Below are 44,689 nucleotides of genomic sequence, written 5' to 3' on the forward strand. Positions count from 1 at the left end.
AACGAGATCGGCCGCATCCAGCTCCGCACCACCGTCCCCCTCCTCACCGACCCCTACTCCCGCAACCGCACCACCGGCTCCTTCATCCTCATCGACGAAGCCACCGGCATCACCGTCGGCGCCGGCATGATCAACGCCTGAACCACCGCGGCACCACGAGGACGCCCGGCACCCCCCAGGGATGCCGGGCGTCGTCGTTCCAGGACAGCCCGGCCCACCACGACGCCGGCCCTGAGAGACTGGATCGCATGCACGTCAGGTGGGTCGGCCGCGGCGATCACGAGGGGTACGGGATCGCTGGTCGCGAGTACGTGCGACTGCTGGACTCCGCGGGCCACCGCGTGACCTGGGCCCCCCACCTGGACCGACCCGACGACTGGCGCTCGGTCATGCCGGGGCACGTCCCGACCGACGATCCGGTACTCCTCCGCGCACTCGCCACCCCCGACGACGGAGCCCGGGTGACGGTTCTCCACCTCTTCCCCGACCACCTCGCGCCCCTGATCGAGCAGGAGCGGCGCGCCGGGCGCCGCGTCGTCGGCTACGTCACCTGGGAGACCTCCCTCCTGCCGGACGGCTGGGCGGACATCCTCAACCGGCTCGACGCCGTCATGGTGCCCTGCACGTGGAACGCCGAGACGTTCACGGCGCAGGGCGTCCGCGTGCCGGTGCACGTGGTGCCGCACCTCCCGCCCTCGACGATCGCCTCACCGCAGGATCACGAGCGGCTGCGGCACCGGCTCCCTCGCGAGATCCGCGCCCGGATCGAGGCGGGCGCCGTCGTCCACTACTCGATCGGCACCTTCACCCGCCGCAAGGGCACCGACGCCGTGGTGCGCGCCTTCGCCCGCGCCTTCGCGGGGGACCGCGAGGCCCTGCTGCTGCTCAAGACCACTCCGACCGACGTCACGCGCTGGCGCTACGGGCTCCCGCTCGGGTGGTACCGCTGGCGACCGGCTCCGACCCGCCATCACCCGACCGCCCAGGCGAGCGTCGCGCGGCTCCTGCGGTCCCGACGTGCGCCGACCGTGCAGGTGATCGGAGCGACGGACCTGAGCGACGGTGAGATCGCCGCACTCCACGATCTCGGCGACGTCCACCTGGCGCTCCCCCGCAGCGAGGGCTGGGGACTCGGCGCCTTCGAGGCGGCCCTGCGGGGTCGTCCGCTCGTCATGACGGCGGCCTCGGGGCAGGTCGACTACCTCGACCCCGACCTCGCCTGGCGGGTGCGGAGCACTCCCGTCCGCGCCCACGAGCCCGGCTGGGCCATCCCCTACCGTGCCGGTGACCGGTGGGCCGAGCCCGATGTCGACCATGCCGCCGCGCTGCTCCGGGAGATCCACGCCGACCCCTCAGCGGCGCGGACCCGTGCCGAGACGCTCGCCGTACGGCTCCGGGAGCGGTTCGGGCCGGTCGCCGTGCAGGCCCGGCTCGAGGCCGCCCTGAGCGGGGACGACGATCCTCGGGGAGGACCCTCTTGAGCCCCGGCCACCGCCCCCGGGCGTTGCTGGTGACCGCCTTCGTCCCCCACCCCGCCGCCGGCGGCCCCCGGATGCGCGCATGGGACTGGGCCCGCGAACTGGCCGAGGACCACGAGGTCGTCGTCGGCATCGTCGGGGACGATCCCACCGACCGTCGTCCGATCGAGGCCATCGCCGACGTGGTGGAGCTGCCCACCCGCCAGGCCCGCCCCGGCGTGCGACGGCTCGCGCGCCTGCTGCCCGTCCTCGCCTGGTGGCGCCCGGAGTACACCGCCGCCTGGCATCTGCCCGACCCCGACCTGCGGCTCGCCGATGTGCCCGCCTCCCGTGTCGTGACGTTCCGGTCGCACGTCCACGAGGTGGCCCGGCACCTGGGGACGTCCGACTCGGTGCGCGAGCTCGACCTGGACGATCGCGAGTCGACGACGCTGCGCAGCGTGGCCGGGAGCCTGTGGCGGCTCGGGCGCTACCGCGAGGCGCTGGTCTGCGGGCTCACCGCGCTCCAGTACGTGGGCGTGGAACGACGGCTGCGAGGACACTACGACCGCCTCCACCTCGCCTCCGCGACCGACCGACCCCGGCTGCGCCCGCGGCGCGGCGGGGCGCGGCCGGTCGACGTCCGCCCGAACCGGATCGGACCCCTGACACCACGGCCGGCTCGCGCGGTCCCGGCGACACCGACGATCCTGTTCGTCGGCACGCTCGACTACCCCCCCAACGAGGAGGCGGTGCGCTGGTTGGTGGGGCCGATGCGCGCGGCGCTGCACCGCGCGGGCCTGCGCGGTCGGCTCGTGATCGCCGGTCTCGCGCCCCCGGCGGCGCTCCGGAGGCGGCTGGAGGTGCTGCCCGACGTCCGGCTGGTGGCCGACGCCCCCGAACTCGCGCCGCTGTACCGGGAGGCCGATGTCGTGATCATCCCGCTCCGGGCGGGCGGCGGGACGAAGATCAAGACCGTCGAGGCCCTCGGTCACGGCGTGCCGGTGCTCGGGTCGCCCGAGGCGTTCCGCGGGCTGCCCGCCACGGTGGCCGAGCACTGCGGACTGGTCAGGAGCACCACCGACGCTGTGACCGCCCTCCGCCGGCTGCAGGCGCAGGACGTGGGGGATCTGGAGCGTCGTGCCCGCATCGCCCGCGCTGCCCTGCAGCCGGCATGGCTGCGCCCCCCCGGGCGACGCCGAGCCCGAGGTACGACGTGACGGGTGAGCAGCAGGCGGGACCGACCGCCGCGCCGTTCACGGTGCGCGTCCTCGGACTCCGCCGGTCCTGGCGGGGCGCCGAGGTCTGCGCCCACCTGCAGCGAGCCGGTCTGCGGGTGAGCCGGGTCGAGGGTGTGGACCTGCTCGACCCCGCCGTCCGGTTCGACGGCCGACCACCGGCCGACTGGGTCGACGTCCGCGGCTGCCGGCTCGTGGTGCGACGGACCCTCACCGACGGCGAGGTGGGGTGTGCGCTGGCCCACCTGCGGGCCCAGCGCGAGGCGGCGGTTCGCGGGGAGGACTGGTCGGTGGTGCTGGAGGACGACGTGACGCCACCGCAGGTGGAGGACCTCACGACCCTCGTGGGGTGGTGCCGGACCAGGGTCCCCGACGACGAGCCGACGGTGGTGCTGCTCTACGCCCGGGGCGCGATCGTCGTCCCCGAGCCGGTGGCCGCCCTGGGTCACGCGACGGTGTGGGCCACCGTCGTGCCGCCGGACTGCGCGCTGGGCTACGTGCTCAACCGTGCGGCCGCGGAGCTCCTCGTCGGCGCGACGCTCCCCCTCATCGGGCCCTCGGACTGGCCCCCTCGGGTCGCGGGGAGGATGCGGTTCCTCGTGGCCGACCCGCCTCTCGTCCGACCGCGCGAAGTGGCCTCCACGATCGGCGATCGTCCCGGTGACAGCTGGCCGCGCTGGAGCCGCCCGCTGCGCAGGCTCCTGCTCGTGACCGGGCTGCTGTGGCCGTGGTATCGGCGCCGGATGTCGTTCACGGCCTACCGCACGCTGGAGTGGGACCGGACCGTCGTGCGGCGTCGGCTCGGTTCGGGCTGGTCGGCGACCTCGACCCGACCCACGACCTCGCCCCCTCCGCTCGTGCCGTGGCGACGGGGAGGCGGGCACCGGTCCTGACCCGACGGTCAGACCTGACGGGTCAGGCGGCCGGAGTCCAGCGACAGCACGGTGTCGGCCAGGTCGAGCATCCCGGGGCGGTGCGTGACGATCAGCACCGAGGTCGCGGGACAGGCCTCACGGATGCCGGCCAGGACCCGCCGTTCGGTCGTCTCGTCCAGCCCCGAGGTCGCCTCGTCGAGCAGCAGCAGATCGGGGCCGCGGTACAGCGCACGGGCCAGGGCGACGCGCTGGCGCTGCCCGCCGGAGAGCGAGGTCCCGTTCGGTCCGAGGCGAGTTCGCAGTCCCTCGGGCAGACGCGCGACGACATCGTCGAGGGCGACGACGGCGAGGACCTCGGCGAGTCGGGTCTCGTCGGGCTCCCCGGCACCGAACACCACGTTCTCGGCGAGCGAGCCGTCGAGGAGGGCCACCTGCTGCGGGACGTAGCAGATCACCGGCCCACCGGCCCCCGCGTCGGTCGGCCAGCACAGCTGCACGCGGCCGACGTCGGGGTGCCCGAGCCCGCACACGAGCTCGAGCAGGGTCGACTTGCCGGAGCCGGACGCACCGACGATGGCCACCCACGCGGGCAGCGGCATCCGCTGGTCCACCCCGTCGAGCAGCAGCGGTCCGTCCTCCCCGAAACGGAACGAGACGCCGTCGAGCACCAGCGCGGGGGCCTCCCCGGTCCGCACCGGGAGACGGACCTCGGGCTGCGCGAGGTCCGCGCGTGCGAACTCCGCGAGCACCAGCTCGACGTTGATGATCGCGCCCGAGAGCGAGGCTCGGGTGGACAACATCCCCACGAGCGCCGGCTGCAGGCTGCGCGCGACGACCGCCAGGAAGATCAGGGTGGGCAGCAGATCACCGAGGTCGCGCCCGACGAGCACCCATGCTGCGGCGAGCAGCAGCACGACGACGACGCCGAGGGCGTCGAACAGCAGCCGGGGAAGGTCGGGCAGGAAGGTGAGCCGCCGGTTCGCGCGCGCGAGGACGCCCAGATCACGATCGGCCCGGTCGATGAAGAGCCGCTCCTGCCCGTAGGAACGGATCTCCTTGAACGAGGTCAGCGACTCGGTGAGCACCATCGTCGAACTGCGGACGGCTTCCTCCCGCTCCTCCGAGGCCGATCGCATCCGGCGGTTCACCCAGGCGGTGAGTGCGCCTCCGGTCGCCGCCAGTCCGGCCAACCCGACCAGGACGAGCGGCTCGGCGGTGACCAGGACGACCACGGAGAGGAGCGCGACCGTGACGCTGGAGCTCACCAGCCCGATCCACAGGTTCGCCGAGTAGGCGGCGTCGGTGGCGGTCGTCAGCGCTCGCTGCAGGTAGTGGGACTGATTGTGCTGGAGGAACTGGCGCCACGGCAGGTGCAGGTAGACCTCCAGCAACCGCACCGTCGTGCGGCGTTGGGCGGCCTGGTGGAACCGGGTCAGGGTCCAGGAGGCGCGCGCGAGGACCGCGAGACGCCCGAGCACCACGGCCAGCCCTAGGGCCGCGGCGGTGAGGACGGCGGCGTCGCCGCTCGCACCGCCCAGGGCGGCGGGGCAGCGCCCTTCCACGCACCCGATGATGGGGACGGTCAGCGCCGCCATCAGCGCGCTGGCCGACGCGGCGGCGACCCCCCAGGCCAACGCGGCTCGGTAGAGGCGGCGCTCCGCGGGTGCGAGGAAGTAGCGCAGCAGCGCGCCCATCCGACGCGGCGAACCTGCCGACGTGTTCACGTCACTCCCGCTGCCACTCACGGACACGGGCCTCGCGCAGGTCCTCGTGGAGGAGGTGCTGCAGACGCCGACGCTCCTGCCGTTCGCGCGGCCGGTGGAACGTGAAGACGCCGAGGACCGCGCCCACGAGGATCCCCGCGGCCCGGGCGAGACGGTCGGCGACCAGCCACGGCCTCGGCCGACGCAGCAGCAGGGCACCGAGTGATTCGACGATCGCGTAACCCGTGGAGCCCGCGAGAGCGGACCGCGGATGCCTGCCCCACGCGGCTCCCGCTCCGATGGCGTACCGGAAGGTCCGTCGGACCGAGGCGCGATCGGTGCCCGCGACGCGTCGCGGATGCCCGAAGGAGAAGCCGGTGTCGTACCAGCCCGACCACCCCTGCTGCGCGCGGTCGAGTCGGACGAGCAGCTCATCGCCCTCCGCAGCGTGGAAGCGCGCACCGGGACCGAACCGCGGATCGAAACCGCCGACGGCCAGGAACTCCTCCCGCCGGACCACCGTCGTCGCCTCGATTGCGCACTCACGGATGTCCGCCACGGTCAGGCTCCGCGAGGTCGCCGCCCACCGCCGCATGTGGGGTTCACCGTGCTCGTCCCGGATCGGACCGGTCACCACCGTCGCCCCCACCTGCTCGGCGTACCCGATCGCAGCGAGCAGGCCGGGCAGGGTGTCGCTGCGAGCCCAGCAGTCGTCGTCGGGGAAGGCGATCCACCGCCCGCGCGCGAGCGCGGCGCCCAGGTTGCGAGCTCGGCTCGCATTGGCCCAGGGCACGCGCACGTGGAGCACCTCGATGCCGCCGGCGGCGAGGAGGCGGGTCACCCGGTCGTCGAGGTTCTGGTCGACGACGACGACCTGGATCGCGCTCGGGTCGAGGTGCGAGATCGATTCCAGCAGCCGCGCCAACAGGGACTCGCGACCGCGGGTGGCGACGACGAGCGAGGCCACGATCCCTCCACGCGGCACCCGCGACCCTCCTCGCCTGCGATCCCCTCCGGTTCTTGGAGTCTAGGCCCCCGGGCCAGGGCCAGGGCCGAGAGCGGGGCCGGGGCGCTGGTCGCGCCCCCGTGGTCGGTCGGGTGCCACGGTGCTCAGGACACCGCGATGCCCGACTCCTAGGATGGGCCGGTGACGATCCCTGCGCCGGCCAGCGTCGGTCGCGCCGACTGGCGTCCGGGCGCCATCGTGGGCCTGGGCTCGTTCGGTGTCCTCGGGGTGATCGTCCCGACGGTCGTCCTCGCCCAGGGCGTCGGCAGCGAGGCCTCGACCCTGCTGACCCTGGTGCTGGTGTGGGCGGCACTGCGCCTCTCGGTGCTCGCAGCACGCGGCACCGCGCAGCTCTACTGGCTCGCACTGCTGATGTTCGTCTACGTCTTCTTCGGGCTGGCCGGCAACCTCCAGGTGCGCACCCTGACCGAGCCGGACACCACGCCCGGCCTCGTCCCGGCCGCGGTGCTCACCGCCGCGCGGTTGATTGCGGTCAGCATCGTGTTCATCGAGCTGGGCCGTCGACTCGCCGCCGCCCGCTCGACCCGCCGCACCGGGGGCACCGCCGTGCGGGTCGCCGGGTCCTCCCGCATCCTCGACGGCGACCGGCTGCGCCGCGTCGTCCCGCTCGCGCTCGTGGGCTGTGTGCTCATCATCCTCAGAGTCGGGCCCTCGAACTACCTCGGATCGCGCGACCGCCTCTCCCTCGCCACCACGGCCGCGTGGGGGAACCCCACGATCGCGGCACTGGCGAACGGACTGGCGCTCGCCCTCCCGTTGGTCACCCTCCACGCGCTCGTGCGCCACCGCCGCGCGGTGCGGGCCGCAGGCGGGCAGGTGCCCTTCACCCCGCACCTGATCCTGACCGCCGCGCTGCTGGCGTTCATGGTCAACATCTCCAGCAGCGCCCGCATCTCCTTCGGCACGGTCGTGATCAGCACCATCGTCCTGCTCGGGGCCGCTGACACGCCGGCGCGGGTGCGCGCGTTCGTGCCCACCATCGTGGGGGCCTTCGTCCTGGTCTTCCCGCTGGCCGACGTGTTCCGGCGGGAGGCCACCGGACTGACCCTGCGCGCACCCGAGTTCGACTCCCTGCGCACCAGCGGCGACTTCGACTCCTTCGCCCAGCTCGCCAACACCATCACCTACGTGACCGCCCAGGGCGTCACGGCGGGCAACCAGCTGCTCGGCGTGGTGTTCTTCTGGGTGCCGCGGTCGGTCTGGGCGAGCAAGCCGGTGGACACCGGCGTGCTGGTCGGGGAGTTCCGCGGCTACCGCTTCACCAACCTCTCGGCGCCGGTCTGGGCCGAGGCGTACATCAACTTCGGCACCCTCGGGGTCTGCGCCGCGCTCCTGGCGCTGGGCTACGCCGTGCGCCGCGCCGACGACCGCTACATCGCGCTCGGCTCCTCGGCCGCGACCTTCACCTCGCTGCAGGGGGCGATCCTGCCGTTCTACGGGATCATCGTGCTGCGCGGGTCGCTGCTGCAGGCGGTCGGTGCCGCCGCGGCCCTGCTGGCGGTGATGACGTGGGTGACGGCGCGGCGCCCGGCTCCGGAGACCGACGGGACCTCGGTGCGGCGACGCCGCGAGGTCCGCCGCGGACCGACGGGGACGCGCTAGAGCAGGGCGTCACCGAAGGCGGTCGAGCCCGAGGGCAGCGGGACCGGGCGCGGCAGCCCGGCGGTGTCCTGCACCAGCCGGACCAGGCCCTCGGGGGTCAACTCGTCCCACCGCACGTGGTCGGGGACGCGCTCCGCGTCCTCCCGCAGCGTCGGGGACCCCGCCGCGAGCACCCGGGTCCCGAGCGCCGCCGCCCGCGCCGCGATCCCGCTGGGGCCCGCGTTGGAGTAGGCCACCACGACGGCGTCGACGAGGGCGATCGCGGCGTCGAGGCGCTCGGGGGAGGTGAACCCCGGCACGCTCCGCACCGCCACGCCGTGCCGGTCCAGGCGCGTCACCAGCCCCTCGAGCGTCCCGGCGTACTCGGGGCGGACCTGACCGAGCAGCACCAGACCGTGCCGGTCGGGATCCAGCGCACCGGCGGTGAGCGCGGCCACGACGGTCTCGAGGTTCTTGCGTCGGTCCAGGGCACCGAACACCCCGAGCCACCGCCGCTCCGCGTCGAGGGCGAGCTCCCCGGCCAGCTGCGCCCGGGTGTCGGGGTCGTCGTGGAGCACCACCGGGTCGGCGACCCGACCCGGCGCGGCCGGGGCGAGGAAGCTGGCGAGCACCACCACGCGATGGCCCCGGGCGCGCAGCACGCCGGCGAGCACCCGCTTGACCAGGAACCGCGCCCGGTCCCGGGGCCGGGCACCCTCGGGCCGGCCCCGCATCAGCAGCAGGCTCAGCCGATGACGACGCGCCAGCCGCCACAGGCCCCGACCGGAGAGATGGCGGTCGGCGTCGGGGATCACCACGAGCCGGTCCGCCCCGGCGTCCCCGGCGAGGAACGGCTCCTCGTCCAGGTGCCGCAGGTCGGACGCCGTGACGACGGTGACCCGGGGCTCGCCGGGCAGCCGGGCGAGGTCCCGCACCAGCGGACCGGCCTCCGGCAGCGTCGCCCACGCCGGGGGCAGCACCAGCACCGTCTCGTGGCCCCGGGCGAGGGACTCTTCCAGCAGCAGTCGCACGTAGGAGAGCCGGTGCCCCGTGCCCTCGAGCTCGACGACGACCCGACGGCTCATCGCACCGACCGACGGGCTTGCAGCCGGCGGACGGCCCGGGCGAACGTGTCGTAGGCCCACCGCCCCGGAGCGCGGGGACCGACGCCGAGCTCGCGGGCGAGCCGGCACCGCAGCGCGGCGTCGTCGAGGCCCGACCCGCCGGCGTGCCGGCCCGTTCCCGGCAGGATCCAGCGGGCGATCCGGGCGATGCCGCGGTCCTTCTCGGCGGGCAGGTGCCACACCACGACGTCGTCGGACACATGGTCGTGCGACCGGTAGCGGGGCGCGGTCCAGATGCGCTGCACGCGATCGGCGCAGTCACGGGTCGCGACGTCGCGCAGCGCGAAGGTCAGCAGGTGCTCCTCGGTGGACATCCGCGGCAGACGACCGGCGGCGGTGCGCGCGACCGAGTCCGCGTAGGCGAGCTCGACCCGCGGCCACCACTCCTGCAGCGAGGCCGGTGCGAACCCCAGGAACTCGCCCCCGACCTGGGCTACCGGGCCCTGAAAGCGGGGATCGAGCTCGGCGTGGATGAGTCCGGCCTGGCGCGGCGACAGTCCGTTGCTCGTGCGGTCGGGGATGAGCGGCAGCCGGTAGACCAGCACCTCCTGCTCGGCCTCGGCCAGGAGTCCCCCGAGGTCGCCGACGGCCAGGGCGTCCGGATCCAGCAGCAGGACCGCGCGGGCCGGGGAGCTGCGGTAGTGGTCCAGCGCGTCGAGGGTGTAGAGCGAGGCGTTCCAGGCCGGGGCGAACCGCGGCTGCGGACTGTGCGCGAAGGGCACCAGGACGATCTCGACCCCGAGGTCGGCGAAGACCTCCCGCCACGGGCTCGGCGGCTCGACGGTCGTGACGAGCTGGAGCCGGGCGGAGGAGAACCGCTGATGGGTGGTGAAGGCGACCGCGATCGAGCGGTAGTAGCTCGACGCCGTGTCGGCGCTGCGGCCCCGCAGGTTCAGCGCATCGCTGCGCGAGGCCGGGGTGAAGGCGATCGCCACGACCGGTGCGGTGGGGTCCGCCTCCCGACCGCTCCCACCCCGCACGGCGTGATCCTACCCGCGGCCGGGCCGCACCGACCCGGCCCGCCGACGCCGGTAGACCCCGGCGTAGACGCGCGGCGCCGCCCGCATCACGAGGGCACCGAGGGCGGCGACGGGCCGCCCCGACCGCAGGGTGGCGACGATCCGCCGCGGCGTGAGTGCGGCCCGCACCCACGCCCGGGCCTCCGCGGCCTCGGACGGCGGCAGGCTCGTGCCCCGGCGCGCGACGTCCTGGAACAGCGGCACGGCGACCTTGACCACGGCGAAGACCTCCACCGCCGGCGCCGGGCCGACCTCGCGGGCCAGGTCCAGACAGTCGGGCAGGTCGCGCCAGCGCATCCGGTCGCCGGTCAGCAGCGATCCGTCACGCACGCGGTAGGTGTAGACCGGGGTCGGCACCCGCACGACCCGTCCGGCGGCCGGGAGCAGCCGGAGCAGTCCCGCGAGGTCGGAGTGGCGCAGCAGGTCGGGGAACCCGGCGGCCACCACCAGGTCGCGGCGCAGCAGCTTGTTCCAGAGGTGCCCGCTCACCCGCCCCGCCACCAGGTCCTCGACCACCCGTGCGCCGCTCGCCTCGCCCGCGCCGCGCCCGTCCGCGACGACCTGCGCCCGCCCGACCCGCCCGTGGCGCACGAGGACCGCGTCGGCCATGACGACGTCGGCGTCGTGGGCGAGGGCGGCGTCGAGGAGGGTGGCAGCGCCGTCGGGACCCCAGTCGTCGTCGTCGTCCACGAACCAGAGGTAGCGACCGCGTGCCGCCCCCGCGCCCCGGTTGCGCGCGGCCGCCACCCCGACGCCGTCCCCGACGACCAGACGCACGCGCGAGCCGGCGGCCGCGGTCTCGCGGATCCAGGCGCGGAACGGCTCCGCCTCGGCGCCCTCCCGCGCCACCGGCGACCGGTCGTCGACCACGAGGAGCTCGACGTCGAGGCCGGAGGCGACCAGAGCGTGGCACCGCGCGATCAGCGACGCGGCGGCGTCGCCCACCAGATCACGGCTCGGCAGGACGACCGTCAGCAGCGGCGCCCCTCGATCCGTCATCGTGGCCGCAGCCTAGGCCACGCCGACCCCGCTCGTGCATGAGAAGGTGGCCCCGTGGCGTCCCCCGACAGACTCAAGCGCGCACTCATCACCGGCATCACCGGGCAGGACGGCTCCTACCTCGCCGAACTGCTGCTGGCCAAGGGCTACGAGGTGCACGGCCTGATCCGGCGCGCCTCGACGTTCAACACCCACCGCATCGACCACCTCTACGTCGACCCGCACGAGCCCGACGCGCGGCTGTTCCTGCACTACGGCGACCTCAGCGACGGCGCCCGGCTGGTCACGCTGCTCTCCGAGATCCGGCCCGACGAGGTCTACAACCTCGCGGCGCAGTCGCACGTGCGGGTCTCCTTCGACGAGCCCGAGCACACCGCCGACACCACCGGCACCGGCACCGTCCGGATGCTCGAGGCGGTGCGCCTGGCGGGCATCGACACCCGCTTCTACCAGGCGTCGTCCTCGGAGCTGTACGGCGCGATGCCGCCGCCCCAGAGCGAGACGACGCCGTTCCACCCCCGCTCGCCCTACGCGGCGGCGAAGCTCTACAGCTACTGGATCACTCGCAACTACCGCGAGGCCTACGGCATGTTCGCGGTGAACGGGATCCTGTTCAACCACGAGTCGCCGCGGCGCGGCGAGACCTTCGTGACCCGCAAGATCACCCGCGCGGTGGCCGCGATCGCCGCCGGGACGCAGCAGCACCTCTACATGGGCAACCTCGACGCCGTGCGCGACTGGGGCTACGCCGCGGAGTACGTCGAGGGCATGTGGCGGATGCTGCAGGCCGACGAGCCCGAGGACTTCGTGCTCGCCACCGGCCTGGGCATCACCGTGCGCGAGTTCCTCGAGATCAGCTTCGGCCACGCCGGCCTGGACTGGGAGGAGCACGTGCGCTTCGACGAGCGCTACCTGCGCCCCAGCGAGGTCGACGCGCTCATCGGCGACCCCAGCAAGGCCGCCGACAAGCTCGGCTGGACGGCCACCGTCGACGGCCGGGCCCTGGCGCGGCTGATGGTGGACGCCGACATCGCCGCCCTGGAGCACGCGGGCGGGGGCTGGATCGACCGGGTGCACCTCCCCTCCTGGGGCCGGCCGTGAGCGAGGACGCCGCCTTCGCGCCGCGTCCGCTGGACCGGGACGCGCCGTTCTACGTGGCCGGGCACCGGGGCCTGGTGGGCTCCGCGATCCGCCGCACCCTCGAGGCCTCCGGCTTCACCGACCTGCACGGCCACAGCAGCAGCGAGCTCGACCTCACCGACCGCGCGCGCGTCTTCGACGCCCTGGCCACGATCCGGCCGCGCTACCTCGTGCTCGCCGCCGCGAAGGTGGGCGGCATCCTCGCCAACGACACCTACCCCGCCGACTTCCTCTCGGTGAACCTGCAGATCCAGACCAACGTCATGGACGCGGCGCTGGAGCACGGCGTCGAGCGGCTGCTGTTCCTCGGCTCCTCCTGCATCTACCCGCGCCTGGCGCCGCAGCCGCTGAAGGAGGAGTACCTGCTCACCGGGCCGCTGGAGCCCACCAACGACGCCTACGCCATCGCCAAGATCGCCGGCATCCTGGGCGTCCAGGCGGTGCGGCGCCAGCACGGGCTGCCGTGGATCTCGGCGATGCCGACCAACCTCTACGGCCCCGGCGACAACTTCTCCCCCACCGGCTCCCACGTCCTGCCGGCGCTGCTGCGCCGCTACGACGAGGCCGTGGCCACCGGGGCGCGCGAGGTCGTGAACTGGGGCACCGGGTCGCCGCGTCGGGAGTTCCTCCACGTCGACGACATGGCCGCCGCCTGCCTGTTCCTCCTCGAGCACTACGACGGCCCGAGCCAGGTCAACGTCGGCACCGGGACCGACGTGACGATCAAGGAGATCGCCGAGACCATCGCCGAGCTGGTCGGCTTCACCGGGGAGACCCGCTGGGACACCACCAAGCCCGACGGCACCCCGCAGAAGCTGATGGACGTCTCGCTGCTGCGTCGCGCCGGGTGGGAGGCGCGGATCGGACTGCGGGAGGGCCTCGCCTCGACCCTGGCCTGGTACCGCGCCCACCACGAGGACCTGCGCACCTGACCGGTGACGGACCGCGAGCCTGGACATAAAGTGTCGAGGCGATGACGACCCCCTGCCCCACCGTCTGGATCTACCAGCCCTACGTGCCGGTCTACCGTCGTCCGTTCTTCGAGGGCCTGGCCCAGCACCTCCGGGCGCAGGGCGTGCGGTTGCGGGTCCGCTTCCCCGATCCCCCGCTCGCCCACAGCCGCGGCGACCGCGCGGCTCCGGCGTCCTGGTCCGAACCCGTCCCCGCGCGCCGCGTGCGGGTGGCGGGCCGCACGGTCCACCTGAGCTCGGCACGCGGGGTGAGGCCGGGCGACGCCGTGATCACCGGACTGCAGGCCACCTCACTCGACAGCTGGCGCGCCCTGACCCGACGCCGGGTCGCGCGCGGCCTGTGGGGCCACGTCGGGTCCTACGTCGCACGCCCCCACCCGACGGACCTCGCGCTCGAGCGCTGGATGATGCGCCGCGCCGACCGCGTCTTCGCCTACACCGAGGACGGCGCCGCGCTGGCCCGCCGTGCGGGGGCGCGTGCGATCACGACCGTCATGAACAGCGTCGACGTCTCCTACCTCGACGGCCCGCGAGCGGCGCTGCCCGCGGCGGCGGCGCTGGCCCATCAGGAGGGCCGGCCGCTCGTGGCGTTCCTCGGGGCCCTCGACGCCACCAAGCGCCTCGACCTCCTCGCCGCGGCGCTGGAGGTCCTGGCGTCGCAGGGCAGCGACCTGCACGTGCTGGTCGCGGGCGAGGGCCCCGACGGCGCCCGACTCCGGCCGGCGATCGCTCGGGGCCAGGTGTCCCTCCTCGGCTATGCCGAGGGACCGGTGAAGGCGGCCGTCGCCGACACCTGCGGCGCCCTGGTGGTGCCCGGGCGGATCGGCCTGGTCGCCGTCGAGGCCCTGGCGATGGGCCGCCCGATCGTGACGACGTCGACCGCGCGGCACGCCCCCGAGGCCGCCTACCTGACGCCGGGCGCGTCGCTGATCGCGGCCGACCCCGACCCGGCCTCGCTCGCCGCGGCGATGAGCGAGGCGTCCCGGCGGCCGCGGCAGCAGTGGGCCCACCCGGACCTGGCCGGGATGGTCGAGCGCATGGGCGAGGGCATCGTCGCGATGCTGGCCGACGCGGCCCGCTGATCCTCGGCGGGGCCGGACCCAGCCCGACGCAGCCCGCTCAGCCCACTCAGTCCGCTCGGCCCGCCGCGTCGCGCACGAGTCGGCGCCACCGCCACGCGAGGCCGAGACCGAAGCCGACCTGCGTCACGAGCACGGCACCCGCGGCCCACAGCGCGTCGGGGCGCAGCGCGATGAGCAGCAGCTCCAGGGCGATCACCGCCGCGAAGAGCCGCACCACGAAGCGCTCGTGCCGCCGTGCCTGCAGCGCCCCGGCGAGGAACTGGTTCAGCATCGCCGGGATCGAGGCGGCCGCCAGGACCTGCAGCACCGCGACCGAGTCGGCGTAGCCGTCCCCCAGCGCCGCCGGCACCAGCCAGGGGGCGCCGAGGATCAGGACGACCGCCACCGCGGCGGCGGCGAGCAGCAGGCCCGAGCGGCGGCGCACCAGACGCCACGCCTGCGCGTCGGACCCCTGGGCGGCGATGGAGGGGATCATCGACTGGGTGACCGAGCCGGCGAGAACCGCCATCGGCTGGATCCACCGGTTGACGGCGCCGTACGTGCCGGCCGCAGCGGCACCGCCGAGGCCTCCGAGCAGCGCGATGTCGTTGCCCTGCGCGAACCCGACCAGCGCCATCCCGCCGAAGGCGGTGGCGCCGCGCCACGGGTTGCGGACCGCGAGGTCGCGTCGTCCGTCCGCCGCGAGCGAGCGCAGGTGGAGCGCCGCCCCCACCGACACCTGGGAGGCGACGCCGGCCAGGACGAACGCGTGGGAGGCGACCAGGCCCACGGGCACCACCAGCACCAGGAACAGCGCGGCCGCCAGCACCCGCTCCGCCGCCTGGACCATCGCGAGGGCCGCCACCCGCGAGCGCCAGCGCAGCCGGATCACCGAGGACTGGTAGACGACGGTCGCGATCCCGAGCAGGCCGACGTACCAGAGCAGGTCGACCCCCCACCCGAGGCCCGCGAGGGCGGCGAGCACGCCGAGGGCACCCGCGACCGCGCACTTGCGCGTGGCCGAGGCGAGGGCGTGCGCCGGCGTCATCGTGCCCGCCGACACCTCGCGCACCCAGTACGCCGAGGTCCCGAAGTCCAGGAGCAGGGCCGCGCTGGCCGCCAGGGAGAGGGCGAGTGCGACGTGGCCGAACTCGGCCGGCTCGACCCGGCGCGCCGTGAGGGCCAGCAGCACCGCCGTCACCACCTGGGTGCCCAGCCCCGTGGCCGCGAGCAGGACGACGGCCGAGGAGCGGGGTCCGGTCAACGGCCGGGTCATCGGCTCGGTCATCGGGCCCCGGCCCTGCCGTCACCCACGGGGCTCCCCGGACCGGGTCGGGCTGAGGCTGCGCAGCGCGGTGTGCAGGGTGAGCACACGGGCGTCCACCCGGGCGCGTCGGCCCGCGGGCGCCACCGACGCCAGGCGCAGCATCCGCGCGAGGCCGGGGTGACCTCCGCTCTGGGCCCGGACGCTGAGCCCCCAGAACCGTTCAGCGGACACCAGGTCGGGATGGTGCTCGGCCATGAACGCGCGATCGCGGGAGACCGACGCCGAGGACCCGCCGGCCTCCAGGGTGAGCGACCCGTAGTGCGGGACCCGGTCCGGGACCATCCAGATGCTGCGGCCGCTGCGGTGGATGCGCGCGCCCAGCAGGACGTCGTTGAAGTTGCCCCCGGGCTGCTCCGGGATGCCGCCCAGCTCGCGCAGGTAGGCGGTCGGGAACATGTTCAGGTTCAGCGTCATCAGCGGCACCCGCACCGGGCGCGAGAGGAAGTGGCTGCGCGTCTCCTGCAGCGGCAGGTCGGAGGAGGTCAGGCGGGGGATGATGCAGCCGATCGTCTCGGCTCCCACGCGCTCCACGAGCCGGGCGGCCGAGCGCAGGGCCTGCGGGTGCGGATACACGTCCGAGGCCGCCAGGACGGTCCACGCGCCGGAGGCGGCCGCCAGCCCGCGGTTGTACCCCTCGGCGAAGGACAGCCGACGTCCGTCGTGGACGTAGGCGACCAGCTTCCCGCCCAACGTCTCGCCCAGCGTCTCGCGCAGGGTCTCGTCGGGCTCGGCGGACCCGTCGACCACCACCACCTGGTCCACGAGGTCGATCGCGGCGGCCAGCGAGGCGGCGAGGGCGGTGCTGTGGCGCAGATGTGCGGGCCCACCCGGCGGGGAGAAGTGGTTGATCACATAGCTGAACATCGGGGTCTCTCGTGGTCGCAGGACCCCACGTCGCGCCCTCGGAGCCCGAGGGTCCGCGCGGGTCCTGCGCGGCGGCCGGACGGTGCCGACTGTAACCGTCCGCGCGGGTCCGGTCGGCGGAACGGCCGGTCGGGGGTGTGTGAGTCTGAAGGTTGGGACAAGATCGCTGTCGTCCCTCTCCCCACGGTTCCCGCTGCGGCGCCGAACCGCTAGGAAGTCCTCGTGCACCTGTGGTGGCTCACCAACCTCGACGCCCCGTACCGGCGTCCGGTCTGGTCCGCACTCGCCGAGCGCATGCCCGTGTCCGTGGGGCTCACCGCGGACCGCCGGTCACCGGACGCGCAGGGCCGGGGCGAGGACTGGTTCGACCACCACGACGACCGCTACCGCAGCATCACGCTCCCCGTGCGGCGTCCTCGCGTGGGGCGACGGGAGGTCCCGGTCGCCTCGTCCGCCGCGCACCGGCTGCTCGACGACGCCACCCACGTCGTCGTCGGGGGGTGGGAGGCGCCGGTGTACTGGCAGCTCGCCCGACATGCCCGTCGGCGCGGCGCACGGGTGGTCGGGTTCTACGAGTCGACCGCCGACTCCCACACCTTCCGGCGCGGCCCGGTCGCCCTGGCGCGGGCGCGCTGGTTCCGCTCCCTCGGCGCCGTCGTGGTGCCGGGGGCGGCCGCCGCGGCGGCCGTGGGATCCTTCGGCGTGCCGACCGAGCGCATCCACGTCGGGTTCAACCCCGTCGACGTCGTCTCCATCGCCGACGCCGCCGCCAGGGCCCGCGCGAGTACCAGTCCCGGCGCGGGACCAGTCGCAGGCCACCGGTTCGTCTACGTCGGCCAGCTCATCCCCCGCAAGAACGTGGACACCCTCATCCGTGCCTTCGCGCGGATCGCGACGCCGCAGGACTCCCTCGCCGTCGTCGGCGACGGGAGTCAGCGCCGCAGGCTGGAGGCCCTGAGCACCGAGCTCGGGGCAGCAGTGACCTTCCACGGCCATCTGCCCGCCGACCAGGTCGCCGCTGCGATGGCCCCCCACCACACCCTCGTGCTCCCCTCCACCGAGGAGGTGTGGGGTCTGGTCGCGAACGAGGCGCTGGCCGCGGGCCTGCAGGTCGTGGTGAGCGAGCAGAGCGGGGTCGCCGCGTCGCTCGACGGCATGCCGGGCGTCCACCGCTGCCCGGTCCCCGACGAGGCGGGGCTGACGGCCGCCCTCACGAGCGCGCGGGCCGCCTGGGGCGGCTGGATCCAGGATCCGCCGATCCTGGCCCACACCCCGGAGCGGTTCGCGGAGCTGGTGTGGAGCGCCCTGGATGTCTGAGCCGGCCATCACGGGCGCCACGGGCGCCGCGGCCCAGGATCGGCTCACGATCACCCAGGTCCTGACGCTGATCGACGCGGCCGGGAGCTACGGGGGTCCGACCACCGTCGCGCTCGCCCAGTGCCGCGAGCTCGCCGCCCGCGGGCACCGGGTCCGGCTCGTGGCCGGATGGGACGGCCTCGCCGAGGTGCACCTGCCCGGCGTGGAGGTGCACCTGCACCGGGTGCGCCGGCTGCCGGGACTCGGGTTCGCGGGCCTGTGGTCGCCGGCGCTGTGGCGCACGGTGCGACGACTCGCCACGGACAGCGACGTCGTGCACCTGCACCTGGCCCGCGACCTCGTGCAGCTGCCGGCCGGGCTGCTGGCGCGCTCGCGCGCGCGGATCGTCGTGCAGCCGCACGGGATGGTGCGCAGCGACCCGCGACGCAGCACGCGCGCCCTCGACGCCCTCCTGACCCGGCCGCTGCTGGGCCGCACCACCGCCGGCCTGGCCCTCACCGAGGCCGAGGCGGCCGACCTCCCCCGCGTGGCGCACGGCCCGCTCACGATCCACCGGATCCGCAACGGCATCGCCCCGGACGAGGGCCGGGCGCGCCCCCCGGCCGAGGGCGAGGTGCCCGTGGTCGCCTTCGTGGCCCGCCTCCACGCGCGCAAGCGGCCCGTCGCCCTGGTGGAGGCCGCCGCCCTCGTCCTCGCCGCGGGCCATCGGCTGCGGGTCGACCTCCACGGCCCCGACGAGGGCGAGCTCGCCGCGGTGCGGGGAGCGATCGAGCGCCTCGACCTCGCCGAGCACGTCCACTACCGGGGGCCGGTGGCGCCCTCGCAGGTGCGCGGTGTCCTGCTGGCGTCCCACGCCTATGTCCTCCCCAGCCGCGCCGAGCCGTTCCCGATGTCGGTGCTGGAGGCGATGGCGGTCGGCCTGCCGACCGTGATCACCGACGACACCGGCATCAGCGCCGAGCTCGCCGCCGCCGGGGCGGCGATCGTCGTGGACGGCAGCCCGGCGTCCCTCGCGGATGCGCTCATCCTTCTGCTGTCCGACAAGGACCGTTGGTATCGTGTGCACGAACGAGGCCTCGACGTGATCACCTCCGGGTTCTCCCCGTCCGACGTCGCCACCACGCTCGAGAGCGTCTACTCCAGGAGTTCGCCCTGATCCACCTCCGCACGCGGTCGGCCCGGCCGGCGTCCCGCCGCGTGCCCGGCGGCGACGTCGGGGCGCCACGCGTGCATCGGAGAGACCGCTGAGCCTCCCCCACGTGCTCGTCCTCGGGCTCAACTACGCCCCGGAGACCACCGGCATCGCGCCCTACACCGCGCGCATGGCCGAGGGGCTGACCGCGCTGGCCGACGTCACCGTCCTCACCACGCCCCCGCACTACCCGCAGTGGCGCGTCGACCCGGACCACCGCGGGTGGACCACGCGGTCCCGGTCCGCCGGCGTCGACGTGACCCGCCTGCGCCACTACGTGCCCCACAACCCGCGCGGTGTCACGCGCATCCTCAGCGAGCTGTCGTTCACCGGACGGGTGCTGCCCCGGCTGCACCACCTGCCGCGCCCCGACGCCGTCGTCGTGGTCAGCCCCGGCCTGGTGCCGGCCGCCGCGGGCGTGCGGTGGGCGGTGCGGCGGGGGATCCCGGTGGGCGTCGTGGTGCAGGACATCTACTCCTTCGCCGTCGACACGGTCAGCGACGTCGGCCGCGGCGCCGGCTGGCTCAAGGGCCGCGTCCGACGCACCGAGGCCGCCATGATCGCGTCGGCGACCGGCGTGCTCACGATCCACGACCGGATGGCGGAGGCGCTGAGCCAGCTCGGACCGGTCCCGCGCGAGCGGATCACCGTGGTGCGCAACTGGACCCACGTCGACCCGCCGAGGGACCCCGCGGCCCTGCGGGCGGCGCTCGGCTGGCCGGAGGACCGCAGGGTCCTGCTGCACGCCGGCAACATGGGCGCCAAGCAGAACCTCGACGTCCTCGTCGAGGTCGCGCGGCTCGCCGAGCAGTGCGACCAGCCGCTGGACGTCGTGCTCATGGGCGACGGGGTCGAACGGCGGCGTCTGGAGCAGGCGGCCGCCGGCCTGGAGCGGATCAGCTTCCTCGACGGCGTGCCCGAGGCCGACTTCACCTCCGTGCTGGCGGCGGCCGACGTGCTGTGCGTGAGCGAGCGCCCCGGGCTGCAGGAGATGTGCGCGCCCTCCAAGCTCACGAGCTACCTCGTCTCGGGGCGTCCGGTGGTCGCCGCCACCGCCCCGGACAGCGCCGCGGCGGACGACCTGCGCGCCAGCGGCGCCGGGGTGGTCGTCACCCCCGACGACCCGATGGCGCTGCTGGAGGCGGCGCTGCGGCTCGCCGGCCCCGAGACCGACCTCGGCACCCGCGGACCCGCCTACGCCGCAGCCCACCTCGGCGAGCAGCAGGCGCTGGACGGCTACCGCTCCTGGGTGGAGTCGTTGCTCTCCGGCGACGGGAACCGCTGACCCAGCACCTGCGCGGGCGGGCTGCCCACGATCGTGTTCGGGGCGACGTCGCGGCTCACCACCGTGTTCGGCGCCACGAGCGCCGACCGCCCGATCCGCACCCCGCCGGTGACGACGCAGCGCGCGGTGACCCACACGCCGTCCTCGAGGTGGACCGGGGCGGTGATCAGCGCCATGTCGCGGCGGTGGGCGTGGGAGCCGGTGGTGACGAAGGTGCCCTGGCTGATCACGACGTCGGCGCCGACCACCAGCTCGTCCTGGTTGTGCAGCCAGACGTCCTCCCCGATCCAGCTGCGGTCACCGACCGTGAGCTTCCACGGGAACCGCACGCGCAGCCCGGGGCGCAGGATCACGCCCTCCCCGATGGTCGCGCCGAAGGCCCGCAGGGCGGCGGCCCGCAGCCGGGTCGAGACCTGGAAGGCGTTGGTGACCAGCAGCCGCTCGACCACGGCCCAGGCCAGGACCGTCCACACCGGCCGTCCCCAGGACGCGCGGGCGCCCGGAGCGCGGCTCAGGTCGATCACCGGCGGCCAGACCGGCGCTCCCTGCTCCCGCCCCTCGGCGCCCGACCCGCTCACGAGCAGCCCGGGGCCGTCTCGCGCTGCTCGCCGGGGATGATCGAGGGCGTCAGCCGCATCTCGGCCCCCGCGGTCTGGTCGGGCCCGGCGGTCATCTCCCAGGTCACGAGCGCGTCGTCGGCCCGGGCCACCTCGATCTGCACCTGCATCGCCGGACGGCCCTCGAGCACGATCGGCTCGGGCAGGGTGATGTCGCGGCCGTTGATCGTCAGGGACGTGAAGGTGCCGCCGGCGGGGGCGAACAGGAACACGTTCACCGTCTGCCGGCCGATCTCGGGGAAGTTCGTGCCGCCGCCGGTGATGTAGGGCGGCAGCGCTGCCGCGTCGACCGCCGAGATCGTCTGTCCCATCGCGAGCGAGGCCGAGAGCGCCAGCCGGCCGTCGCGGCACCCGACGGTCTCCAGCTCGCCGCGGTAGCGCAGGTAGTAGGACATCTTCGAGGCGGTGGCGTCGTTGAGGGCGACGTCGACGTAGGCGACGTCGTCGTCGCCGCGGTCCAGGGCGCCCTCCACCCGGGTGCCGGCCAGCACCTGCGCCAGCTCCGGATCGAACGGGGCCACCAGGAACCGGCCCTCCGAGCCCGCGCGCTCCAGGCCGGTGAGCAGCCGGTAAGGGGACTCGATGTCGCCGGTGACGGCGGTGAAGATCGACCGGGCGGCCAGCTGGAAGAACGCGTCCTGCTCGGCCGGGTCGGGCACCTTGACGTAGACCTCGTTGAGCAGCGAGCTCACCACGCCCTCGGCCGACAGCGTGAGGTCGCCGACCGGCACCGGCCCGGTGCCCTCGAGCAGGTAGGACAACCCCACCGTGTCGAGGGAGACGACGCCGTCGATCGGGGTGTCGGGGTAGGAACGGTCCCAGAAGGAGCGGAACACCTGGGCCGCCCGCGGGAAGTCCGGCGTGACGTTGGGGTTCTGGAAGAACTGGCCCATCTGGGCGTTGAACAGCGCCCGCTCCGCCGGGGTCAGGTCCGTCACCGGACCGTCGGTGCCGTACACCGGGAAGTCGGTGGCGGCGCCCTGCCGCTCGATCGTGAGGCGGCCGTCCACCGCGCTCACCAGCGCCCACGAGCCCGGCAGGCCGCCGGTGGCCCGGATCTCGGCGGTGTTCTGGAACACCAGGAGGTAGTCGCGAGGGCCGTCGGCGCCCAGCATCTCCGGCGCGATCGCCAGGCCGCGGGTGGCGGCGCGCAGGCCGTCGTCGAGGCCGCTGATCACGTCGACGTACTCCTGGTAGGGCTCGCGCAGCGCGCCCACGAAGCCGTCGGTGGGCTCGGCGTCGACCAGCGCCCGCGCGCGGTCGACGGCGTCGCTGGCCCGGGACACCGTGGGCGCCAGGCCCGCCAGCACGCGCAGGTCGACGCCGTCGCCGGTGGCGAGGCCGTCGAGCCGGTCGACCGCGTCCACCGCCGGGGTCAGCGCGTCGGCGGAGAGCACGTCGAGGGAGGCCGCCAGGGCCTCGACGCCGGCGAGGTCGTCGCCGTACCCGGGCAGGAGCTCCATCAGGCTCCACCACGGCCCGTCGGTGCGGTCGTGGGCCGAGGCCGCGGCGCTGCTCAGCTGCTCGACCGCCGCCTGGCGGGCCGCGGGGTCGCCCACCTCGACCGCCACCTGCAGGGCGTCGACGGCGTCGCGGGCCCGGCTGAGGTCGCGCTGGGTCTGGACCGCGAGGTAGACGCTCCACCCCAGGGCGAGGAGCAGGAGCAGCACGACGCCCCCGATGACGCGTCCGCGGGTGATCACCCGGCGATCCTCTCGCACGACCTCTCCTTCGCTGTACTCATCGGACATGCAGGAACCCCGACGCCGGCGGCGTCGGGGTTCCTGGCAGGCTCACGGCCGGACGGTGCCGGTGCGGACCGGCCGGCGCTCGCGTGGGGTCAGCGCACGCGCAGGCGCTTGGAGGCGCTGGAGGTGCGGAACGGCGCGTTCTTCTTCTTCACGTAGGTGCAGCGCACGGTGTAGTCGCCCTTGGCCAGCGGGCCGGTCGTGAACGACGCGGTGGGGGTGGCCTTGCGCTGGTCGACGATGATCTTGCCGCCGCCGGCCTTGCGGACGGTGAAGCGGAGCTGACCCTTCGGGGTGCGGCTGGAGGCGGCCGACACCTTGCAGGTGTAGCGGGCCGAGGCCTTCTTCGCCAGCGGCTTGCCGCTGATCGAGCTGGGGCCGGAGAGCGTGGTGGTGGTGGGCGCGCACGGGTTCGCGTAGCTGCCGCACGCCGCCGAGGCCGGGGCACCGCTGGTCGCGACCAGGCCCGTCGACAGCACGAACGCGGTGCCGAGAGCAGCGATCATCTTCTTCATCGGGGGGAACTCCTTGAAACAGGGTCGGCTTCGGCGGGGCGCGCCGGGGTTCGTGCCATTAGACCATGCCGATCCAGGATGCGCGGCCCCGAAGGCCAGGATGCGGGCAGGCCCCGGTTAACACTGTGTGACGTGGGGTGACGTGACGCGGCACCGCGACCCTGCGCGCGACACGGCGCGCGACACGGCGTCCGGCATCGTGACCCCTCCCACACCCACGCGGCCAGAGCCCTACGATCGAGCGCACCATGACCACCAGCACCGCCGGCGCCCCGGGCACCCGCGCCCTCATCACCGGCGTCGCCGGACAGGACGGCGTCTACCTCGCGCGCCGGCTCCTCGCCGCCGGCCACCACGTCGTCGGCACGGTCCGGCCCGGCACCGCCGGGTCGGCGATCGTGACCACCTACCTCGACGGCGTCGAGGTGCGCGAGGTCGACCAGCGCGACGGCGCCGCCATGGAGTCGGTCCTGGAGGCGGTGCGTCCCGACGTCGTGTACAACCTGGCGGGCTTCACCTCCGTCGGCGCGAGCTGGGCCCACGCCGAGCAGGTGGCCGAGGTCAACGGCATGGCGGTGCTGCGCCTGCTCGAGGCGCTGCTGCGCTACCGCGACCGGCACGGCGCCGCCCCCCGGTTCTTCCAGCCCTCCAGCTCGGAGATGTTCGGCACCTCCGACCAGATGCCGCAGACCGAGGGCACGCCGCACCACCCGCGCTCGCCCTACGCCGCGAGCAAGAGCTTCGCCCACCACCTCGCGATCAACTACCGCGAGTCCTACGGGCTGTTCACCTGCACCGGCATCCTCTACAACCACGAGTCCCCGCTGCGCGGCCCGGCGTTCGTGACGCGCAAGATCGCCCGGGGCGTGGCCGAGATCGCCGTCGGGCGCCGCCACGAGCTCACCCTGGGCAACCTCGACGTGCGCCGCGACTGGGGCTACGTCGACGACTACGCCCGCGCGATGCAGCTGATGTGCGAGCTCGAGGACCCCCACGACTTCATCGTCGCCACCGGGGAGTCGCGCGGCCTGCGGGAGGTCGTGGAGATCGCGTTCGCCGCCGCCGACCTCGGCCCCAGCGAGCGGTTCGTGCGCCAGGACCCCGCGCTGATGCGTCCCGCCGACGTGCTCGACCTCTACGGCGACCCCACCAAGGCGCGCGAGCACCTCGGCTGGGAGCCCACCATCTCCCTCGAGGCGCTCGTGGAGCACCTGGTGCTCACCGACATCCGACGCCTGGAGACGGGCGTCGAGGAGCACCCCGACTACCTGGCGCCCTCCCCGGCACCGCGCCCCTGACGCCCTGATCCCGAACCGGGGGACGGCTCAGGCCGAGGTGACCACCGGCGGCCGGGCGCCCAGCAGGGTGCGCGCCTGGGCGGGGTCGAGCACCGTGCGCTGGGCCAGCTCGGCCATCGCCACGGCCCGGGTGACCAGCTCGGCGTTGTGGCGCACCGGGACGCCGCGGCGCAGCGTCAGCACGTCCTCCATCCCGACCCGCAGGTGGCCGCCCTTGGCGAGGGCCGCCAGTGCGACGGTCAGCGTGCTGCGGCCGATGCCGGTGGCCGACCACGAGGTGACGGCGTCGGGCAGGGCGGCGACGGCGGCGACCAGCGCGTCGGCCGTGCCCGGCATGCCGCCCGGCACGCCCATCACGAGGTCGCAGTGCACCGCACCGCCGGCGGGGAGTCCGTGGCGGTCCAGCAGCCGGTGGAGTGCGGCGACCTGGCCGAGGTCGAAGAGCTCGAACTCCGGCACGATCCCGCGCTCCTGGGCGCCCTGGTAGAGCTCCTGCACGAACCCCCAGGGGTTGAGGAACACGTCGTCGCCGAAGTTGGTGGAGCCCAGCGTGATGCTGCACGAGTCGGGCTCGGCCTCCAGCACCCGCAGCCGGTGCTCCAGCGGGTCGTGCACCGAGCCGCCGGTGGAGAGCTGCACGACCAGGTCGGTGGCCTCGCGCAGCGCCGCCACGGTCTCGCGCAGCCGGTCGAGGTCGAGGCTGGGACGGTGCTCGTCGTCGCGGATGTGCACGTGGATCATCGCCGCGCCGGCCGCGCGGCAGGCGACGGCGGTCTCGACGAGCTCGGCCAGGGTGGTGGGCAGCGCGGGGCAGTCGGCCTTGGTGGTCTCGGCCCCGGTGGGGGCCACGGTGACCAGCAGGCCGTCGGCGGGCACGGTGTCGTGGGTGGACATGGGCCCATTCTCACCCGCCTCCCGCGCGGGCGTGACCCGGGTCACGCCCGCCGGGTCGGCTGCGGCACGCTGGGCGCATGCGAGCCGTGGTGCAGCGGGTGCTCTCCGCCGAGGTGCGGGTGGACGACGACGTCGTGGGGTCGATCGGGGAGCCGGGGCTGCTGGTCTACCTCGGCGTCACCCACACCGACACCGACGCCGAGGCGGACTGGATGGCGCGCAAGCTGGTCGACGTCCGGCTGCTGCGCGAGGAGCGGTCCTGCGCCGAGGCCGGCGCACCGCTGCTCGTCGTCAGCCAGTTCACGCTGTACGGCGACGCCCGCAAGGGCCGGCGCCCCACCTGGGCCGCCGCCGCTCCCGGCCCGGTGAGCGAGCCGCTGTACGACCGGGTGTGTGCGCAGCTGGAGGCCGCCGGCGCCACCGTGGCACGCGGCCGGTTCGGCGCCGACATGGCCGTGAGCAGCGTCAACGACGGTCCCGTGACCCTGATCCTGGAGCGCTGAGACTGCCGGACCGGGCTCGCCCCCTGCCCCGGACGCGACTCGGCCCCGGTCCGCCTCGGCGATGGAGCCGACGGCGGCGTGCACGACCTTGTCGACCGGCTCGGCCTTCGGGGCCAGCGTGCGCAGGGTCCACTGGCCCTCGCCGGCGAAGAACCGGAAGTGGCCGGTGGCCGAGGTCGGCACCTCGGCGGTGAACTCGCCGGTGCGGTCGAGCAGGCGCACGTAGGCGTTGCCCACGGGCTCGCCGGAGCGCAGCACCTGGCCCTGGATGATGGCCTCCTTGGCGGTGTTGACGCCGTCGAGGGACAGCCCGCCCTCAGTCGCGCCGCACATCAGGCCTCGCCCGCCTCGTCGCCCAGGACCACCGGGACGCCGACGAGGGAGCCGTACTCGGTCCAGGAGCCGTCGTAGTTCTTGACGTTCTCCTGGCCCAGCAGCTCCTTGAGCACGAACCAGGTGTGCGAGGAGCGCTCGCCGATGCGGCAGTAGGCGATGGTGTCCTTGCTCCAGTCGACGCCGGCCTCGGTGTAGATCTGGCGCAGGTCGTCGTCGGACTTGAAGGTGCCGTCGTCGTTGGCGGCCTTGCTCCACGGAACGTTGGCGGCGGTGGGGATGTGGCCGGCGCGCTGGGCCTGCTCCTGCGGGAGGTGGGCCGGGGCCATGAGGCGACCGGCGTACTCGTCAGGGCTGCGGACGTCGACGAGGTTCTGGGTGCCGATCGCGGCCACGACCTCGTCGCGGAAGGCGCGGATGGAGGCGTCCTGCTCCTGGGCGGTGTAGGAGGTGGCGGCACGCTCGGTGACGTCGGCGGTGAGCTCGCGGGAGTCCAGCTCCCACTTCTTGCGTCCGCCGTCGAGCAGCTTGACGTCGGTGTGGCCGTAGAGCTTGAAGTACCAGTAGGCGTAGGCGGCGAACCAGTTGTTGTTGCCGCCGTAGAGCACGACGGTGTCGTCGTTGCTCACGCCCTTGCTCGAGAGCAGCGCCTCGAACTGGGCCTTGTTCACGAAGTCGCGGCGGACCTGGTCCTGCAGCTCGGTGGTCCAGTCGAGCTTGATGGCACCCCGGATGTGGCCCTTGTCGTAGGCCGAGGTGTCCTCGTCGACCTCCACGAGGACGATGCCGGGGGTGTCGAGGTTGTCCTCGACCCACTGGGCCGAGACGAGGGTGTTCTCACGGGACATGACGGGTGGTGCCTTTCGTAGTGCGGGTGGGAGTTGACGCGGAGGGGCCGGTGCGGGGACCGGCGGGTGGGACGCCGCTCAGGCGGCGCGGGTGGTGAGCCGCTTGCCCAGCAGGTACATCTCGCAGCCGAGGCAGAACCGGAACACGGCGTTGAGCAGGGCGGCCACGAGGGCCATGCCGACGGCGATCAGGCCGAGGGTGTCGACCCCGGCGAGGAAGCCCACCAGCCCGACGAGCGCGAACCCGAGGCCGACGGCCTGGGCGAACCGCGGCGGGGCCGGGTCCTCCAGCTCGGTCGGAGGCGCGAGGCGGGGCCGGACGGCGGCGCGGAACACCCAGGCGAGCGGGGTGCGGGCCACGCCGGCGATCGCGCCCCAGGCGAACAGCACGGCCTGCAGGCCGAGCAGTGCGACGGCGGCCGGGTGCGGCGCCGCGACCAGGATCACGGCGAGCACGACGGCGGTGACCGAGGCGTTGAACTGCGGCCCGCGGGGGTCGATCCCGGCCGGAGCGCCGGTCGAGGGCGAGGTGGAACGGGCGGCCGCGGTGGACTGCGACATGAGGACTCCTGGGGACGGGACGGGTGCGGGCGGGCTCCACATTACTGGAGCAACTCGATCGACTTAACCCTCGAACCCCGATTCAGGGGTGGGCGTCGATCAGCCGCACCGACACAGCGCCGAGCGCGTGCGGCAGTGGTCCACCGCGCGGCGCTTGGTCAGCAGGGTCGTCACCATGTCCTCCACGGTAGGGGGCCCCGACCCCGGATCGGAAACCGAGTTCCCAGATGATGAGATGGCATTTCGAATGATGAGATGCGCGAAGGGAAAGCCCAGGTCAGAGCGCTGCGAGGGCGGCGATCACGTCCGGCTTGCGCGCCGCACCGGCCGCTCGACCGACCTCGCGGCCCGCGGCGTCGAGCACGAGGGTGGTGGGCGTGCGGCGCACGTCGAGGCGCCGGACGAGGTCGAGGTGCTCCTCGGCGTCGACCTCGACGTGGGCGACACCCGGGGTGGAGGCGGCGACGTCGGCGAGCACCACCCGGGTGCTGCGGCACGGCGCGCAGAAGGCCGAGGAGAACTGCAGCAGCGTCGCCCGCTCCCCCAGCTGTCCGCTCCAGGGCGTGCCGGCGAGCACCCCGCCGTCGGTGGACCCGGGCGCGGCGTCCGCCTCCTCGGTGGCCGCAGAGGAGGTCGACGCGCCCGCCGGGACCGCGGTGGCGCGCGCCGGACGGATGCGACCGTCGACCCGGCGCCGGTACAGCCCGAAGCCCAGGGCCAGCACGACCGCCACGATCAGGATCCACTCACCGGTGCTCACGACGGTCCAACCTCCCTCACGACGCCCCCATTCCCCGACGGCGGGGTCGCACCGTCAGCCGCCGGCGAAGGGCGGGAGGAACTCCACGGTGTCGCCGGGCGCGACGGGATGCGCGGCGGGATCCTTGCCCGCCGGCTGCTCGCCCACCAGCACGGAGCACACGCCGAGCACGCGGGCCAGGTCGGCCCCGGGGTGCGCCGCCACCGCGAGGTCGCGGATCGCCCCCACCGTGGTGGGCCCCCCGACGGGCAGCAGATCCTCGGCCACACCGGCGGCCGCACGGGCCCCGGCCCAGTAGCGCACGCGCACGTGCTGCTCATCACTCATGTCCGCTCCTGCCGAACCCTGTCCCGTTTCCCCCACGTTTCGCTATTCTTCCCTGCACATCAACCGGCCGGAGCCCGACGACGTGTTTCGGTCTCACCCCCGTCATGGGAGGAGACCTTCATGAGCGCCCTGCTGCTCCTGACCAGCGCCCTGCAGCCCTCCGCCGAGGTCATCCCGGCCCTCTCGCTGCTCGGCCACAGCGTCAAGATCCTGCCCGCCGAGGGCAGTGCCCTGCTCGAGGCCCCCGACTCCGACGTCATCCTCATCGACGGCCGCCAGGACCTCGCCGGCGCCCGCGACCTGAGCCGGCTCATCCGCACCACCGGCAGCGACGTCCCGGTGATGCTCGTGGTCACCGAGGGCGGGCTGTCCGTCGTCAGCCACGACTGGGGCATGGACGACGTCCTGCTGCACACCTGCGGCCCGGCCGAGCTGGAGGCCCGCCTGCGCCTGGCCGTCGGCCGCGCCACCGCCGTGCGCGACGCCGCCGACCCCGACGCCCACGACATCCGCTCCGGCGAGGTCGTGGTGGACGACGCCACCTACACCGCCAAGATCGGCAGCCGCCCGCTCGACCTCACGTTCAAGGAGTTCGAGCTGCTCAAGTTCCTGGCCCAGCACCCCGGCCGGGTGTTCAGCCGCCAGCAGCTGCTGCAGGAGGTGTGGGGCTACGACTACTTCGGCGGCACCCGCACCGTCGACGTGCACGTGCGCCGCCTGCGGGCCAAGCTCGGCCCCGAGCACGAGACCCTCATCGGCACCGTGCGCAACGTCGGCTACCGGTTCGTGCTGCCCGCCCGCGAGAAGGAGACCGCCGCCGACGCCGCCCGCGTGGGCGTCGACGCCTGACCCCCTGCTCCCCACCGACCCCGCCTCACGGCGTCTCGTGACGGCGCCGGGGCGCCTCCTCGACGAACGTGGGTGGCCCGGTCGCCGTGCCGACCACCGCGGGGCGCGACGGTCGTCGAGGAGCGAGCGCCAGCGAGCGTCACGAGACGCCCGCACCCGACTCACCACGTCTCGTGACGGCGCCAGGGCGCCTCCTCGACGAACGAGGACAGCCACGGTCGTGATCAGTCGGCGTCGAGGGCGATCAGGAGGCGGGCGGTGAGCTGATCGGCGCCGGCGGGGGAGGGCCGACCGTCGGCGGCGCGCAACTCGGGGGTGGCGGCGAGGTCGGTGACGTCGACGACCCGACCCCCGACCTCGGCGCAGCTGCGGTCGATCGCTCGGAGCAGGGCCGGGGCGGCGGGGTCCGTGCGCCACGGCCCGACACACACCAGGTCGGCGTCGGGCAGGGTGCGGCGCACCTCCTCCACCAGCCCCTGGAAGCGCGGGGCGAACGTCGCGACGTCGGCGGAGTCGGTGCCGAACAGCAGCACGACCGCCTCGGCGTCGGGGGTGGCGCGGATGATCGAGCGCAGCCCGTTGGCCGCTCGCAGCGACCCGTCGAAGCGGACCGGGTCCCTCGCGAGGTCCGTGCTCACCGGGCCCACGACGTCGCGCACCGGGTCCTCGACCCCGACGCCCTGGAGCGAGTCCCCGAGCCAGAGGATCCGCGCCTGCTCGGCGACCGGGGTCGGGACGGGGGACTCGACGATCCCCTCGCTCGTCGAGGCGCCACCGCCGGGCGGGGTGGCCCCGGTCCGGTCCAGCGCGAGCACCCACACGGCCACGACCGCGAGGGCCAGCAGCACGAGCACGGCATCGACCCACCGCAGCGGGCCGCCGCGGTCGGTCCCGGTCACGCGCCTGCGCACGGGCTACTCCCCGGACCCGTGGGCGCGGCCGGCGACGGGATCGATCCCCATGCGCAGCAGCAGCCGGGCGGCGATCTGGGCGTGCCCGGTGTCGTTGGGGGCCCGGGGACCGGCGGGGGCCAGCGTGCCGACGGCGTCGAGGGCGCGGCGCCGGGCGGGCCCGCGGGAGTCGTCGCGATCGAAGAGCGTGGCCACCGGCACCGGCACGCCGTCGAACTGCTCGCAGACCCGGGTGATCCAGCGGTCGTAGGGCGCCGCCTTCGCCTCGGTGCGCCAGGCGCCCACGCACATCAGGATCGCCCGCGGGGCGCGCTCCTCCAGCACCACCGCCAGCCGCTCGAGCCGGCGCCCGAACACCGCGGGCGGGCTGGAGGTGTCGTAGCCGAAGGACAGCACGATCACGTCGGGGTCCGGGGCGTCGCGCACGGCGCGCATCAGCCCGCGCCGATCGGTGAGCGGCAGCGCGGCGCCGGCGGTGGTCCAGCCGGCCCGGCGCTGCATGGCCCGGGCCACGAGGGTCACGAAGCGGTGCTCGACGTCGCTCGCGCCCGCCCCGCTCACGAGGGAGTCGCCGAACCACCACGAGTCCAGGTCGCCCTCCGGCAGGGTCACGCGCGCCTCGGGAAGAGGGGCCTCGGAGGCCTCGCCCGCGGGCGACTCCGAGACGGCGGTGGTGCCGGGCGTCCCCCGGTCGCGCCCGATCAGGCCGAGGCCGACCCCGACGCCGCCACCCGCCACCGCGGCCACGACGACGGCGGCCGCCCACGTGCGCCAGCCACGCGGCCACCGGCCCGTCGGCTCGGCACGACGACGCCCGCTCACGGCTCCCTGCTCAGCAGCAGGCAGGCGAGCAGCCCCAGCCCCCAGATGATGAGCACGGGGAGGTCGCCGCGGTTGATCCCGTGGGTGTCGGTGATCCGCAGCAGGGTGGGACCGGTGCCCGGGCGTTCGTGGCCGGCCAGGCAGATGAAGGCCAGCATCGACAGGCAGCCCGCACCGAACCCGGCGAGCACCCGCCGCTGGGTCATGCGCGGGGCGGGCGGAAGTGCCGCCCCACCTCGGGATCGACCACGACCTCCTGGGCGGCGGCGATGCCGTCCACGAGCAGCGACGCCTCCACCGGGGTGCTGCGCTTGAGCAGCGCCAGCGCGATCGGCCCGAGCTCGTGGTGGCGCGCGGAGGTGCCGACGGTGCCGACCTGCTTCTCCCCCGCGAGCACCGGCGACCCGACCACGGGCAGGCGGTTCTCGGAGCCGTCGAGGTGCAGCAGCGTGAGCCGACGCGGCGGGCGCCCGAGATTGTGCACGCGTGCGACGGTCTCCTGACCCCGGTAGCAGCCCTTGTCGAGGTGGACCGCCGTCTCGAGCCAGCCCATCTCGTTGGGGATCGTGCGGTGGTCGGTGTCGAGGCCGAAGCGGGGTTCGCCGCGCGCGATGCGCAGCGCCTCGAAGGCCCACAGCCCGCAGGCCGGCCCGGCCGCCTCGGCGAAGACCGTGAGCTGTTCGCGCGGGACCAGCCGGTAGCCGCGGCCCGGCTGCTCGCCGCCGCCGCGCCACACCAGGGCGTGCTCGGTGGTGACGTCGGTGAGCGTGACCTCGGTCCAGAACTTCATCCGCTCCAGGAAGCCGAGCAGGTCGGCGGCCCGGCCCGGCTCGGTCCAGGCGAGCAGGGCGGCGCCGTCGTCGACGGCCCGGAACTCGTGCTCGACGTGCCCCTGGGGGCTGAGGACCAGGGCCTGGGTGACCACGCCGGGAGCGAGGTCGAGCAGGTGCTGGGTGGTGAGGGAGTGCAGCCACGTGAGCCGCTCGGGGCCCTCGATGCGCAGCACGTCGTGGTGGGAGAGGTCCACGAACCCCTCGCCCGACTCCAGGGTGCGCTGCTCGCCGTTGAAGGAGCCGTAGTGCGCGGCCACGGGGGCGTCGACGCCGTCGCCGGCCACGGCGCCCGGCAGGGCGAGCAGCGGCGAGACGGGCGTCTCAGGACGGGTCGTCGATGCGGTCATCGGTGCATTCCTCCCGACAGGTGCCGAAGACGGCGAGGTGGCCGGCGTCGACGTCGAAGCCGTACTGCTCGCCGAGGGTGGTGCGCAGGCCGTCCAGCAGGGCGACGTCGAGGGACTCCACGCGCTTGCAGCGGCGGCACACCAGGTGGAAGTGCTCGTGGTCGTCGACCGCGTGGTAGGTCGGGGACCGGTCGGACAGGTGCGCGTGACGCACGAGCCCGAGCTCCTCGAGCACCTCCAGGGTGCGGTAGACGGTGGAGAGGTTGACGGCGTCGGCGCTGCGGCGCACGTGGGCGTGCACCTGGTCGGGCGTGGCGTGGCGCAGTTCCTCCACCGCGCGCAGCACGAGCTCGCGCTGGGGGGTGAGGCGCAGGCCGCGCTCGCGCAGCCGGGCACGCCACTGCGGCAGCGCGTCGCTGCCGTGGTGGTGTCCGGTCACGCCCGTCATGCCGCGTCGTCCGTTCCTGCTCGTCTGGTGGGTCCTGCTGGGTCCTGCTGGGTCCTCAGCCGCGGCGCTGCAGCCGGGCCCACAGGTGCGGCTGGAGCTCCTGGCCCAGCGCCGCCATGTCGTAGGCGTAGAGGAGCTCGCCCTCGACGTTGCCGTACATGCGCTGGCCGCCGGTGACCTCCTTGGCGGTCTCGGTGTAGCCGACGCCGGCGGTGTGGAGCTCGATCTTGCCGTCGGCCGCCTGGCCGTACCAGATCTCCGAGAGCCCGGTGTTGTGGGCGAGCACCAGCTCCAGGCGACCCTCGGGCAGGCAGCGCAGGAAGCCGGTCTCCTGGTGGGCCTCGCGCACCTTCGCGCCGTCGTCGTCGATCAGCCAGGTGCGGGAGAAGTAGTGCAGGAACGGGCGGCCGTCCTGCTGGAACACGATCTCCTCGCCGTACTGGAACGGCTCGATCGTGGGGTAGTCGCCGCGGCCGTTGCCCGCCCAGGTGCCCAGCAGCCACGCGACCGGGCCGCACTGGGGGTGGAGGTTCTCGGGGATCTGGAACACCCCTCCAGCCTACGGCTCCGGGCCACCGGCGGCCCCGACGCGCCTGAGGGGCGGGCGGTGCCGACCGGGGCCCTAGGGTGGGTGAGGTGGCCCGTCCCCTGCTGCTCAAGCTCACCGCCGGCGCCGAGGCCCCCGAGCGGGCCAACCAGGCCCTCACCGTGGCGGCCGCCGCCGTGCTGTCCGGCGCCTCCACCGAGCTGTGGCTCACCGGCGACGCCGTGTGGTTCGCCGTCGCGGGCCGGGTGCCGGGCCTCGCGCTCGCCGGCGCCACCCCCGCCGCCGACCTGGTCGCCACGGTGCTGGCCGGCGGCGCGATCCGCGTCTGCAGCCAGTGCGCGGGACGACGCGGGCTCACCGAGGCCGACCTGCTTCCGGGCGCCCGCATCGCCGGTGCCGCCAGCTTCGTGGAGGCGGCGCTGCGCGACGACGTGCAGGCGCTGGTGTACTGACATGGGCCACCTCGGGATCCGGCGGCTGCGGGCGGGCGACCCCGACGCCCACGCCGCGGTCGACGCCGTCCGCGCCGCCTGCGTGGCGGCCGGGGAGGACGACCCGCTGGACGAGGCCACCGACCTCGCCTGGCGCCACGGCGGCCTCGAGGCCGCCGACGTGCACCTGGCCTCGCTCACCGCCGACACCTCCGGCGGGCCCGGCGGCTTCGCGCTGGTGAGCGGCGACGAGGTCGTGGTGGCGGTGGCGCCGGCCGTGCGCGGGGCGGGACTCGGCACCGCGCGCGCGGCACTGGCGGCCCCCGAGGCCGGACCGGGCGCCGGCGCCTGGTCGCACGGGCACCACCCGGCCGCGGCGCGGCTGGCCGCGCGGGTGGGCTGGCGGCCGGTGCGCTCGCTGTGGGTCATGCGGCGCGCGCTGGACGGGGGGCCGGACGGGGGGCCGGACGCCCTGCCGCCGCTGCCCGCCCGCGACGACGTCGTGCTGGCACGGCTGGCCGACCACGACGACGCGCCCGACCTGCTCGAGCAGGACGTCGCCGAGGTGCTGGCCGTCAACGCCCGCGCGTTCGCCCACCACCCCGAGCAGGGCGACCTCGACCGGGCGGGCTTCGACGAGCGTCGCGCCGAGCCGTGGTTCGACCCGGCCGACCTGCTGCTCGTGCGGCGCCGAGCCGCGACGGGCCGCGGCGAGCTGCTCGCCTTCCACTGGACCAAGCGGCACGACGAGGACCACGGCGAGGTGTACGTGGTGGGGGTGGACCCCTCGGCCCAGGGGCTGGGGCTGGGCCGGTTCGCGACCCTCGCGGGCCTGCACCACCTGCGCGCGCGGGGCGTGCGCCGCGTGCACCTGTACGTCGAGGCCGACAACGCGGCGGCACTGCACACCTACACCCGCCTGGGGTTCGCCCACGCCGACGCCGACACCCACACGCGGTTCGCGCCCCGAGCAACGCACACCGGCGCGGAGGCGGGTCGGTAGCATCCGGCCCATGACCGCAGGCCCGGACGACGCCGACTCCTCGGGCCCGCGCCGACCCTGGCGCCGCCCGCGGGCCGCCGGACCCGTCGGCCGCGAGCAGGACGCCACGCCCGCCGACGGCGCGTCCGTCGCGCCGGAGCCGACCGCGGGGACGCCCGCCGACGACGACCGACCGGCTCGGCCCGAGGTGGCCGAGGTGCTGGAGCTGCTGGCGAACTACACCCGCCCCGCCGGCACCGAGCCGACCCCGCGGCCCGCCGCCGCCGAGGACCCCACCCGGCTGCCGCCCGAGGTCGTGCAGGAGGCCCAGCGCGCGGCACGGGCCGCGCTGGCCCGGGCCCAGGCCGCCGACACCGTGGCCGCCGAACAGGCCGCCCTCGCGCGCCGGGTGCAGGAGGAGCGCGACGCCGCCCTGGCTCGGATCGCCGCCCTGGAGGCCCAGCTCGCCGGATCCCCGGCGCCGCTCACCGACGAGCCCGTGATCGAGCCGGCCGAGCCCGCCGAGGAGCCGGTGGCCGAGGAGCCGGTACTCGAGGAGCCGGTGGCCGAGGAGCCGGCGGTCGAGGAGCCGCTCGCCGACGAGCCGCTCGCCGAGGACCCCACCGCCGAGGTCGAGGACGCCGGAGCAGCCGAGGTCGAGGACGCCGGCGCAGCCGAGCCCGTGGCCGAGCCGGCCCCCGAGCCCGAGGCGGCACCCGAGCCCGAACCGGCACCCGAGCCCGCACCGACCCCCGAGCCCGAGCCGGAGTTCCCCCGCCCCACCACCGTCGCCGAGATCCTGGCGGCGGCGGCCGTGGAGATGCCGGAGGTGCTGGCCGAGCCGCTGCCGCTGGCCGATCCCCCGGCGGAGCGCGGGGCGGTGGCGGAGTCCGACGACGCGGAGCCCGAGCCCGAGCCCGAACCGCTCCCGGCGGTGGCGCACCGCGGCGCGCCTGCGGCGGAGCCTCCCGCCGAGGCGGAACCGGCCGCCGATGCCGACTCCCTGCCCGCCCCGGAGCACGTGCCCGACTCCGAGCCCGAGCCAGAGCCCGACTCCGGGCCGGACGGCGTCGCCCCGTCGACGCCCGCGACCGACGTCGTCTACCGCTCCCTGCGCCGCGGCAGCACCGGGCTGGTCGGGGCGGGCCTCGCCGTGGCGTGTCTGCTCGCGGTGCTCGGCATCGCGATCGCCGGACGCTTCTCCGAGTGGGCCACCGCCTGCGTGGTGCTGGCCGGCGTCGGAGTGCTGAGCGGCCTGTTCGCCTACCGCCGCATCGGACACGCCAGCGAGGTCACCATCGATGCCGACGGCGTGCTGCGGGCGGTGATCGGCGAGGAGACGTGGGAGCTCCCGCTGGAGCGGGCGGCGATCGAGATCACCGGCGAGCTCGGCGACCCGGCCTGGCGCTGCGACGTGCACGTGCCGGGGCGGGCACCGCTCACCCTCACGACGGGCGAGGTCGTGCCCCGCGACCTCCTGCCCTACCTGCGCCCCTACCTCCCCTGAGCCGGCGCGGCACCGGCCCGACCGGCCCACGGGGCCGGTCAGCGCTGGTCAGGTCAGGTCGTCGGTGTCCTGCGGCGCGGAGTGCTCGGGGTACTCGCGCTCCAGCTCCTCGTCGGTGAGCAGCACGCGCCGGCAGAAGTCCTCGCCGAACGGCGTGAGGTGGATCGAGCGCCGCACGACCTTGGGGAACTTCACCGAGTGCATGGCCTCCAGCACGTCGGGCTGGGCCTCCACGACCTGGTACTCCAGGGGGTCGCGCAGCGCCTCGCGGGAGAACCAGATCAGCCCGAGCCGGAAGAGGTTGTTGAGGTAGGCCGGCACCTGGTCGACGTACCGACAGCCCGCGCGGGGGCCGATCATCGTCAGCCCGGGCGCCACCAGGGTGGAGCTGACCAGCCCGATCGGGCCACCGGTGCGCACGTCGACCGTCGGCTGGGGGCCCGAGCGCACCAGCAGCATCAGGATGCGGGCCTCGTCGGGGGCGAGCTCGTCGAGGATCCGCTCGTAGGCGGGGTGACCCTGCTCGGTGCTCCACACGTCGCGCGAGCGGTTGAGCAGGTCCTGCCCGCGGTCGCGCAGCGTCGGCTCCTGCGGACCCGAGGACCGGGCGGTCAGCCGCGCGGCCGGGGCGTAGGACTCCACCACGTGGTCCAGGTCGACGGCGGCGCCCAGCGCCTCGCCCGCCGACATCAGCGCCTGGCCCACCGGGGTGCCGGCCGAGACCGAGCGCGCCAGCGAGCCCACGACGGCCAGGCCCCGGCCGGCGTCGCGCGCGAGCGCGACGGCCTCCTGCTGGCTGGTGAGGGCGCGGCTGACCCGCCAGGCGGTGCGGGCCGAGGTGCGCACCGACCAGCCGGTGGTGTGCCAGGCCGCCGACGCCGCCACCCGGGCCAGCCCCGGCAGCGACTCCACGACATCCGGGGCCGCGACCTCGGCCCGACGACGCGCGCGCGCCGGCAGGCGCACCCCCGGCTGGATGGTGGGCTGCTTGTCGGCCGCGGGGGCCGGGTCGTGCTCGCTCATCAGCCCCCCTGCGTGCCGAAGATCGCCAGGTGGAGGAAGCCGCCGGCGGCTCCCATGATCGCGCCGTGGGCGTAGAGCATCCACTCGTCCTCCTTGATGGCCGAGCGCATCATGTCCACGAAGTCACGGGGTGGGAGCTCCTTGGTGCGGGTGGCGATGAGGACGCGGATCTTCTCGGCCTGCCGGGCGCTGAACTCGGCGTCCTTGAACGGCGTCAGGGTGCGGCCGACCGCCTCCTGGGCCACCGACTCGCGGATGTTGTCGAACCGCTCGCCGCCCATGACGACCTTGATGGCGGCACGGGCGGGCCCCGCGGCCTGGTCGATGGCGGGGCGCAGCGCGGCGGCGAGCATCTGGCGGGTGCGGTCGCCGCGCGGCCCGTCGAGCAGGAAGTCGCCGATGCGCTCGAGGGTGATGACGTCGTCGGCGATGATCTGGGCGTAGACCTCCGCAGCCTCGCTCTGGCGCTGCAGGAACAGTCCGTGCCAGGTGATGCCGAAGATCTTCTTGGGCTCCGGCGGCTCGAAGATCAGCCACATGCCCAGGGCGTTGGTGATCCAGCCGACCACGACGCCGAGCAGGGGCAGCAGCCACCACGTGTGGGCGATGGAGTCGATCACGGCCACCGGGATGCCGAGCAGGAACCCGAAGATGAAGCCGAAGCGGACCATGAGGTCCAGCTCCTTCTGACCGAAGTCGCGGAAGATGCGCACGACCAGCGCGGGGTTCTTCCGGAAGTGGTCGATGACCATGATCTTGGGGTCGAGCAGCTGGTCGATGTGCACGCCGATCTCGGTGGTGACCCGGCCGACGACGTTGGGCACCTGGGCCTGGACCCGCGTGTAGACGCCCTGCTTGACCGCCGGCGGGAGGTCGCGCCACAGCCGGGGGTGCTCGGCCTGCATGACCTGGTCGACCAGCTCGGGGATCTCGGGGCGGAAGACCCGCACGATGTGCTCGGCGATCTGGTCCGGCTCGAGCTGCTGGTAGAACTCCGCGGGCGTGCCGAGCTTCGCGATGGCCTTGTCGACCGCGATGCTCCCCATCTTCGCGGCCCGCGCGGGCACGATGCCCTGCCAGCCGATGCCGCCCTGCAGGACGCCCGGCACCTCCTGGGCCTTGCGGGGCAGGATGGTGGCGAGCTCGCGCATGCCGGGCACCGTGATGCCCTTGAACTGCACGGGGGCGAAGAGCATCACCAGGCCCGACCAGTTGATGGCCCAGCCGATGACGCCGGTGAACACGGGGATGCTGAGGAAGGCGAACCAGTCCAGCTCCTCGTACCAGTGGGTCAACCACTCGGTGAACCACTCCACGCGCATCAGCCTTTCCGTCGTGGCCGCTGTGTGCCCGAGCCGCCGAGCCGAAGGATAGTGCCCCCGATCACACCATGCCCGGCCCCGCACCCTGCTCGGACGTCCACGGGCCCGACGCCCCGCCCCCGCGTCGTTACACTCCCGGGGTGGTCCCGGAGGAGCAGCGCCCGTCCCCCGACCCCGCCCCGACCCCGATCGCGACCCCGACCCCGACAGGTGTGGTCGCCCGGGTCCTGCCGCCGCTGGTGCGCGTCGCGCTGATCGGCGTGGTCGGCGCCGCGGTGGCCGCGGGGTTCCTCGGCCGGCTGCTGACCCCCGACGACGCCCCCTACCTGCTGGTCACGCGCGAGGTCGACGACCACCCCCTCGCGGCCACCGCGATCGTCGCGCTCAGCCTCGCCGCGGTGGCGGTCCTGCTGCGGGCCGCCGAGCGGCTCGTGTCCGGCTGGCGCGACGGCGCCCGGGCGACGGCCGCGATCACCCCCCGCGGCCGCCGCTGGCGACGTCGCACCGACCACGTCTACGCCCGGTGGGGCCGGCTGGCCGTGGTGCTCGTCCTGATGTGGCTGCCGTGGTACCTCACCTCGTTCCCCGGCCAGCCCAGCCCCGACGCGGCGAACATGATCACCGAGTTCCTCGACACCCGCGCCGACTTCGCCGACACCCCGCCGCTGGCCCCGGCCGACCTCACCTCGCCGCTGGAGGACTACCCCACCTCCGACTACCTGCTCACCGACAGCGACCGGCTGTGGTCCAACCACCACCCGTTCTTCCTGATGCTCACCTACGGCGGCATCAGCGCCGCGAGCGTCGCGCTCTTCGACAGCCTCGTGCCCGGGCTCGTGCTCATCTCCGGGCTCTCCGCGGCCCTCACCGTGGTGGCGTTCGCGCGCGCGCTGTGGCTGCTCGGGCGCCGTGTCCGCGGGTGGCGGGTGCGGCTGCTGGCCCTGGTCGGCCTCGGCGTCACCCCGCTCATCCCGCTGTGGAGCATGGCCGAGCACAAGAACCAGCTCTTCTGCGCCGCCTTCGTGTGGTGGCTCGCGCTCACCGCCCAGCTGCTCGACCGCGCCGACCGGACGGCCCCCACGGGGCCGACCGCCGGCGCCCGCGCGCCGATCGCGCCCGGTCGCGGCTGGTACCTGGAGACCACCGCGGCCTCGCTGATCATGGCGATCAGCGTGCAGTTCGGCTGGATCGTGCTCGCCGCGCAGTCGGTGGCGCTGCTGGTCGTCCTGCGCCGCCGGGCCACCCCCGTGCTCGCGATGGCCCTGCCCGCCCTGGCCGTCATGGGCAGCATCAGCGCGCTCGGCACCGCCGGCGTCGTCGTGCCCTCGGACCCGATCGAGACCAAGGGCCTGCAGCTGCAGACCATGGCCCTGCTGCTGCGGGAGCACCCCGAGGACGCCTTCACCGCCGCCGAGCGCGCCGACCTCGAGCGGCTCTTCGACCTCGACGTCGCCGCGGCGGTCTTCGACCCCGACAACGCCGACCCGATCAAGTCCACCGGACCACTGGACAAGAAGAGCGCCAGCTTCCGCTACCGCACCGTGCGGGCCGAGGACTGGGAACCGTTCGACGGCATCATCCTGGCCGCCGCCGCGCGTCATCCCGGCACCGCACTGGACGCGCTGTTCCTGAAGTCCTACCGCTACCTCGACCCGTTCGACCGGGGCACCGACTTCTACCCGCCCTGGAACCCCGACTACGACCGCACCGTGAGCGGCCACCGGGCCGCGCCGATGCCGCTCAACGACGTCAGCCGGGGAGCGGTCCGCGCCGTCGCGAACGGCTGCCACAGCGTCGCGGTGTGCCGTCCCCTCGTCTCACCCGGGCCGCCGACGCTGCTCGTGGTGCTGCTGCTCGGCGCCGGCGTCGTCGTGCGACGTCGTCGCGCCTGGCTGTGGGCGCTGCCCTTCGCGCTGCAGCTCGGCATCGCCGGCGTCTCCCCGCTCAGCGCCGGCGGGCGCTACGTGCTCGCGGCCGTCTACGGCGCGACGATCGTGGTGCTGCTGCTCGCCGCCCCCGACCGGCCCGACGCGCAGGAGCCGGACGGGCCCGAGGAGCCACACGCGGAGCCCGACCGGGCGCCCGTCGTGAAGAGGGCTCAGGCGGCCTCGGTGCGGGCGCGGGAGAACACCCAGCGGTAGCCGAGGAAGTTGGTCACCATGCCCACCGCCATCGCCGCGACCTTCGCCGCCGGGGGCACCAGGTCGGTGCTCAGGTCGGACACCACGGCCTCCCGCAGCGCCTCGAGCACCGGCGTCGCACCGAGGATCACCAGCGACTGCACCACCAGCGCGGAGGTGAGGGTGACGGCGACGAAACCGACGTAGCTGCCCGCGCCGGCGTCGTCGGAGCGGAACACCCAGCCGCGGTTGAGGAAGAAGCTCACCGTCATCACCACCGCGGTGGAGACGACGTTGGCCAGGAGCGCCGGCAGGTCGGCCCCCACGGCCAGTGCCGTGAAGAGCGCCAGGTCCAGGCCGGTGTTGGCCAGGCCGACGACGACGTAGCGCCGCGCCGCGCTCCCGGTGCCGGGGCCCGTGCCGGGGTCGGGTCCCGTCACCGCAGCGGGTGCCCGGAGGCGTCGAACTGCAGGTAGAACAGGCGGCGGGTCTCCTGGCGGCCCCGCATGACGGCGTTCATCACCATGCCGATGCCCACCACCAGTGCCCCGAGGACGACGAGCGAGGAGGCCAGGATCGCGGTCGGGAACCGCTCCACGACGCCGGTGCGCAGGTAGTCGCCGACCACCGGCAGGCCGAGCACGAGCCCGACCAGGGTGCTGACCAGTCCGGCGAGGCCGCACACCAGCAGCGGGCGCTCGTGCAGCAGCAGGTGGGCCAGCAGGTAGAGGATCTTGAAGCCGTCGCGGAAGGTGTGGAGCTTGGACTCCGAGCCCTCGGGGCGGTCCTTGAACCCCACCGGCACCTCGGCCTGGGGCACCCGCAGCGCCGCGGCGTGGATGGTCAGCTCGGTCTCGATCTCGAACTCCTCGCTGTTGGCGGGGAAGGAGCGCACGTAGCGCCGCGAGAACGCCCGGAAGCCCGAGAGCATGTCGGTGACCGGCTCCCCGAACAGCACGGTGGTGAGCCGGTTGAAGGCCTTGTTGCCGAGCGCGTGGCCCGGGCGGTAGCTGCCGTCCTCGCTGGAGTCGACCCGCACCCCCACCACGTGGTCGAGCGGTCCGGCCAGCAGGGTCTCGATGAGCAGCGGCGCGGCCGCGGCGTCGTAGGTGTCGTCGCCGTCGATCATGAGGTACACGTCGGCCTCGACGTCGGCGAAGGCCCGCCGCACGACGTTGCCCTTGCCCTTGCGCCGCTCGTGACGCACGATCGCCCCCGCCTGTGCGGCCAGCTCGGCGGTGCGGTCGGTGGAGTTGTTGTCGTAGACGTAGATCTCGGCGTCCGGCAGGGCCGTGCGCAGGTCGGTGACGACGGTCGCGACCGTGAGCTCCTCGTTGTGGCACGGCACGATGACCGCCACCCGCGGCGCCTGGCTCACGTGACTCACTGGGCCCTCCTCGCCGTCCCACCCCGGCGGCGGAACCGCAGCACTGTAGCGAGCAGCACCCGAGGCCCCCGATTCCGTGACGGCGTGAGGCTGGTCTCGGAGCGACAGTTTGCTCGGCTGGCCGAGGAAACCGTCGCTCATCGCCCCGATCGCGGTCGTGAAGCGACAGTTTGCTCGGCTGACCGAGGAAACCGTCGCAGCCAGACCCGTGGGGCGCGGGGCGGGGTCAGCGGCCCCGGCGCCAGACGACGATCGCCTGACCGGGGGCAGGGGCGCCGGCGGGGGGCTGGCGGAGCACGGGGAGTCGGTCGGGGGGCGGGGCGGCCGCACGGGCGGCGTGGCGCAGGGCCTCGCGGGTGGCGTCGAGCTCGTCCTGCAGCTCGGCGTTGCGCGCGCTGAGGGCCTCGACGCGGTTCTCGAGCTCGAGGATGCGACGCACCCCCTCGATGCCGATGCCCGCCGCGGTGAGGTCGGCGATCTGGCGCAGTCGCTCGAGGTCGCGCAGGGAGTAGCGGCGTCCGCCGCCGCCGGTGCGGCCGGGAGTGACCAGCCCGAGCCGCTCGTAGGTGCGCAGCGTCTGGGGGTGCAGACCAGTGAGCTCGGCCGCCACGCTGATGACGTAGACGGCGGCGTCGGGCGCGGGGTTGGCGCCGTAGCCGTACCCCCCGAGACCGCCCGTCCCGCTCATCGCGCCTCCTCGAACAGTCCCGCCCGCAACGGCTTGCCCGCCGTCGCCTCGCGGTAGGCCTCGACGGCGGCCCGGGCGGCGGCGTCGAGGACGGCCGGCACCTGCACCTCCACCGTGGCGAGGAGGTCGCCGCGGGTGCCGTCGGACTTCGTGGCGCCCCGGCCCCGCACCCGGAAGGTGCGCCCGGTCGGGGTGCCGGCGGGCAGGCGCAGCGTGACCGGGGTGCCGCCCAGGTTCGGGACCTTGATCTCGGCGCCGAGGGCGGCCTCGTCGAAGGACACCGGCACGGTGAGGGTGAGGTGGTCGCCCTGGCGGCCGAACACACGGTGCGGGGTGACCTTCACGGTGACGAACAGGTCGCCGGCCGGTCCGCCCTGCTCCCCCGGGCCACCCTTGCCGCGCAGCCGGATGCGCTGACCGTCCTTGACGCCGGCGGGGATGCGGGCCTGGATGGTGCGCGCGGCCGAGCCCTGCCCAGTGCCGCGGCAGGTGGGACACGGCTCGTCGTAGACCAGCTGCCGGCCCGCGCACGCCGGACAGGTCTCGTTCATCGAGAACGCGCCCCCCGTGCCCGCCACGATGTAGCCGGCGCCGTCGCAGCTGCTGCACACCCGCGGCGTGGTGCCGGGCTTGCCGCCGGTGCCGGAGCACGCCGTGCAGGCGGCGTCGGAGCGCAGCCGCAGCGAGATCGTGACCCCCTCCAGCGACTCGGTGAAACCGATCGTCGCGGTGGTCTCGACGTCGGCGCCCTTGCGCGGACGCCGGCCGGCGCGCTGCCGGCCACCGCCGAAGAGGTCGCCGAACATGTCGCCGAAACCGCCCGCGCGATCGCCGAGCAGATCCTCGAGGTTCACCCCGCCGCCGCTGGTGAACCCGCCGTTGAAGCCGCCGGCGTAACCGCCCCGACCGCCCGAGCCGTACACCCGGCGCATCTCGTCGTAACGGGTGCGCTTGTCGGGGTCGCCGACGACGTCGTAGGCCTCGGCCACCGCCTTGAAGGTGTCGAGCTTGGCGGTGTCGCCGGGGTTGGCGTCGGGGTGGTTCTCCCGGGCCAGCTTCTTGTACGCCTTCTTGATGTCGGCGGCGGAGGCGTCCTTGCCCACGCCGAGGACGGCGTAGAAGTCCTTGGTCGCCCAGTCGGCGCGGATGCCGTCGTCGGCCATGGGGGTCCTCCTCCCGCGAGCGGATGGGTTGGAGCGGAACGGTGGGGGTCCGGTGGGGGCGGTGGTGCTGCTCGGCACCGATCGTGCCCCGGATCGTGCGGGGCCGGGTGCCGAACGGGTCGGGACGGGCCGTGCGGCCCGTCCCGACCCGCCTGGTCAGGCTGGTCGTGCGGGGTCAGGCGGGGGGATCGACCACCAGCACCTGGGCGGCGCGCACGACGCGCTCCCCGATGCGGTAGCCGGCCTTGGCGATGATCCGGCAGGTGGTGACGCTGACCTCGGCGTCCTCGCCCGCGTGCCCGATGGCCTCGTGCAGGGTCGGGTCGAACGGGTCGCCGGGGGCGCCGAACCGCAGCAGGCCGGAGTTGGCCACGGTGCGCTCGAGCAGCTCGGCCACGCTCTTGAAGCCGGGGTCGAGCTCGCCGTGCTCCCGCGCCCGGTCGATGGTGTCGAGCACCTCCACGATCGGGGCCAGGGCGCCGTAGGTGGCGTTCTCCTTCACCAGGTCGCGGTCGCGGTCCACACGCTTGCGGTAGTTGACGTACTCCGCCTGCACGCGCTGGAGGTCGGCGGTGCGCTCGGCGAGCTGACGCCGCAGGTCGGCGACCTCGTCCACGGCCCCCGCCTCCGCCCCCGCCTCCGGGGCGCCGTCCTCGGGCACCTCGGGCGCCGCGGCCGCGGCCCCGTCGACCGGCGGTGCGACGACGTCGTCGCCGGGGGCGACG

At 74.6% G+C, this 44,689-nt stretch carries 46 protein-coding genes and 1 pseudogene; 18 read left to right on the plus strand and 29 right to left on the minus strand.

Going from position 1 to position 44,689, the window contains the following annotated elements; all coding sequences use genetic code 11:
- Positions 1 to 6: 6 nt before the first annotated feature.
- From ACERUJ_RS08480 to ACERUJ_RS08495, 4 genes are all read left to right on the plus strand, one after another.
- Positions 7 to 141, plus strand: coding sequence for a hypothetical protein (locus tag ACERUJ_RS08480; protein ID WP_372715303.1), 135 nt, complete (start codon positions 7 to 9; stop codon positions 139 to 141).
- Positions 142 to 248: 107 nt separating this feature from the next.
- A complete protein-coding gene (locus tag ACERUJ_RS08485) occupies positions 249 to 1,481 on the plus strand; it encodes a hypothetical protein (protein WP_370248078.1) in 1,233 nt (410 codons plus the stop codon).
- 29 nt (positions 1,482 to 1,510) lie between these two features.
- Complete coding sequence (locus ACERUJ_RS08490) at positions 1,511 to 2,677, plus strand: glycosyltransferase (protein ID WP_370248079.1); 1,167 nt, start codon at positions 1,511 to 1,513, stop codon at positions 2,675 to 2,677.
- The gene (locus tag ACERUJ_RS08495) at positions 2,674 to 3,588 is read left to right on the plus strand and encodes a glycosyltransferase family 25 protein (RefSeq protein WP_370248081.1); all 915 of its coding nucleotides are present in this window, start codon (positions 2,674 to 2,676) and stop codon (positions 3,586 to 3,588) included. The genes ACERUJ_RS08490 and ACERUJ_RS08495 overlap by 4 nt, the downstream gene beginning before the upstream one ends.
- 8 nt (positions 3,589 to 3,596) lie before the next feature.
- Here ACERUJ_RS08495 and ACERUJ_RS08500 read toward each other — a convergent pair whose 3' ends face one another.
- Positions 3,597 to 5,264 carry an ATP-binding cassette domain-containing protein gene (locus ACERUJ_RS08500; RefSeq protein ID WP_370248082.1) on the minus strand — a complete coding sequence of 556 codons (1,668 nt, stop codon included), beginning with the start codon at positions 5,262 to 5,264 and terminating at the stop codon, positions 3,597 to 3,599.
- Between the two features lie 31 nt (positions 5,265 to 5,295).
- The gene (locus tag ACERUJ_RS08505; protein ID WP_370248083.1) at positions 5,296 to 6,258 is read right to left on the minus strand and encodes a glycosyltransferase family 2 protein; all 963 of its coding nucleotides are present in this window, start codon (positions 6,256 to 6,258) and stop codon (positions 5,296 to 5,298) included.
- 162 nt (positions 6,259 to 6,420) lie between these two features.
- On the opposite strand from ACERUJ_RS08505, the gene ACERUJ_RS08510 reads away from it, so the two are divergent.
- Positions 6,421 to 7,902 (plus strand): hypothetical protein, encoded by a 1,482-nt coding sequence (locus tag ACERUJ_RS08510; protein WP_370248084.1) that lies wholly within the window; start codon positions 6,421 to 6,423, stop codon positions 7,900 to 7,902.
- Here ACERUJ_RS08510 and ACERUJ_RS08515 read toward each other — a convergent pair.
- Genes ACERUJ_RS08515 through ACERUJ_RS08525 form a run of 3 tightly spaced genes read right to left on the minus strand, consistent with a single transcriptional unit; the run spans position 7,899 to position 11,023 of the window.
- A complete protein-coding gene (locus ACERUJ_RS08515) occupies positions 7,899 to 8,966 on the minus strand; it encodes a hypothetical protein (RefSeq protein ID WP_370248085.1) in 1,068 nt (355 codons plus the stop codon). The two genes, ACERUJ_RS08510 and ACERUJ_RS08515, sit on opposite strands and share 4 nt — an antisense overlap.
- Positions 8,963 to 9,985 carry a hypothetical protein gene (locus ACERUJ_RS08520; RefSeq protein ID WP_370248086.1) on the minus strand — a complete coding sequence of 341 codons (1,023 nt, stop codon included), beginning with the start codon at positions 9,983 to 9,985 and terminating at the stop codon, positions 8,963 to 8,965. Before ACERUJ_RS08520 ends, ACERUJ_RS08515 begins: the two co-directional genes overlap by 4 nt.
- 9 nt (positions 9,986 to 9,994) lie before the next feature.
- On the minus strand, positions 9,995 to 11,023 hold the full coding sequence (locus ACERUJ_RS08525) for a glycosyltransferase (protein ID WP_370248087.1): 1,029 nt from the start codon (positions 11,021 to 11,023) through the stop codon (positions 9,995 to 9,997).
- A 54-nt stretch (positions 11,024 to 11,077) separates the two neighbouring features.
- On the opposite strand from ACERUJ_RS08525, the gene gmd reads away from it, so the two are divergent.
- From gmd to ACERUJ_RS08540, 3 genes are read left to right on the plus strand one after another with little or no spacing between them, the layout of a single operon-like run.
- Positions 11,078 to 12,124, plus strand: a complete 1,047-nt coding sequence (gmd, locus tag ACERUJ_RS08530; RefSeq protein WP_370248088.1) for a GDP-mannose 4,6-dehydratase — start codon at positions 11,078 to 11,080, stop codon at positions 12,122 to 12,124.
- Complete coding sequence (locus ACERUJ_RS08535; RefSeq protein WP_370248089.1) at positions 12,121 to 13,095, plus strand: GDP-L-fucose synthase family protein; 975 nt, start codon at positions 12,121 to 12,123, stop codon at positions 13,093 to 13,095. Before gmd ends, ACERUJ_RS08535 begins: the two co-directional genes overlap by 4 nt.
- Before the next feature lie 41 nt (positions 13,096 to 13,136).
- Positions 13,137 to 14,216, plus strand: coding sequence for a glycosyltransferase (locus ACERUJ_RS08540; RefSeq protein ID WP_370248090.1), 1,080 nt, complete (start codon positions 13,137 to 13,139; stop codon positions 14,214 to 14,216).
- Positions 14,217 to 14,262: 46 nt separating this feature from the next.
- Here the strand turns inward: ACERUJ_RS08540 and ACERUJ_RS08545 are convergent, their stop codons facing one another.
- Positions 14,263 to 15,471: an oligosaccharide flippase family protein gene (locus tag ACERUJ_RS08545; protein ID WP_370248091.1), complete on the minus strand. Its 1,209-nt coding sequence runs from the start codon at positions 15,469 to 15,471 to the stop codon at positions 14,263 to 14,265.
- A gap of 30 nt (positions 15,472 to 15,501) precedes the next feature.
- Positions 15,502 to 16,386, minus strand: a complete 885-nt coding sequence (locus ACERUJ_RS08550; RefSeq protein ID WP_370248092.1) for a glycosyltransferase family 2 protein — start codon at positions 16,384 to 16,386, stop codon at positions 15,502 to 15,504.
- A 222-nt stretch (positions 16,387 to 16,608) separates the two neighbouring features.
- Here ACERUJ_RS08550 and ACERUJ_RS08555 point away from each other — a divergent pair, with 222 nt between their 5' ends.
- The 3 genes from ACERUJ_RS08555 to ACERUJ_RS08565 all read left to right on the plus strand — a co-directional run bounded on the left by ACERUJ_RS08555 (position 16,609) and on the right by ACERUJ_RS08565 (position 20,180).
- Positions 16,609 to 17,703: a glycosyltransferase family 4 protein gene (locus ACERUJ_RS08555; RefSeq protein WP_370248093.1), complete on the plus strand. Its 1,095-nt coding sequence runs from the start codon at positions 16,609 to 16,611 to the stop codon at positions 17,701 to 17,703.
- The gene (locus tag ACERUJ_RS08560; protein WP_370248094.1) at positions 17,696 to 18,859 is read left to right on the plus strand and encodes a glycosyltransferase family 4 protein; all 1,164 of its coding nucleotides are present in this window, start codon (positions 17,696 to 17,698) and stop codon (positions 18,857 to 18,859) included. The genes ACERUJ_RS08555 and ACERUJ_RS08560 overlap by 8 nt, the downstream gene beginning before the upstream one ends.
- Before the next feature lie 103 nt (positions 18,860 to 18,962).
- Complete coding sequence (locus tag ACERUJ_RS08565; protein WP_370248095.1) at positions 18,963 to 20,180, plus strand: glycosyltransferase; 1,218 nt, start codon at positions 18,963 to 18,965, stop codon at positions 20,178 to 20,180.
- On the opposite strand, the gene ACERUJ_RS08570 is transcribed toward ACERUJ_RS08565, so the two are convergent.
- The 3 genes from ACERUJ_RS08570 to ACERUJ_RS08580 form a co-directional block, all read right to left on the minus strand.
- Positions 20,132 to 20,758: a hypothetical protein gene (locus ACERUJ_RS08570; RefSeq protein ID WP_370248096.1), complete on the minus strand. Its 627-nt coding sequence runs from the start codon at positions 20,756 to 20,758 to the stop codon at positions 20,132 to 20,134. The genes ACERUJ_RS08565 and ACERUJ_RS08570 overlap by 49 nt on opposite strands.
- Entirely contained in the window at positions 20,755 to 22,500 is a 1,746-nt protein-coding gene (locus ACERUJ_RS08575; RefSeq protein WP_370248097.1) for a DUF4012 domain-containing protein, read from the minus strand. Before ACERUJ_RS08575 ends, ACERUJ_RS08570 begins: the two co-directional genes overlap by 4 nt.
- 137 nt (positions 22,501 to 22,637) lie before the next feature.
- Complete coding sequence (locus tag ACERUJ_RS08580; RefSeq protein ID WP_370248098.1) at positions 22,638 to 23,060, minus strand: hypothetical protein; 423 nt, start codon at positions 23,058 to 23,060, stop codon at positions 22,638 to 22,640.
- A 248-nt stretch (positions 23,061 to 23,308) separates the two neighbouring features.
- Here ACERUJ_RS08580 and ACERUJ_RS08585 point away from each other — a divergent pair, with 248 nt between their 5' ends.
- Entirely contained in the window at positions 23,309 to 24,358 is a 1,050-nt protein-coding gene (locus tag ACERUJ_RS08585) for a GDP-mannose 4,6-dehydratase (protein WP_370248099.1), read from the plus strand.
- 27 nt (positions 24,359 to 24,385) lie between these two features.
- Here ACERUJ_RS08585 and ACERUJ_RS08590 read toward each other — a convergent pair whose 3' ends face one another.
- Positions 24,386 to 25,252 carry a 3-keto-5-aminohexanoate cleavage protein gene (locus tag ACERUJ_RS08590; protein WP_370248100.1) on the minus strand — a complete coding sequence of 289 codons (867 nt, stop codon included), beginning with the start codon at positions 25,250 to 25,252 and terminating at the stop codon, positions 24,386 to 24,388.
- 77 nt (positions 25,253 to 25,329) lie between these two features.
- Between ACERUJ_RS08590 and dtd the strand changes: the two genes are divergently transcribed.
- Positions 25,330 to 25,755 (plus strand): D-aminoacyl-tRNA deacylase, encoded by a 426-nt coding sequence (gene dtd / locus ACERUJ_RS08595; RefSeq protein WP_370248101.1) that lies wholly within the window; start codon positions 25,330 to 25,332, stop codon positions 25,753 to 25,755.
- A gap of 54 nt (positions 25,756 to 25,809) precedes the next feature.
- Here dtd and ACERUJ_RS08600 read toward each other — a convergent pair.
- The 5 genes and pseudogenes from ACERUJ_RS08600 to ACERUJ_RS08620 all read right to left on the minus strand — a co-directional run.
- Positions 25,810 to 26,088: pseudogene (locus ACERUJ_RS08600) on the minus strand (DUF1416 domain-containing protein); the annotation flags it as partial.
- Positions 26,088 to 26,936 (minus strand): sulfurtransferase, encoded by an 849-nt coding sequence (locus ACERUJ_RS08605; RefSeq protein WP_370248103.1) that lies wholly within the window; start codon positions 26,934 to 26,936, stop codon positions 26,088 to 26,090. The pseudogene ACERUJ_RS08600 and the gene ACERUJ_RS08605, both read right to left, overlap by 1 nt.
- Positions 26,937 to 27,014: 78 nt before the next feature.
- Positions 27,015 to 27,497, minus strand: coding sequence for a DUF4395 domain-containing protein (locus tag ACERUJ_RS08610; protein ID WP_370248104.1), 483 nt, complete (start codon positions 27,495 to 27,497; stop codon positions 27,015 to 27,017).
- 277 nt (positions 27,498 to 27,774) lie between these two features.
- Complete coding sequence (locus ACERUJ_RS08615; protein WP_370248105.1) at positions 27,775 to 28,257, minus strand: TlpA family protein disulfide reductase; 483 nt, start codon at positions 28,255 to 28,257, stop codon at positions 27,775 to 27,777.
- A gap of 54 nt (positions 28,258 to 28,311) precedes the next feature.
- A complete protein-coding gene (locus ACERUJ_RS08620; RefSeq protein ID WP_370248106.1) occupies positions 28,312 to 28,584 on the minus strand; it encodes a MoaD/ThiS family protein in 273 nt (90 codons plus the stop codon).
- 120 nt (positions 28,585 to 28,704) lie between these two features.
- Here ACERUJ_RS08620 and ACERUJ_RS08625 point away from each other — a divergent pair, with 120 nt between their 5' ends.
- Positions 28,705 to 29,433: a winged-helix domain-containing protein gene (locus tag ACERUJ_RS08625; RefSeq protein WP_370248107.1), complete on the plus strand. Its 729-nt coding sequence runs from the start codon at positions 28,705 to 28,707 to the stop codon at positions 29,431 to 29,433.
- A 224-nt stretch (positions 29,434 to 29,657) separates the two neighbouring features.
- Here ACERUJ_RS08625 and ACERUJ_RS08630 read toward each other — a convergent pair whose 3' ends face one another.
- Genes ACERUJ_RS08630 through ACERUJ_RS08655 form a run of 6 tightly spaced genes read right to left on the minus strand, consistent with a single transcriptional unit; the run spans position 29,658 to position 33,344 of the window.
- Positions 29,658 to 30,332, minus strand: a complete 675-nt coding sequence (locus tag ACERUJ_RS08630; RefSeq protein WP_370248108.1) for an SGNH/GDSL hydrolase family protein — start codon at positions 30,330 to 30,332, stop codon at positions 29,658 to 29,660.
- A gap of 15 nt (positions 30,333 to 30,347) precedes the next feature.
- Positions 30,348 to 31,166: an SGNH/GDSL hydrolase family protein gene (locus ACERUJ_RS08635; RefSeq protein WP_370248109.1), complete on the minus strand. Its 819-nt coding sequence runs from the start codon at positions 31,164 to 31,166 to the stop codon at positions 30,348 to 30,350.
- Positions 31,163 to 31,372 (minus strand): hypothetical protein, encoded by a 210-nt coding sequence (locus ACERUJ_RS08640; RefSeq protein WP_370248110.1) that lies wholly within the window; start codon positions 31,370 to 31,372, stop codon positions 31,163 to 31,165. The genes ACERUJ_RS08635 and ACERUJ_RS08640 overlap by 4 nt, the downstream gene beginning before the upstream one ends.
- A complete protein-coding gene (locus ACERUJ_RS08645; RefSeq protein WP_370248111.1) occupies positions 31,369 to 32,346 on the minus strand; it encodes a folate-binding protein YgfZ in 978 nt (325 codons plus the stop codon). The genes ACERUJ_RS08640 and ACERUJ_RS08645 overlap by 4 nt, the downstream gene beginning before the upstream one ends.
- Entirely contained in the window at positions 32,321 to 32,794 is a 474-nt protein-coding gene (locus ACERUJ_RS08650) for a Fur family transcriptional regulator (RefSeq protein WP_370248112.1), read from the minus strand. The genes ACERUJ_RS08645 and ACERUJ_RS08650 overlap by 26 nt, the downstream gene beginning before the upstream one ends.
- 55 nt (positions 32,795 to 32,849) lie before the next feature.
- A complete protein-coding gene (locus ACERUJ_RS08655) occupies positions 32,850 to 33,344 on the minus strand; it encodes an FABP family protein (protein WP_370248113.1) in 495 nt (164 codons plus the stop codon).
- An 86-nt stretch (positions 33,345 to 33,430) separates the two neighbouring features.
- On the opposite strand from ACERUJ_RS08655, the gene ACERUJ_RS08660 reads away from it, so the two are divergent.
- The 3 genes from ACERUJ_RS08660 to ACERUJ_RS08670 are packed head-to-tail and all read left to right on the plus strand — an operon-like array spanning position 33,431 to position 36,261.
- On the plus strand, positions 33,431 to 33,793 hold the full coding sequence (locus ACERUJ_RS08660) for a DsrE family protein (RefSeq protein WP_370248114.1): 363 nt from the start codon (positions 33,431 to 33,433) through the stop codon (positions 33,791 to 33,793).
- Position 33,794: 1 nt separating this feature from the next.
- Entirely contained in the window at positions 33,795 to 34,775 is a 981-nt protein-coding gene (gene mshD, locus ACERUJ_RS08665; RefSeq protein WP_370248115.1) for a mycothiol synthase, read from the plus strand.
- A gap of 10 nt (positions 34,776 to 34,785) precedes the next feature.
- Positions 34,786 to 36,261 (plus strand): hypothetical protein, encoded by a 1,476-nt coding sequence (locus ACERUJ_RS08670; RefSeq protein ID WP_370248116.1) that lies wholly within the window; start codon positions 34,786 to 34,788, stop codon positions 36,259 to 36,261.
- Positions 36,262 to 36,309: 48 nt separating this feature from the next.
- Here ACERUJ_RS08670 and ACERUJ_RS08675 read toward each other — a convergent pair whose 3' ends face one another.
- Together ACERUJ_RS08675 and ACERUJ_RS08680 are read right to left on the minus strand one after the other, a co-directional pair.
- Positions 36,310 to 37,284: an Abi-alpha family protein gene (locus tag ACERUJ_RS08675; RefSeq protein ID WP_370248117.1), complete on the minus strand. Its 975-nt coding sequence runs from the start codon at positions 37,282 to 37,284 to the stop codon at positions 36,310 to 36,312.
- Complete coding sequence (locus ACERUJ_RS08680) at positions 37,284 to 38,600, minus strand: hypothetical protein (protein ID WP_370248118.1); 1,317 nt, start codon at positions 38,598 to 38,600, stop codon at positions 37,284 to 37,286. The genes ACERUJ_RS08675 and ACERUJ_RS08680 overlap by 1 nt, the downstream gene beginning before the upstream one ends.
- A 146-nt stretch (positions 38,601 to 38,746) precedes the next feature.
- Here ACERUJ_RS08680 and ACERUJ_RS08685 point away from each other — a divergent pair, with 146 nt between their 5' ends.
- On the plus strand, positions 38,747 to 40,747 hold the full coding sequence (locus ACERUJ_RS08685; protein ID WP_370248119.1) for a DUF6020 family protein: 2,001 nt from the start codon (positions 38,747 to 38,749) through the stop codon (positions 40,745 to 40,747).
- On the opposite strand, the gene ACERUJ_RS08690 is transcribed toward ACERUJ_RS08685, so the two are convergent.
- From ACERUJ_RS08690 to grpE, 5 genes are all read right to left on the minus strand, one after another.
- Positions 40,705 to 41,166 (minus strand): GtrA family protein, encoded by a 462-nt coding sequence (locus ACERUJ_RS08690; RefSeq protein WP_370248120.1) that lies wholly within the window; start codon positions 41,164 to 41,166, stop codon positions 40,705 to 40,707. The two genes, ACERUJ_RS08685 and ACERUJ_RS08690, sit on opposite strands and share 43 nt — an antisense overlap.
- The gene (locus tag ACERUJ_RS08695) at positions 41,163 to 42,113 is read right to left on the minus strand and encodes a glycosyltransferase (RefSeq protein WP_370248121.1); all 951 of its coding nucleotides are present in this window, start codon (positions 42,111 to 42,113) and stop codon (positions 41,163 to 41,165) included. Before ACERUJ_RS08695 ends, ACERUJ_RS08690 begins: the two co-directional genes overlap by 4 nt.
- Positions 42,114 to 42,339: 226 nt before the next feature.
- Complete coding sequence (locus ACERUJ_RS08700) at positions 42,340 to 42,801, minus strand: heat shock protein transcriptional repressor HspR (protein WP_370248122.1); 462 nt, start codon at positions 42,799 to 42,801, stop codon at positions 42,340 to 42,342.
- On the minus strand, positions 42,798 to 43,964 hold the full coding sequence (gene dnaJ / locus ACERUJ_RS08705; protein ID WP_370248123.1) for a molecular chaperone DnaJ: 1,167 nt from the start codon (positions 43,962 to 43,964) through the stop codon (positions 42,798 to 42,800). The genes ACERUJ_RS08700 and dnaJ overlap by 4 nt, the downstream gene beginning before the upstream one ends.
- Before the next feature lie 175 nt (positions 43,965 to 44,139).
- Positions 44,140 to 44,689 (minus strand): nucleotide exchange factor GrpE (gene grpE / locus ACERUJ_RS08710; protein ID WP_370248124.1); only part of this gene is annotated, 550 nt, incomplete at its 5' end.

The sequence above is a fragment of the Nocardioides sp. genome (genome assembly GCF_964228225.1).
In the GTDB taxonomy this organism is placed as follows: Bacteria; Actinomycetota; Actinomycetes; order Propionibacteriales; family Nocardioidaceae; genus Nocardioides.

Excerpts from the sequence above, each read along its gene's own strand:
- ACERUJ_RS08485 (WP_370248078.1), top strand. The coding sequence starts at position 249 with ATGCACGTCAGGTGGGTCGGCCGCGGCGATCACGAGGGGTACGGGATC.
- ACERUJ_RS08500 (WP_370248082.1), bottom strand. The coding sequence starts at position 5,264 with ATGGGCGCGCTGCTGCGCTACTTCCTCGCACCCGCGGAGCGCCGCCTC.
- ACERUJ_RS08515 (WP_370248085.1), bottom strand. The coding sequence starts at position 8,966 with ATGAGCCGTCGGGTCGTCGTCGAGCTCGAGGGCACGGGGCACCGGCTC.
- ACERUJ_RS08525 (WP_370248087.1), bottom strand. The coding sequence starts at position 11,023 with ATGACGGATCGAGGGGCGCCGCTGCTGACGGTCGTCCTGCCGAGCCGT.
- ACERUJ_RS08540 (WP_370248090.1), top strand. The coding sequence starts at position 13,137 with ATGACGACCCCCTGCCCCACCGTCTGGATCTACCAGCCCTACGTGCCG.
- ACERUJ_RS08545 (WP_370248091.1), bottom strand. The coding sequence starts at position 15,471 with ATGACCCGGCCGTTGACCGGACCCCGCTCCTCGGCCGTCGTCCTGCTC.
- ACERUJ_RS08550 (WP_370248092.1), bottom strand. The coding sequence starts at position 16,386 with ATGTTCAGCTATGTGATCAACCACTTCTCCCCGCCGGGTGGGCCCGCA.
- ACERUJ_RS08560 (WP_370248094.1), top strand. The coding sequence starts at position 17,696 with ATGTCTGAGCCGGCCATCACGGGCGCCACGGGCGCCGCGGCCCAGGAT.
- ACERUJ_RS08580 (WP_370248098.1), bottom strand. The coding sequence starts at position 23,060 with ATGAAGAAGATGATCGCTGCTCTCGGCACCGCGTTCGTGCTGTCGACG.
- ACERUJ_RS08585 (WP_370248099.1), top strand. The coding sequence starts at position 23,309 with ATGACCACCAGCACCGCCGGCGCCCCGGGCACCCGCGCCCTCATCACC.
- ACERUJ_RS08590 (WP_370248100.1), bottom strand. The coding sequence starts at position 25,252 with ATGTCCACCCACGACACCGTGCCCGCCGACGGCCTGCTGGTCACCGTG.
- dtd (WP_370248101.1), top strand. The coding sequence starts at position 25,330 with ATGCGAGCCGTGGTGCAGCGGGTGCTCTCCGCCGAGGTGCGGGTGGAC.
- ACERUJ_RS08605 (WP_370248103.1), bottom strand. The coding sequence starts at position 26,936 with ATGTCCCGTGAGAACACCCTCGTCTCGGCCCAGTGGGTCGAGGACAAC.
- ACERUJ_RS08610 (WP_370248104.1), bottom strand. The coding sequence starts at position 27,497 with ATGTCGCAGTCCACCGCGGCCGCCCGTTCCACCTCGCCCTCGACCGGC.
- ACERUJ_RS08620 (WP_370248106.1), bottom strand. The coding sequence starts at position 28,584 with ATGAGTGATGAGCAGCACGTGCGCGTGCGCTACTGGGCCGGGGCCCGT.
- ACERUJ_RS08625 (WP_370248107.1), top strand. The coding sequence starts at position 28,705 with ATGAGCGCCCTGCTGCTCCTGACCAGCGCCCTGCAGCCCTCCGCCGAG.
- ACERUJ_RS08640 (WP_370248110.1), bottom strand. The coding sequence starts at position 31,372 with ATGACCCAGCGGCGGGTGCTCGCCGGGTTCGGTGCGGGCTGCCTGTCG.
- ACERUJ_RS08645 (WP_370248111.1), bottom strand. The coding sequence starts at position 32,346 with ATGACCGCATCGACGACCCGTCCTGAGACGCCCGTCTCGCCGCTGCTC.
- ACERUJ_RS08650 (WP_370248112.1), bottom strand. The coding sequence starts at position 32,794 with ATGACGGGCGTGACCGGACACCACCACGGCAGCGACGCGCTGCCGCAG.
- mshD (WP_370248115.1), top strand. The coding sequence starts at position 33,795 with ATGGGCCACCTCGGGATCCGGCGGCTGCGGGCGGGCGACCCCGACGCC.
- ACERUJ_RS08670 (WP_370248116.1), top strand. The coding sequence starts at position 34,786 with ATGACCGCAGGCCCGGACGACGCCGACTCCTCGGGCCCGCGCCGACCC.
- ACERUJ_RS08675 (WP_370248117.1), bottom strand. The coding sequence starts at position 37,284 with ATGAGCGAGCACGACCCGGCCCCCGCGGCCGACAAGCAGCCCACCATC.
- ACERUJ_RS08700 (WP_370248122.1), bottom strand. The coding sequence starts at position 42,801 with ATGAGCGGGACGGGCGGTCTCGGGGGGTACGGCTACGGCGCCAACCCC.
- dnaJ (WP_370248123.1), bottom strand. The coding sequence starts at position 43,964 with ATGGCCGACGACGGCATCCGCGCCGACTGGGCGACCAAGGACTTCTAC.